Below are 46506 nucleotides of genomic sequence, written 5' to 3' on the forward strand. Positions count from 1 at the left end.
CAAAGAAGGCATCTGTAACTTTGCAAAGTATGACCGACTAACCAGCTCTATAATCGAGGCTGGCAATGTATCAATAGGATTGTTGCGTAGAAGAGCTCGCGGGATAAGAGATACCGAATACTTCAAACTGAAGATTAAACAGCTTTCAGTACCTGAGGTAAGTTCAATATTATACCCTTCTGTCAAGCTCATCTAAGCGGAGAAGAGCCAAGATGGTATTGGAAAAGGCAATGACACTGTTCTGTTTTTCGCTTCAATGTGGGCTGGCGTAAAGGTGATACTAATAGTGTTAACACCAATCTGAACATAAGGCTTGATGTCTATCCTACGCGCGACAAACATATTGGAAAAAGTGTCGACTTCGGTTCCGTTGATGACTAGCTTCGCTACCGTATCTAGGCGAGACAAGCATAATAATAGCTGCTGAGAACCTAGCTGCTGTTGGGTCAACTCAAAGTCGCGATGTATTTGCCACTCACACTCCCGAACCCACTGAACCTCTTGCTCATTACAGCCCCAGTATGGATCGTCGATAACACTCGCTTTAAGTAAAGCAGAGTAATTGTCACCTGGGATAGGCATTGTTACTTCAACTTCTGGTTTTTGTTTACTGGTTAACAGCCAATCACCGTTCAGATTTATTCTCGTCATACACTTTCCCTGATAGCTTAAAGACTTAAAATAACTATATAGTTTTATATGTACTCTTAAACTATATAGTTATCTAGTGAAACGAATGGGTTATGTGAACTGTTTATTTGTTGAATAATAAAAGTTTGAGCTCACCCCCAATCTCAGCGTCGATGCACAGAATCTTCTCACTGAGTGAGAAGATTCTTACAGCCTCAGTAGCCCATTGTGCGGTTTTAGTCGCTCTCGATCACACTTTTGGCTAAAACCATGTATAATGCGCGGCTATCAAACCGGTGATACTCAAAGTCAGTACCACATAACTATTCGGATGGAGGCTTAGGCCCGTCTCATCAAATAAAAGGTATAAGTATGTCTATTGAAGCAACTATGCTTGAACGCTGCGAAAACAAATGTGAACTATGTGGTGCTGAAACGGCACTTAAGCCTTTCGCGGTGGCTCCTCATACCCAAATCACGGTTGATCACGCGATTATGCTTTGTGACACTTGTTCAGGCCAAATTGAAAACCCTGAGACAATGGATGTTAACCACTGGCGTTGCCTAAATGACAGCATGTGGAGCCAAGTTGCTCCTGTTCAAGTGATGGCTTGGCGTCAGCTTAAACGCCTTTCTAGCGAAGGTTGGGCTCAAGATCTTGTTGATATGATGTATCTAGAAGAAGAAGTCGCAAAATGGGCAGAGCTAGGTTTAGATGAAAACGTTGAAAAACCACGCGATGTAAACGGCGTAGAGCTTAAAAAAGGTGACGACGTAACAGTAATCAAAGATCTGCCGATCAAAGGCTCTTCTCAAGTCATCAAACAAGGTACTGTGATTCGTGGTATTAGTGTTAGCGCTGACGACCCTAAACACGTTCAAGGTAAGGCTAACGGTCAAGCTATGTATGTGATTGCCGAGTACTGCCGTAAGAAATAATAGCGTTCTATTAACAGTGAACGAACGAAGAGCGACCTTAGGGTCGCTTTTTTTGTCTATAACTTAAACACGTTTCAACCAGTGCATGATCTAACCCTTCGCTCTGTCTCGAAAAAACGTATTTTGTCAGCCACTGGTCGCACGCCAAACGACTTGAGTAATGTTGTGGCTCATCCTCTCGCATTACTGATAATAAGATAACAGGCCGAGGTAAAAACGATAAACGCTGCTAGATTTTCCAGCGGCTAGTCTAGGTCAGAATAGTAGAGAGAACATCCGCAAAGTATGGGGAATTGAATAATGCAGAATAGTAGCAGTCGTAGCAAACCATCTCATATCCAATCGAATTGCTATATTCAGTGTAGCGGCTTTAGCGTTAAGTGCTGACACGACTAATTGGTACGAGTTGGTTTGCAGGCAGTTATGTTGGTTAGTCTTCAGTTTGCGACCATTCTTCGCAATCAGGTAATTCGAAGCCGATCTCCATAGCGTCTAGCCATTCGAGTGCTTCTTCGTTTGTTTGTGTTTCCATAATGTCATCCTTCTTACATCAAGCGCCTTTGAGTCTACGGTCCTAATTACCAGACCACGTACTACAAATCGCTTGAACACTCGTCATAGAGTTCTACCTAACCTATATGACAACAGTAAGAAACCCAAGACAAATCGACATTAACTTTGATGCAACTCATTGTTAAACGATTGCGGAGGTAATGAATACACGCCCCCGCCCCATAACTGTACACAATTATATACAGTTAATAAATATTAGTTTACATTTCGCTTGTGATTTAGGTTATTACACTGCATACTCTTCGAAAATTCAGCATTAATAACTCGATATCGAGTTTTCGTTACAACGATAATGCAAATCACCCTACAAGCTGTAAAGTAGAATGTACAATGAAATCTAAAGTTCTAGGAAGTACCCTTATAATTGCAGGTACCACGATAGGTGCCGGTATGCTTGCCCTTCCAATAGCATCTGCCGGAATTGGTTTTGGCACCTCTTTATTGCTCATGCTCGCATTATGGGCATTAATGGCATACACCGCCTTATTAATGGTCGAACTGCATCAATATGCCGATCATTCTGCGACACTGCATACTCTTGCTAAACAAGTTCTCGGCAACAAAGGCAAATACGTGGCAAGTTTCGCCGTACTGTTTTTGTTCTATGCGTTGTGTGCTGCCTACATCGCTGGTGGCGGAGGCCAGTTTGCAGACCGTCTAGATGCGATACTTGGCATACGTTTATCAAGCACTGCAGCTACTCTTCTCTTCACCGTTCTCGTCGCTCTAACGGTTACTATTGGTACTCATGCGGTTGATAAACTCAATCGCGTCCTATTTACGCTAAAGCTTATTGCCATGGGTAGCGTGCTATTCTTGTTAGCACCTAATCTTACTCAAAGCTATTTAATGAGCATGCCTCTGCAACAAGGTCTGATCATTGCCTCGATTCCAGTTATTTTCACCTCTTTTGGTTTCCATGGCAGTATTCCTGCTATCGTTAACTACCTTGAGGGCGATACTAACGCTTTGAAAAAAGCCATTATCATCGGTTCCAGCTTACCGCTTGTTATCTATATTTTTTGGCAAATCGTAACCTTAGGTGTGGTGCAACAGAGCACGCTTATCGCCAATGCAGGTCTATCAAACTTAATTGGATTGCTTGCCCAGGCCGTTCACGTGGACAAGTTAGCGACCATTATCGGCATCTTTGCTGATCTTGCCTTAGTGACGTCCTTCCTCGGTGTTAGCTTAGGGCTGTTTGAATACTTGAGAGATATCGGCAGAAAATTAGCCGCAAACGGGTCTTCAGAGCCAAGCAAAACCCAACCTTTATCGTTTTCGAAACGTGCATTAGCCGCACTCGTCACGTTCTTACCGCCACTTTGCTTTGCTTTATTCTATCCACAAGGTTTTATTACGGCATTGGGTTATGCCGCTATCGCGCTTGCTGTACTGGCGGTATTCCTACCAACCGTCATGGTGGCAAAAACTCGTAGACAGTCAGTCAACCAAAACGGTTACCGAGTGGGAGGCGGTGCCATTGCACTCTACACATCCATGCTATTTGGCGTCGTTATCGTGTTTTCTCAGCTATTGGTAACATTTAAGATCCTCCCTGCTCTCGGTTAGTGAAGTGATCGATATCACATTTAAAATGAGCCAAGCTATATGTATTTCATAAAATGTCGATATCATACCAAGATTGAAGGCCCTCAATGAGGGCCTTTCGTTTTATTAGTCTATTCAAATAACAATATCACTCCCGGGGTTATCATGAGAGAAGTGAAATTTAGAAAGATCGACGCCTTATTCATAAAGATGTCGATCAATGACAAAATGTGGGTGCTTTTCGCCCTCTTTTTTTCCGCACTTACCTTTTCAGCGGTTGGTCGTTACCAAGACAGCATCTCAAGTGCCGAGCAGCAAGCCATCACTAATGCTGAAGCCAAGCTCTCTGGGTATTTAGAAGCGAGCGCAGCGTTTAAACACACAGACTTTTTGAAAAGCGTCAACGTAGTGAAGTCTTCCGGTCAATCCTCTTCGATTAACAATGGTATGGTGACTGCAACAGCAAGAGGAATGGACGGTACGATGTACAGCCTGACTACATCTGCCCTAATGCAAATCGACAATGCGAAGTCTCAGGCGCTTACCTCTTTAGCCCTCAGTTATCTTTGGCTTGTGCCATTTGCAATCTTTAACTATTGGTTAGCCACATTCCTAGGTGGTGCGCTATTTACTCTATATTCTACCACTCAGAAAATTGCTGAAGGGGATCTGACTTCTCGACTTAACTTTGTCGCTGGTCGAGATGAGTTTGGGACAATTGGTGTAGCGCTCGATCGCGCCATGGATACCTTAACTGAGCTTGTCACCACAGTAAAATCATCAGCCACGAGTCTTGAAGAAACCGCTTCTTCTTTCCAACAAGAAATGGCAAAGAGTAATAATCAGATCAGCAATCAATACGCTTCTCTCGATTCCGTTGCCACAGCAATGGAGCAAATGACAGCCTCTGCCCAAGAGGTCTCCAACATTTCTCGTCAATCAAATGAACAAGCCGAAGAGGATACCAAGCAAGTTGAGATAAGCTATCAGCGCGTCCAGCAAGCGATCAACGACATTAATCAATTGTCAGCCTATATTGAAGAGGCCTCTCATTCTGTGGCCGCGTTAACAGACAACACGACTCAAATCAACGAAGTCATCACCACCATCAATGCCATCTCTGAGCAAACTAACCTACTTGCTTTAAATGCTGCCATTGAAGCAGCACGAGCGGGTGAGCAAGGTCGCGGTTTTGCTGTTGTGGCTGACGAGGTTCGTACTCTGGCAGGAAGAACCCAAACTGCGACGGTTGAAATTCAAGCGATGATTGAAAAGCTTCAGTCGGAGAGCCAAAACATTGCGGCTATTACCCAACAAACTGTTGAACAAGCAGATTCAAGCAGTGCTTTGATCGCAGAAATTGGTCACGATGTGAACTCAATCGCTGACTCATCTCGTGCAGTTATGGATATGAGTACACAGATTTCCACCTCTGCAGCGGAGCAAAGCGCTGTGGCGGCCGAAATAGCAGCAGAGTTAAGTGGTATTCGTATCCAGTCTGGGACCATTCGCGAAGTGGCAGAACAAAGTGAAGTTGGTGTGACAAACTTATCCAAAGCGAGCAAAACGTTGGGTGAAGTACTCACTCGGTATCGTACCTAATTCATACTCAGCATGACTCATTGAGTTCATCGACAAAAAGCCAGCATATGCTGGCTTTATCAATACTGTAACCCATAATATAAAGCCGAGGGTGAGACCTAGATAGATGTACCTGACATTGAGCTTTTAACTGGCAGTTTCTTCTTTTGGTCAGCATATCTATTACCCCTATACCGACTCACGCCAGCTATTAGTGATATAAGTCGCATTAGCGGATGAAAACAAACGGTTTTCCACTCTAAATATTTGAGCTCGTATTACTATTAGGAGATTCAAACTAACTTTGAGTCGTTTGGGAAAATATGACACATAAAAAATCACAAGAAGCCTTAGCAGGGCTATGTCCCGAGTGCGGAGCCAACGAAGGCTTGTTATCTGAAGACAACGAAACATTCTTGTGTGCAGAGTGTGGCTATTACACTTCGGAGCTGACTAAACAAACTATAAAAAGCTTCCACCGAAAATGTAACTCAAAGTCTTTAAAACCGCTTACTTTGAGCTGTTCTGTTCACTGATATGTTCAACCACTTGCTTCATTGATGTTAAGCACGTCGCACTATTTTGCTCATAGTCACAACAGGTGGCAAAATGGATCGTTCTGATTCCTGCTGCTATTCCCATTTTGACACCTTTTGAGGTGTCATCAATATAGAGACACTCATTCGGCAAAAAGCCCATCATAGTGACTGCATATTGAAGAAGATCCGGCTCAGGTTTCCAACTGTTAGCATCAAAGGCCGAGATGACTTTACCTTGAAACTTTTCGCTCAATCCAACAATTGAGAGCATTTTTTGCGCTTTAGATATGGGGCTATTCGTGACGACACAGTATTCAATGTTTTGTTGGTCCAGATGAGATAACAGCTCTAATGCACCTTCCATTGGTCTGAGTTTTTGGTCAAACAAACGTTGTGTTTCGTTTCGGTAGATGGGCTCTAGCAAATCTAGTGATACATGACTTTGAGTGAGTGATTGGGCAGAAGAGAGGACGTCGGCTATCTTGCCACCAGCAAAATTATCCGACACCGCTTCTAAGCTTAACGATACACCTACATGCTCAAACGTAGCAACAATCGCCTCACAACATAACCTTTCACTATCGACCAGTGTTCCATCACAATCAAACAACACACACTTTACTTTTGACATCAAACACCCAGCCTTACAACACTTATTTTTCGTAGAATATTAATATACTTCTACGATCAATTTGTGGGGTTAGGCGTGAGTTTTTATATATTATTTAACTTGATGAGTGAAACTTCCAAGCAGATCACCGTTTTTCAATCCAAAGCTCAGATTCTTTTGCAATATCTAAGGTTTGTATTAAAGAGGGGATAATCGCCAAAGGATTGGTATTTTGTTGGTTGCCACAAACGACAATATCAGAAAACAGAACGACCGATTGCTCTTTACACATAATCGTCGCGGCACAAGGCTCTGTATTATCAAAGCCCACATACAAGTCGTGCGTCTCATCTAAAATTATTTGTGCGAAAAACTCTACAACAGCATTTTGATGCTGCTCTACAGACCAACGTTTCGCCTGTAACAAAGCGAACATAACGGTGAGTCTATGAAAATCTACTTTATGCCACTCTATGTTCAATGAATCATCAAACTCAGGCTCAAGTGAATCTAAGTAGTTGCTCGACAAAGACTCCTGATATAATTCCCGCCCCTGGACACTTTCGGGAGTTGGGAAATCAACATCTATCTGGCTCGCTAGCCATTGATTTTTGTTGCTATACAGTCGTTCGGCGACATTTTTCATAATAATCCTGTTCGATTTTTCGAGTAACCTTAGTTATGGTATACAAAAGCGTTAATAAAAAGGAATGCTCTACTATGTTAAAAAAGCTCTTGTTGGTCCCGGCTCTGACACTCGCCTTATATGGGTGTGGTGATAAAGAGGTGGGAGATGTATCGCTGGGTATGTTCACATTAAAAGATATCAAACTCAATACTCTAACCGATCCTATTGTTACAGGAGTCACTTGCCACATCGCAAGTATTGAAGCTGATTTGAGCCTTTCTGACCCGAGTGATAGCTCTATTTCGTGTCGACAAACTGGTAAAATTACGCCAGAAATGATCGCACAAATAGATAAGTCGAAATCGGGTGAAGTGGTATTTAAGAAGTCCAAGAGTATCTTCTTTAAAAGTATGAAGGTACGTCGAATTTTTGACATAGAAAATCAGACACTTATGTACCTATCCTATTCTACTAAAGAAACATCTGGAAGCTTTAAACATAGCTTGTCGACAGTGCCTCTTTGGAATACAGCGGCCTACGTCGAACAACCGGTAGAAATCGCACCGTAAAATGAAGCGGGTCATTCTACTGAGCTAGAATGGCCCCTCGATTCATGATTACTTACATCGCCCCGCTCTTGTACAACCGTCACAGCCAAAAATGGCCAACATACGATCACAAAACACATAAGTGGTGTTTTTTCCTTTCGTATTGGTTTTAACTTCCATCAGTGCTTCATCGGCAATGGCTAATAGCTGCTCTTCTTTACCTTGTTGCATCGTCGCAACACCAAGACTGACCTTAATGTTGAAAGCCTCACCAATGGTAGAATATAGCGCTCTATTGGCCACGGCCTCTCTCACTCGCTCAGCAAACTTATAGGCATCTGGAAGTGATGTTTTGGGCAGCAATATGGTAAATTCATCGCCACCAAACCGAAAACAGAAGTCTTCTTCTCTCGTCGATTCTATTAAAATCTTGCCTACGGTTTGCAAAACATAATCGCCAACAGCATGTCCATATCGGTCGTTAATCGACTTAAATCCATCGACATCTAACATCACACAGCAGATTTCTTGATCATGGCGTTTAAAAGCGGCAATTTCATGCTTCATTTGCAGTTCAAGGAATCGTCGGTTATACAGTCCAGTCAACACGTCTCTAACGGCGAAAAACTCTAGCTCATTGTGCCGCGCTACAGTCTAAGAAATATCAATCGCTAGTCCGAATATTCCGACCACTTCGTTATGACTGTTGAAGATGGGTGATTTCATATTCTGATAGTGTTTTACTTCACCCGACTTCAGAGTATTCACTTCAATGTTAGACACGGTGTTTCCGGTCAAAACCGATTGGTCATTTTTGATTAAGTCACATACCTCTTCAACGGTAAAAAACTGACTGTCGTCAAAACCAATGATTTCTTCACGGTCGCGCCCAAATAAACGACAGACCGCCTCATTGACATAGGTATAACATCCTTGCTTGTCTTTGATAAAAAATAGCAATCCATGCGATCAAGCACATCTTGAATTTTTTCAGGGCTTAGATTCAAAATATCCAATATGCAATCCGTATCACTAACATTATTAACAGATTAGTAGTCTGATCAATCATGTCAAGGCTAAGGTTATGCCTTGGTTAACGGTCTGATTAAAGTTTAGATTTCGCCCACTCGATTTTGGCCTTAAATCACAAAAATACTGCAATATTATGAAACATTATTGAAGTCGTTGTGATATGATGCCGCCAAATTTTGTTCCGTCAGCCTTTACTATGAGATTCCCTGGACAACGTAAGTCAAAACACTATTTCCCAACGAGCAAGAAAGATCTGTCTGTTAGCCAAGCTCAGTCAGCTCCCAAGCTATTCCGACCAACCATTATTGGTGTTGGACAAACGATCGTGGATATCGAAGCACGAGTAGACGATGCTTTTCTTGCTAAATACGACCTAAGTAAAGGCCACTCTTTAGTACTAGAAGAAAGTAAAGCCGACGCGCTTTACGACGAGCTGGTGGCACAAGGGCTAATTACTCATCAATTCCCAGGCGACACCATCGGCAACACGCTACACAACTATTCAGTGTTAGCGGATAGCAAGTCTGTTCTGTTGGGCGTTATGTCAAAGAACATCGAAGTGGGTTCATATGGCTACCGCTACCTGTGTCGTACTTCTTCACGTATGAACCTAAACCATTTGCAGACCGTTGACGGTCCAATTGGACGTTGTTACACCCTAATCACTGATGATGGCGAGCGAACTTTCGCGATTAACGAAGGTGAAATGAACCAGCTTAAGCCGGAAAGCATTCCTGAATCGGTATTTAACAAAGCTTCCGCACTTGTTGTGTCATCATATCTAATGCGCGGTAAGCCAGAAGACCCAATGCCAAAAGCGGTGGCACGTGCCATTGAGATTGCGAAAGCGAAATCGGTGCCTGTTGTACTGACTTTAGGCACAAAATGGGTAATCGAAGGTAACGAGAAGTTCTGGCAAGATTACATCAAAGACAATGTCACTATCGTCGCGATGAATGAAGAAGAAGGTCAAACTTTAACTGGATTTTCTGATCCTTTGCTGGCTGCTGATAAAGCATTGGAATGGGTTGATCTTGTGCTGTGTACTGCTGGCCCTGATGGCCTATATATGGCGGGTTATTGTGATAACGTCTCTCTTCGTGAAACAACGCACGATATACTGGAAGGCCACATCGCAGAGTTCAACAAATTCGAATTCAGTCGTGCTATGCGTAAAGCGGATTGTGCCGATCCACAGAAAGTGTACTCGCATATTGGTCCTTATCTAGGTGGCCCATTGGAGATAAAAAATACCAATGGCGCGGGCGATGGCGCACTGTCTGCCCTGCTGCACGACATTACTGCCAACGATTTCCACAGTAACAATGTGCCGGGTTCAGACAAACACGTTGCGCCTTGTTTGACGTATTCTTCTTTATCGCAAATCTGTAAATATGCGAACCGAGTAAGCTATGAAGTGCTTACCCAGCATTCGCCAAGACTGACACGTTCACTACCAGAGCGTGAAGATAGCTTAGAAGAAGCGTATTGGGAACGATAAAAAAAGAGGCTTCGGCCTCTTTTTGTTTTCAAAACAATCAACTAAATAAACAGTGGTTAAAATTAGAACAGGCTGCTGAATATTTAACTTTACAAAGCATTTTTAACCAGTATTATCCTGACGCAAACGTTTTCCTCAACAATTTTGTGGCTTTTAAGGACCGTTAATGCTATCTGATATTGATATCTGTCGTACGACGTCACTTTCCCCTATTTCTGAGATTGCCAAGCAATCCGGGTTACTCGACTCTGAGTTTCATCCTCAAGGTCTTCACAAAGCAAAAGTTTCACTAAACGCGGTAAACCGACTCAAAGACAATATTGATGGCAAACTTGTCGTCGTTACTGCTATCACCCCAACGCCACTTGGTGAAGGTAAAACCGTTACTACTATCGGATTGTCTCAGGGCCTAAAACAGCTTGGTCAATCGGTGATGGCCTGTATTCGCCAGCCTTCAATGGGCCCTATTTTCGGAGTCAAAGGTGGCGCGGCTGGTGGCGGGTATTCCCAAGTCGCACCAATGGAAGAGTTGAACCTTCACCTGACTGGCGATATTCACGCTGTCACAGCGGCGCACAACCTTGCCGCCGCTGCCATTGATGCTCGCATCTATCACGAACAGCGTGAAGGCTATGACGCGTTTGAATCTAGAACGGGCCTAAAAGCGCTGAAAATCGATATTAAGAATGTAGTTTGGAAACGTGTGGTTGACCATAATGATCGTGCTCTTCGCATGGTGACTGTGGGTCAAAATGAAGTGAATAAAACCATCAATGGTTATGAGCGTGAAGACGGTTTCGATATTTCTGCTGCTTCAGAATTGATGGCAATTCTGGCACTGTCAAAAGATCTCAAAGATCTTCGTACCCGTATCGGGAGAATCGTCGTTGCCTATTCTTTAGACGGAGAACCGATCACAACGGAAAATCTTCAAGTCGCTGGTGCTATGGCTGTGAGCATGAAAGAGGCGATTGAGCCAACTCTGATGCAAACTCTTGAAGGCGTCCCGACACTGATTCATGCCGGGCCATTCGCGAACATCGCTCATGGTAACTCATCAATCATAGCTGATAGCATAGCAACAAAGCTGAGCCGTTATACCATCACTGAAGGTGGTTTTGGCTCTGATATGGGTTTTGAAAAAGCCTGTAATATTAAAGCGTCTGCGACCGATAAAAAACCCGATTGCGCGGTCATTGTCGCAACACTTCGTGGGCTAAAAGCAAATTCTGGGTTGTATGATTTAAAACCAGGCATGCCTATTCCAGATTCTATTTATGGTAACGACCACGATGCGTTGAAAGCGGGTTTCGAGAACTTAAAATGGCATATCAACAACGTCGCTAAATATGGTGTCCCTGCGGTCGTCGCCATCAATCGCTTTCCTCAAGATAGCGACGAAGAACTTGCTCTACTAAAGTCTTGGGTTGAAGCACTGAACCAAAATTGTCGTGTCGCTATCAGTGAAGGTTTCGCTAAAGGCGGCGCCGGCACCATGGACTTGGCACAGCAAGTGATTGCTGCGTGCGAAAACGTGGCTAATTTTAAGCCTTTGTACACACTCGATCAACCAATTGAATCTAAACTGATGGCTGTGTGTGAAAGTGGCTACGGAGCATCACGAGTTACGCTATCGTACCAAGCACAAAAACAACTAAAGCTGTATGAAAAGCATGGGTTTAATCATTTAGCCGTTTGTTTAGCAAAAACGCCTCTGTCTATCACTACCGATGGTAGCATCAAAGGTGCCCCTACCGACTTTGATGTTGTGATCCGTGAGCTTAGGCTTTGTGCCGGTGCCGGCTTTATCTATGCGTTGTGTGGCAATGTGATGACGATGCCAGGTCTGCCCGATAAACCGGCGTTTATGTCCCTCGATCTTGATGACGATGGCAATATTATTGGCTTAAGCTAATTTTAGCTTACACACTGATTTATCAGCAAAAAAAAAGCGACGTTACAACGTCGCTTTTTTTTGCATTTTAATATCACTACTGCGCGACAATTAGCGTCAGTTCTACTCGCCTATTACACGCTTTTCCAAATTGAGTTTGATTGGTACACTCCGGTACATTCTCACCATAACCACGGGTGTAAATTATCTGTCTAGGTACCTGCTGGTTAATCAACGTCTGTCGAACCGACTCTGCCCTTTTATCTGAAAGCCTGTCGTTAAGAGCGACCGTACCGGTATTGTCAGTGTGTCCACCTATCACGACATCAATACCCTGTTGGTTAGACAAAAAACTTGCCAGCTGCTGTAGCCAATGTACCGATGTCTTTGCGACATGCGCGGAGCCAGTATTAAAGTGTATCTGTTGTTTTAGGCGGATCATCACATAATCGCCAGGCACTAATTCATAATCGAGACCATTATTGACCAAATAACTTTCCAGAACATTCCAAGACTCGGTCCGCGTCTGCCCATACGGCCCTTCAACACTGGTCGCGGCGATCATTGGCGCATCTGCCCACTCTGGATGCATAACATCAAATTCCGAAGCTGGCGCTGTTTGCAGCATATCTGGGAACAGTTTACTCGTTGTCGATGAGACTGCACTGCAACCTGAAAGTAAGGTGGCAGCCAATACCAACCCTGCCTGTTTCAACGTAAACATGTCACTCTCCAATCATTCCTTTATCCGCTGTTATTTATCGACCATCCAAATCGAAACTTTATAGTGAACATGAAAAAACATCGAGTCCACGGTTTCGGTTTGTAACGATTTGCCGAGCTGAATTGCTTGTAAGCAGACTTAAATAAACGTTAAACTCTGTGAGTTATTTTCCTATAGAAGCTTAAACATGTTTAAAACTCTTACTAAAACTCTATCTGTTATGGCCTTCGCTCTCGTTGTTGCAGCGTGTAGCGAGTCTGACACTGCTCCAGTTGAAGGCAAACAATACCGTACACTCGATACCAATCTGAGTACCCTACGTTTACCTCAAGTGACGGAAGTGTTCTCTCTAGGCTGTGGTCACTGTCGTAATATTGAGCCAATGCTACCTGAACTAGAGTCATTGACTGACAGTAAGTTAGGTAAGGTACATGTCATGTTTAATGAGAGTGCTCAGATCGCTGGCATGTTGTTCTATTCTGCCGTTATGCAGTCTGAAAACAATATTGTCCCTGCCGATATGCAAGATGAGTTGTTCGCTCTAGTGCAGAACCCAGAGCTGGACGGTAGCGGTAAAAAAATCGAACTGGATCGAATCTTCGAATCTCGCGGTATGATTAGCCCATATAACTTGAGCGAAGAGCAACAACAAGAGCTGTTTAACTATATCCAAACAGCAGAAACGGTATCAACAAAAGCACAAATTAATGCTGTTCCAACATTTATCGTTAACGGTAAGTATGAAGTGTTGCTGACAGGCCACGAAAGCATTGATGAAATTGCTGAAACCATCAATTATCTAAAAACAAAATAATAATAAGGAACAACAGTGTCTAAAGTTTTAATCCCTCTCATCGTACTGCTGCTAGCAGCATTCATGATCTATCGTACATGGACGAACAGCAAAGCAGGTGAAGAGAACTTGCAGAAAGGCCAAGCATTTTTACAAGAAAACGCTAAGAAAGACGGCATTATTACGACTGAGAGCGGTTTGCAATATGAAGTCCTACATACCAGTGGCAACACCGAAAAGCCTGGTCCAAAAAGCAAAGTAAAAGTGCATTATCACGGCACTCTGATTGATGGAACCGTGTTTGATAGCTCAGTAGACCGTGGCACCCCAATTAGCTTTGGTTTGAATCAAGTGATCAAAGGCTGGCAGGAAGGTCTTCAATATATGTCTGAAAGCGACAAATACCGTTTATATATCCCTAGTACACTGGGTTATGGCAAGAATGGTTCCGGTCCTATCCCCCCTTCAGCCGTGCTGATTTTTGATGTTGAATTGATTGAAATTCAGTAATCGACGCCTCAAAATCAAAAGAGCACCTCCAGGTGCTCTTTTTCGTTGTTCGAACAGCTGCTAATGACTATTGGCAGGATGGAACTCAAATCCACTTTCCGTTACTAAGTAACAATCCATGCCACCTGCATGGGCAGCTTGCAAACCTAATTGGGTGTCCTCAAATACAATACACTGCTTAGCTTCCACACCCATTTTCTTAGCCGCAAGCAAAAACGTCTCTGGGTTTGGCTTATGACTGTCAACATCTGTCGCAGAGACAACACTGTGCAGATCATCCAATACGCCTGCATGGGTCAGAAGTTTAATCGCTGAATCGCGCTGGCTCCCTGTGCCAATGGACATTGGCTTTATTCCTTTATACTGCTTAAACACCTCGAAAGTGTGTTCAATAGGCTTTCCTGTTAAAGGCAAGTTAGCAAAGGTATCCATTTTAAACTGTGATACTTCCAGTGGGTCTAACTCTATCTCGTAACGTTTAGCCACTTCATCAACGATCTTCACACTTGGCATTCCACCCAAAGAATGTAGCCATTGGCGGTCAAAAGGAAAATTGAATTCTGCTGCTGTCATTTCCCACGCTAAGACATGGTTGGGCATCGTATCGAGTAACGTGCCATCCATATCAAAGATAATTCCTTGATATAACTCTAAATTTAACAACTAAACAACCTCTGTAATGTGTTACTGACAAACTATTACACATTTATTATTAAAGGACAGCGTACGCTTACCGATATAATAGTTAATAATGAAAAAAGCGGCGTAGTTTTAGGTGCATTATTTAATGCTTTGCGTTTAGAAAATGCCTTATAAGTGACTAGAAATCAAAACGTTGATACCGTCCCCCGCTTAAAAAATACGCATGCAAATTCATAATACCAAATAATTACTAAAATATATCACTATCGAATATAAAAGGTTGATAATAAAAATAAAGCACCAGCTTCTACTTTTAGGGTCTATTTCTGTCCTAGCAATTGCCTCAATGCTAATGTCCAGTAGCTATTTCGCCAGAACCACTGACAACCTTACCTACGCTCTGGCTAAACTTAGTCAGCTAGAAGTCACTTTATTGAATCTTCGTAGAAACGAGAAAGACTTCCTGTTACGTAAGGACGAAAAGTACCTAGCCAAGTTCAAAGATAATGCAGACAAATTTCGCAATCAGCAAAATGAGCTAGCGTTTCTCTGCCGAATCAACTTACCGAAGAACTCAATGCCTACGAGCAAGCGTTTACTAAATTGGTTGATGGGTACGCCATTCTTGGCCTTAACCTGTCACAAGGGCTGACCAAACAGTTCCTTGATGCCTTCCACAACGAATCGAACCGTAACATTACTCGAGAATTGTTGCAGTACCACGATGACGTTATGTTCGGCGATCGTATCGGTGTCACACCAACAACCAACCCGTCACTTAATGCATTGGGTAATAATGTCCTTAAGCAAAGAGAAACGATAGGCTTCGCCTACGACCAAGGTTTACTCGGACTGACGCGCAGTAATTCTCATAAAATTGAATCAGATTTTGAAAACTTTAACGTCCGACTCAATCGAGTACTTGATGAAAAGATTCAAACCATTATGACCGCCAAATGGACGATTTCACTATTACTGCTGGTGATTATCGCTGCGCTAATCACCTATATCGTCAGAGCGATTAACCTCAACGTAAATCGCTTACACTCAGCGATCGCTGATACTGCGGAGCACAATGACTTAACCAAACGTGTATCGGTGAAAGGTAACGATGAGATCGCCTCTATTAGTAAGGCGGTTAACTCGCTACTGGATAATTTTGCATCGCTTGTTGGCAACACACAAAAGCAATCGTCAGAAATCAGAAGCAGCAGTACTAACATGGAAGATGAACTGGAAAACGTGATGCATCAATTCCATAGCCAAAGCGATCATACCAATTCTATGGCAACCGCAGTTCAACAAATGGTCACCACCATTGATGAAATCGCACAAACAACCCATAACGCTGCCGATGTCGTCAACAAAGCAGCCAGCAACTCACAAAACAGTCGTGCATTTGTTGAGAATACCGTCGGCAACATTGAATCTCTCTCTTCCGTGCTGGCAGAAAGCAACGAAGAGATTCGCTCGTTAAACGAACATGTCGGTAAGATCGGTGGTGCCGTTCATATTATTCAAGATATCGCTGAACAGACTAACCTTCTGGCCTTAAACGCAGCTATTGAAGCGGCTCGTGCTGGTGAACAAGGTCGAGGATTTGCCGTAGTTGCAGACGAAGTGCGTGCTTTGGCAAGTCGCACACATCAATCAACGGAAGAAATCACTAACCTTGTGAGTGCGATTCAAGCGCAAATGACGACGGTCGTTACTGATATCGAGCAATGTAACTCACAAGGAGCGGAGACCTTGTCTGCTGCTGCAAAGCTTGATAGTGCCTTGCAGCAGATCTCTGAAGATATGGCAGAAATTCAGACGAATTCTGAGCAGATAGCGGCTGCAATTGAAGAGCAAGGTATCGTGATGAATCAAGTTGGCGAGTCTATTACCGAACTTAACGAGATTTCCAATGACAATATGTCGAATGCGCGCAATTGTCTGGATGAGGTGAAGAACGTATCAAGCCAAACCAACAAAATGGACAGTGCCATTTCTATCTTTAAGATTTAAGCGAGAATTACAGGATCGATTTTTGGAACGCTAACAATGAGGCCACCTATAGGTGGCCTCATTGGTTTAAACTACTTTTTCACTAATACCAACTCATGCTCCATGAGTTCGCGCACAAAGACTGATGGTGAGGATTGATAGGTCACCCAGACTTTGGTCTTCGCTCTCGTTAAAGCAACGTAGAACAAACGGCGCTCCTCCGCATGCTCATATTTGTCGGTTCCCAATGTTAGTGCATTATTAAGGTGAACAAATTTCCTCTTAGTCGGAAACTGACCCTCATCGGCCCCCACGACAATAACGTAATCCGCCTCTTTACCTTTACTGGCGTGACACGTCATGAACTCCAACGACAAATTAGCAAATTGCTTGCTCCACTCACTAAATAGTTCTGGTTTGTGGTAGTGATTACGTCCCAGCAGTAATACTGATTTAGCGCGTTTCGCTTTGCTATTCAGTTCATCAAGAATTTTCTCTACGCGATTGCCGTGCTCCACAATGACCGATTTTTGCTTCGCGGATTTATGACTCTTAATTGCTTTCGTTAACTGTGATGGGTTGGCTTGAATAAAATCAGACGCCACCTCTAACAATTTGTCATTAAACCGATACGTCGTATCAAGCAGGTGGATCGAAGCATTTGGGAAACGCTGCTCAAAGCCTGTCGTCAAGTCCACATCAGAGCCAGTAAATTGATAGATAGATTGCCAATCATCGCCCACAGCATACAGGGTCGCGTTGCTACCATCGGCCAGTTTTTGCTCACATAAGGCCTGAACTAACTCCAAACGATCAGGTGAGATATCTTGATACTCATCGACCATGACGAACTTCCACTCCGATTTGAACCTCGAAGAAGAAACCTGTTTGGTCGCCTTCGTAATCATCGACGTGAAGTCAATTTGCTCGTTGTCTTTTAGCATCTTTTGCCAAGCCTGAAAACAAGGCCAACATAGCCCTAGCTCACTATTGAGTCGAGTGTAATCCTCGTTATCAATGATCTTCTCTTGAATCGCTTTTTTGGACAGGCTTGTCGAAATCAACTGATCAAGCTGCTGCTCCAACCAAGCAATAAGTTTCGGATTCTCGCTTTGACTGCCAAGTTCTTCGTCACCCTTCAGATAAGCGATCGGCCATTTAGACAAGTGTTTTTGCCAGCGCTTGAAGTTCGTTGGCGTCATCCAATGTTTCTTCAACCAATCAATACACCAGGCTGTCTTTTGCGCTTGTTCCGTTGCCAGTGGGGTTAATTGAGGTGGTTGATTTTCCGTTTCCTTGAGGATTTTCAACCCTAATTGATGAAACGTAAGCACAGAAATCACATCGGCCGTTTGACCGAGCTTCTTCTCCAAACGTTGCTTCATTTCTTCGGCGGCGTCGCGCCCAAATGCCACCAATAAAATCTGCTCTGGCTTAGCTAGATGACTTTGCAGCAAATAGGACACACGAGCCATCAGAACACTCGTTTTACCGGAGCCAGCACCCGCTAAGATCAAGTTCTGATCATTATTATGTAAAACTGCCATTTGCTGAGAATAATTCAAAGGCGATGACTCCGACTGCGAGAACAATACCTGCCAATTCTCACACTCGTTCTCCAGCCATGCTTGGTTGCGTTCAGCCAGCACTGTCGCCGTATCATCCAACCAAGGTATCAGGTTGTTAACGCGGTTTGGCATCGTACGCATCGCTTCGGACAGTGACATATTGATATCAAGAAACTCCGCATTCACCTCATCCGCCCACCTCACCATGAGCGATTGAGGTAAAAACTGCGGTAAAGCACGCAAACGTCTTAGTTCATCTTCCCACTTCGGTAAGTAGCTATTAAGTAAACCGCACTGTCTACCATGCCATTGTTGATAGCAATTGACCGCATATTGGGCAAAATCTTGCGCTTCTCGCCACGGTAATCCCTGAATAACCCAACACACTTGTTTCCCTTGTTCTTCGTGGGCAAACACCGATACCGACGACCAAACTAGACCACGTTTAACACTCAGTCTCCCCGACCACTCACTGAATGGAATACGAACCTCAGCACGCACAGAGTGCAGTACCAGGCTATCACCATTGAGTTCTATAGAGCGGAATTCGTGGTGAGTAAATAATTCAGCGGTTGGGGAGGCAGTTAGCAGCATGTTGTTCTAAGGTTTCTAATCAGCAAATCTCCCACTAGTCTACTGTATCAGTCAACGATTTCCAGATAACTTTATGTAAAATATGCCAAAAGGAATAAAAATGCTAATTACGCGCTCCTAGTATCATTGACTGTCGAGTAAAATACGAACGTATTGTCTTCCATATCGAGTTCATCGACTTTTCAGTAATTCAACGACTTAGTTTTTGTGCTCCATCATATCGTCAGCATAAAGCTAATGTCTGATTTATCTGGTTTCTCATCATTAACACAGTTACAGAAGTGCATCCGTGTCGCATCCTGCCTGTTAACGTATAAACGTGAACACATAAACCCCAAAAATCTCAGACATTTTGCGCTATTAATCGATGAATAAAGATTAACTCGATTTTTTGATTAAGCTCACATAGCACTACCGTGGCAAACCAAATCTCTATCCCTACCCAACCGACTGATTTTTATGATTATATTTAGAGAATATAACTTTCTTTTATAGTGTCTATAAGACGACACCAGCGCTTAGCTCAAATAGAGTGCAGGACAAATAGGCACCTCATTAGGTGTTTACTGCAAAATCAATGAGTAAAAGACGATGGAGTCTAGAATGGCAAACCACTTAAGTAAGATTGCAATGGGCGTTGGGCTTATTGCTACATCTTCAGTTGCAGTTGCGGCGGACAAACCGAATATCCTAGCGATTTTCGGCGACGATGTCGGTTATTGGAACATCAGCGCCTATAACCAAGGCATGATGGGGTACGAAACCCCAAACATCGACCGTATCGCTAACGAAGGTGCACTTTTCACTGACCATTACGGTCAGCAATCTTGTACAGCAGGTCGCGCAGCCTTCATTACTGGTCAAGAACCTTTCCGTACTGGTCTACTTACCATCGGTATGCCAGGTTCAACACACGGTATTCCAGACTGGGCTCCAACCACTGCTGATCTACTCAAAGAGCAAGGCTACATGACGGCACAGTTTGGTAAAAACCACTTAGGTGACCAAGACCAACACTTGCCAACTAACCACGGTTTTGATGAGTTCTTTGGTAACCTTTACCACCTCAACGCTGAGGAAGAACCAGAAACTTACTACTACCCTAAAGATCCAGAGTTCCGCAAGAACTATGGCCCTCGTGGTGTCATCAAGTCTTTTGCAGATGGCAAAATCGAAGATACTGGTCCTATGACGCGTAAGCGTATGGAAAATGCGGATGAAGAGTTCCTAGAAACGTCTCTCGCCTTTATGGAAAAAGCCGTGAAAGCGGACAAGCCATTCTTTATCTGGCACAACACCACACGAATGCACGTTTGGACTCGTCTGCAAGAGAAGTATCAAGGTAAATCTGGTATCTCTATTTATGCCGACGGCATGTTAGAACATGATGACCAAGTGGGTATCCTGCTAGACAAACTGGACGAGCTAAACATCGCTGACAACACGATCGTTATCTACTCTACCGATAACGGTGCCGAAACAGTAAGCTGGCCTGATGGTGGTGCGACACCATTCCACGGTGAAAAAGGCACGACCTGGGAAGGCGGTATGCGTGTTCCTCAGCTTGTTCGTTGGCCTGGCGTAATTGAACCAGGTACCAAGATCAACGAGATGATGGCGCACCAAGACTGGTTACCAACACTGCTTGCAGCAGCAGGCGTTCCTGATGTGAAAGAAAAGCTGGCAGAAGGCTATAAAGCGAACGGCAAAGACTGGCGTGTTCACATCGACGGTTATAACTTCAAGCCATTCTTTGAAGGAAAAACCGACCAAGCACCGCGTGAGTCTCTGCTTTACTTTACTGCAAACGGTGAGTTAAACGCGGTTCGTTGGAATGATTGGAAACTCCACTTCGCAACACTAGAAGGTAACATCACAGACGCCGTTCGTTTCGCTCCTAATTGGCCGAAGATCATTCACCTACGTGCTGACCCATTTGAGAAAGCACCACACGAATCTGGTATGTACCTACGCTGGATGGCAGACAACATGTGGCTATTCGTACCCATTCAAGACGTACTTGGTGAATTCTTCCAAACTCTGCCTGACTACCCAATGCAGCAAGGTCAGATGATGAACCCAGCGGCAATCGACTATCAGTCTCTGGGTCTTCAGGGCAAAATGAAGCAACTCGACCAGCTTCAAAAGCAAGTACAACAAATGAAGTAATCTCCATAAATTCTCTTCATAAAAAAGACCAGCTTAGCTGGTCTTTTTTATTGTTGGTCAATCAAGCGAACCGGTTAATCAAGATTATCCATATCTTTCCATAAGCGAGTCGCCACTTCCCTCGCCTCTTTGTAGATAGGCTCGACATCGAATGGGAACTCACGGTTTAAGTAAGAGAACTTACCTTCGACCATCACACTATTGACGTTACTCGCGTTAAGAGCGAATGCAAAGTGACCTGGTAGGTTGTCAGCGACCAATGGTGTTGGCGAGGTATAATCAAGAATCGTTAGATCCGCTTTATATCCTGCTTCCAAACGACCAAACTTAGCACCAAAGTTACGACCGAGAATCTCATTACCGTTCCATAGATGACGCATAAAGCTATCAGGCCACATTTGACCACCTGCATCACGATGTTTAAAGAATGCAAATTTAAGCTCTTCAAACATATCAGCACCAATACCATCGGTACCAATCGCGACATTTTTGAACTGACGTAACTGATGGCTATAACCTACGTTGTTGTTCATATTTGAACGTGCATTGTGAACCAAGAAACCATCATGTTTGTTCAAGATACTAATGTCTTTCTCGGACAGGAAGAGTCCATGAGCAAGTAACGTTTTACTGTCTATTAAACCAAAGCTATCGAGGCGTTCCACAATGTCTTGGTCGTAATGGTGATGACTGTGTGTTACGTCATAGCGGTCTTCAGCCACGTGGATGTGTAAACCGCGTCCGGTTGCTTTCACCGCTTCCGAGAGCATTGCCATGCCTTTATTCGACACCGTAAACGGAGCGTGAGCACCGATATGAGCTTCAACCAAATAAGGTTCAACCCCACGCTCTTTTTCTGCATCGACAAGTTGTGCAAAGCGAATGTTCTCTTCCACACCTGCCGCCATTTCTTCAACGCCGCCGTTACGGTGTGTGGTTTCAAAACACGTCATACCGCGAAGCCCAGCTTTCAAAAAGCCCTTACGAAGCGTCGCCAATGACCCTTCGATGTAACTCGGTGAGGCGTGATGGTCGATAACCGATGTACAACCGTGACGAATCGCTTCTAAAGAGCAAATCAAACCACTGTAATACAACGCTTCCTCATCCAATGCTCGATCCATTCGCCACCACAGGTTTTTCAGGATAGAGATGAAATCTGGGCTCGGTTTGATGTCCGCCATAATGCCGCGTGCCAGTCCAGAATAGAAATGGTTATGTGAACAGACGATCCCCGGCATCACCAACTTACCGGTAAAGTCCTTCACTTCAGCATTGGGATACTTGGCACTTAGAGACTCGCCGACCTCAACGATAAGATCGTTTTCGATCGCAATATCAATGCCCTCCTTAATAAAGGCCGGCTCCATCTGTACTGCTGTTGCGTTTTTAATTATCAACATAATTCTGTTCTCCTTTTACACTTCTACAGCGCCAAGCAAGTATTTGTGGTTCGATAGAACGTACTGAATAATAGTGGCTTCATCAGCTAACGTTTCTGGCAACTCAATTTGACCATTTGAACTAATCGGATAGGTTGCGACTTCCCCTTGTGCTCTTAGCCATAATGTCTCGCCTTGTACTAAGAAGCCTGGGTTAGTGCTTGAGTCAAAATCCTCTTTTAGGCTAAACAGAGTAAACTTGTCTTTATATGGTTTGCTGTCCCAAGGGCAGAACTGAGCACAGTTACCACATTCGTTACAGTACGCATCAAGATGGAGTGTCTGATATTGATCTTTGAAGCCAGGAATCGGTAGCGACATGTTGGCGCGGTTAGGACAAACATCCACACACTTGCTACATACATAAGAACATTCTAGGCAACGCTCTGCTTCCTGTTTAACGAACTCATTGCGGTCATCTTCTTCAAGCTTGTTCGCTTCCAGAAGCGCAACTTTGATTTCGCCTTTCTTACGATATACTTCCGCCGCTGTGACTGAAGATTGAACTTTTGCCAAGGTCTCTGATTGAAGTTCACGTTCGATAATGGCCGATGCGGCTTTACGGCCACCTGATATAGCAGAAACAATTGACGATGGACCAGTTTGCGCGTCACCGAGCAAGAACACATTCTCCACTTGAGTTTCGCAGGTTTCCTTATTCACTGCTGGCCAACCGTCTTCGCCCATTGGCACACCAATACGAGTTAACACATCACGGTTAGCTTGCTCACCTACCGCGGTGATCACGGCACTGGCTTTTAGCGTGACCGTGTCATCCGTTGCCATTGGACGTCGGCGACCCTTCTCATCAGGCTCTCCCAAGGTCATAACACGCGCTATAATGGTGCCGTCTTGGTGGAATTCTTCAGGGTTGGTCAAGAACATAAAGTTCACGCCATCTTCTACCGCTTCGTCATACTCTTCTTTGTACGCAGGCATTTCCGCTTCAGTACGACGATACAGCACCGTAACTTTCTCAACTCCTTTGACTTTAAGCGCGGCACGGGCACTGTCCATTGCGGTGTTACCTGCACCCACCACTACGACATGGTCACCTAGGGCTAACGCTTCGCCATCGTTGTAACGACGTAAGAAATCTAGAGACTTGTAGATATTGTTATTGTCGCCCGCTAATTGGATTGGGTTACCCTTATCGGCACCGATACCTAGACAGATGTATTGATAACCCTGCTCTTTCAGTTGATCGATCGTAATATCCGGATTCGCGCCATACTCAAATTCGACCCCGTGCGCTTCAACGAATTCGATATCGTGTCTGATCGCCTTCTCAGGGATTCGGAACTGAGGAATAATGTGTTTCACCACACCACCTGCGCTCTTTTCTTTCTCGAAGATTTTCACCGGATGGCCAGCACGAGCGATAAAGTACGCCGCTGATAGACCTGCTGGACCGGCACCAATAACAGCGACAGACTGCTTGGTTGTATCCAAATTGGGATGATGCCATTTAGACTGATAACCATCCCAACCTTTATCTAACGCAATTTTCTTCATTTCACGAATGTTCAATGCACCTTCGTAATCGCGACGCGTACAGTTATATTGGCATTGGTGATCGCAAATATGACCTGTGATAGAAGGTAATGCGTTGCGCGCGTAAATCACTTCCAGTGCTTCGGTGTACTTTTGTTGTCCCATTAAACGTAAGTATTCAGGAATGTCTTGACTGATCGGACATGCCGTGACACAAGGTGCGACATAGCAATCTGTTAATGGCACTGGCTGTTCGACGGTAATTTCTTCAGGACCACGCCACTCTTTTTGCGTGTACTCTGCGCACAAAGATTTTTCAGCCAGTTTTTCCAAGCGCTCTAGGTTAACCCCGCGTATTGCCCAATCGGTACTGGCTTCAAGCTCTTTCGCACAATCTGCTAAACGCAAGTAGCCACCAGGTTTAAGCAAGTCTGTCGCCATCGTGATTGGTCGAATACCTGTTTCAAAGATCTCTCTAATGTTGAACTTGCTCGCACCACCCGAATAAGAAATAGGTAGTGTGCCATTAAATTCGCGGGATAGTTCCAAAGCCACATTGATAGATAGAGGGAACAGAGCGCGGCCAGACATGTACATTTCTTTGTCTGGTAAACGTCCTTTGTTATTTAGTGTGCCTAGCGTGTTAGTGAGTTTGACACCAAAGCCGATGTTTTTCTCTTTGCCCAGTTTCACTAAGCGATGCAACATGGCTTTCGCGTCTTGCATTTGCAAGTCATGGGGAAACGCTTCTTTACTCAGTGACACATAATCAAACCCCGTTTGATCAAGAATACCGCGCACGCGATCATAGCCAAGTAGCGTTGGGTTCAACTTAACAAACGTATTAATCCCTTTATCTTCGAGCATATATCGGCATATCGCTTCGATTTCATTCGGCGGGCAACCGTGCATAGTTGAGAGCGTCACCCCTTCGGTTAGACTCACTGGAATATCATCCACCATTTCGAATAACTGCTGAAGTTCTGCTTCTGATGTTCTGCTATTCAACAGTTTATTATTAGCAATAAAGTCTTTTAGCTCTGTTGAATATTGTGCAAACTTTGGATGCTTAGAAGAATCGAGCATATTATCAATATACTCTTGCATTGGCTCGGTCAAAATACCATCAAGGTCATAGCCAACACTCATATTAAAAATAAACGATTTCGCTTGCTTAGCCGCTTTACTATCAAATACTGACTCTAGTAGATGCAGCGCAAACCAAGCTTTCAAATATTCATCGTAAGCTTTATGTAACGTAAACTCAGTTGACCATTCGGTATTAAAACACTCATCTTCTGCGTCGATACATGGTTTAGCAATTTCAAGACGGTCTAACTTTTGAACCGTCTTAAGCTCCATGAAACGACCACCTGCAAGCCATGATGTAACGATGTTCTGAGCTAATTGAGTATGTGGGCCAGCCGCTGGTCCAACAGGGGTTTCGCAGTTTTCACCCCATACTGAGAGGTGTTGGTTAGTCTGTTTTTTATAGAACTGCTTTTCTGGGATACCGAAAATCGATTTGCTTTGATGATACTCACCAAACATGCGTTCAAGCAGCTCAGTGAATGGAATTGGGCGCATGATATCTCCCATGGTAACACTCCTTTATTAATTCGTTTGTACTTCTGTGTAAATGAATTAATGAGATAAGAGCAATCACTAAGCCAAGGTTGTCTAAATACTTAACATGAAGACAAATTAACTGCTATTTCGTGACAGAGGTCTGATAATAACGCCTATTGAGAATGGTTATTAATTTGATTAAAGTGTAATCTTATTTAATACTATTTTTCGTGATAGTCAGGTCGAGAGTTTTACTAATTCCATCTATCATAACAATAAAAAAGCTATCATATTGATAGCTTATTATTCTCATATTTAGTGTCTAGTTTGCGTTTAATTTTCTAATACCATTTCTGGCTGATAGGCTTGATCTATCGCTTTGGCTTTGCGTTGCCTTTGCAGTACATTTTCGTCTAGCTGAGTCTCTGAGTGGTTCCCTTGTTCAACATGTTCTAACCAAACTTTTAGCTGTGCACTCGTCCGCTGTCTTTGCTCCAACGTCAGCCCTGACACCAGCTGTTTTTGTTTGTCTACATGGGCATCAATAAGCGCACTTGCAATGTCATAGCCTGTTTGGGTAAGCTGAACCACGACGCAACGTCTGTCACAATTTGAATGGTATCTGGCAATCAGCTTTTTACTTTCCAAGCGATCTAAACGATGAGTCATAGCGCCCGAGGTCAACATTAGCGACTGCGTCAATTCACTGGGAGTCAGACGGTAAGGTGCCGATGAACGCAACAGTGAAGCCAACACATCAAACTCACCCGTTTTTAAACTGTATTTGCGACATAACGTCGCCAGCTCTTGTTCTGCGCATTTACTGACACTCATTAATCGTCCAATTAGAACCATTGGCTCTGTATCTAGCTCGGGTCGCTCGTGTTTCCACAGTTCTGCTATACGATCCATTAGGTCCATATCTATCCCCTTACAACCAACAATAAGGGCACCACGAAAGTGATTCGAGGTGCCCTTGCTTTTATATACTAATAATCACGTTCATCGAGCTCATCGACATGCGTCTTAAATCGCCCAACCGCCCGCGTAGAACACCACCAATACGATAGTAATCAACACAGTACCAACGTTAAGTTTTTTCCATTCGCCTGATACTACACGGCCACATACTAGTGTTAGGAAACCAAGCATGATACCTGTCACGATGTTACCAGTTAGTACGATGAATACCGCACAAACAAGACCTGATAACGCATCAACAGAGTCATCGAGATTAAGCTTGCTGACGTTACTCATCATCAATAAACCTACATACATCAGCGCAGGTGCAGTAGCGTAAGAAGGAACAAGGTAGCTCAATGGAGCAAGGAACAGTAGCAATAGGAACAAACCACCTACCACAACGGCTGTCAGACCTGTTTTACCACCAGCTGCAGTACCTGCTGCAGATTCGATATAAACCGCAGCTGGCGCACCACCAACAAAACCAGAGAAAATACTACTGACTGAGTCTGACGTCAGTGCTTTACCACCGTTGATGATGTTACCATCTTTATCGAGTAGATTAGCTTGTCCCGCTACCGCACGAATCGTACCAGTCGCATCAAAAATCGCTGTCATAACCAAGGCTAATACACTTGGTAGAACAAGTGGACTTAATGCACCCATAATGTCCATTGAACCAAGTAGTGAGCTTTCACCTGAACCAAACGATGGCATGGCGAATACACCTTGGAATTTAACGCTTGGGTCAAACATCAGACCTAGCACAGAAATCGCAACAATAACCAGTAAAATGCCTCCAGGAACACGACGCTTCTCTAAGCCGAAAATCGCGGCTAAACCAAGTACTGACATGATTACTGGGAACGATGTAAACTCACCCAAGCTAACAGGTAGACCTTCCACTGGGTTTTTCACCACAAGTCCAACACCATTCGCTGCGATAAGTAGCAAGAACAAACCGATACCAATACCCGTACCGTGTGCAATACCAAAAGGTAGGTTTGTTAGGATCCACTGCCTTACCCCTGTAACGGTAATCGCAGTAAAGACCACACCCATTAAAAAGACCGCTCCCAGCGCAACAGGTATAGATATTCCTTGCCCGAGCACCAAGCTGAAAGCGGTAAAGGCGGTTAGGGATATCGCACAACCAATAGCCATCGGCAAGTTAGCCCAAAAGCCCATGAGCAGTGAACCAAATGCCGCAACCAAACAGGTAGCGATAAAGACGGAGCCTTGATCGAACCCAGCAACACCAAGCATGCTTGGTACTACGATCACTGAGTAAACCATAGCTAAGAAGGTAGTAAGCCCAGCAATTAACTCTTGCCTAAAATTACTACCACGTTGTGAGATTAAGAAGTAATTGTCGACCCAACTATTGCTGGTAGACGCGGGTTTATCTTCAGCAATCTCCATCGTACTTTGCTGATTTGAGATATTTTCGGACATGTTATATTCCTTTTCATTAAGTCTTGGTCATCCCTTGTATTGAGACCAATGCATCTGCTGTATTTGCTATATTTGCCATAAAATCAGCTGCGCTCATAAACCAAACACCCGTCAACGTAGGTACGATAAATACTTCTATCGTCGCCGAGGGTCATGAGCACAAACAGTTTTTCAATAAGTTCAGAAGAGTTGTCGTATCGAAGTTGCTGTAGCGGTGTCGCGCAAGGATCAATCACAACAAAGTCAGCCTCTTTGCCAACCTCAAAGTTGCCCAATAGGTGATCTAGAGAGAGCGCTTTCGCCCCACCTAATGTCGCCAAATATAATGCTTCAAACGCAGATAGCTTTTGTTGCTGCAATTGAGCAACTTTGTACGCTTCGTTCAACGTTTGCATCATATTAAAAGTGGTTCCTGCGCCGATATCCGTCCCGATACCTACTTTCACGTTTCGTTTCCACGCCTCCTGCATTTTGAACAGGCCACTGCCTAAATACAGGTTGGAAGTTGGACAAAACGCGATAGCTGAATCCGTTTCTTGTATGCAGTCCCACTCTTGGTCCTCTAGATGAACACAATGTGCGAATACACTCTTTGATCCAGTCAGGCCATAATGGTGATAAACATCTAAATAACCGTCTTGTTCAGGGAAAAGTTCTTTAACCCAAGCAATTTCGTTCGTGTTTTCTGACAAATGCGTATGAATATACGTATCTGGGTATTCCTCTCTTAACTTATGCGCCATTTCCAACTGTTCCGGTGTGGAAGTGGGTGCAAATCTTGGGGTAATCGCGTAAAGCAGACGGTCCTTTTTATGCCATTTCTCAATCAGTGTTTTTGTTTGGTTGTAACTTGTCTCCGGTGTGTCTAGTAAGTAATCTGGCGCGTTGCGGTCCATCATGACCTTACCCGCGACGATTCTCATATTGAGTTTGTTTGCTTCAGAGAACAATGCATCTACAGACTCTGGATGAACCGTTCCGAATACCATGCCTGTTGTCGTGCCATTTCGAAGCAACTGCTTAATAAAGAACTTAGACATCTCCTTGGAGTAGTCTCTGTCTTTATAGCGCGCTTCTGTTGGGAACGTATAGTTGTTAAGCCATTCAAGTAGCTGTTCACCATACGCGCCAACCATTTCTGCTTGTGGGTAATGAATATGGGTATCAATAAATCCTGGCATGACAATTTTGCCTGGATAAAAACGAATACGTACTGAGTCTGGGACTTTATCTTTGCCTTCTTCCCACTCGCCGACCCACTCGATACGACCTTGGTCAACAAGAAGAAGTCCATCTTCAATAAAACGTACGTGCTGTTCGATATCTTCGGGCTTATCAACCACTTTGGTGATATCAAGTATTGAAGCCCTAATAGCCTTAATTGATTGGGTATATTGCATAATTACCTCGACCTTAACGCCCCTATTCACTACTTTGCTAACTAACAGAGGCATTGCTTCCCGTTATTTGGAATAAATATGCGGTAGCGTTTTTTGGTCTCCGCTACCGCACTGTTTGTTATAATTTATTGAGACCTTTAAGAATTTTCTCTGGAGTAAAATGCCATTCGCGTAGCCAAACGCCGCATGCATCATGAATTGCAGTTGCGATTGCTGGCGCAGCACCGTTTACCCCAATTTCAGAGATAGATTTGGCACCGTACGGTCCAACTGGATCATCACTTGGTACCAATACTGCTTTGAAGTCTCTAGGGATATCACCGATCTTCGGCGCACCGTAGCTCTTAAGGTCGGTATTGATTGGTACACCGTTATCGTCATAAATAAGCTCTTCAAACAAGCTATGACCAATAGCGCGCATACTCGCACCATAGATTTGACCAAGCGCTAAATCAGGGTTCACTGGCGTACCGCAATCAAGCAAGGCATGGAACTTATCAAGGCGGATTTCACCCGTTCTCGTATTGACCGCAACTTCAGCGAAGTTCGCCCCGTAAGGGAAGGCAAACTCAGCCGTAGTAAAGCAGCCCGACGCTAAGAGTTGACCCCAGCCAGTGCCACTTTCTGCTTTATGGGCAATATCGAAGAAGGTGACTTGGCCCGATGGACCTTTCACTAAACCTGGAGCGACAATCTCAACGTTCTCTACAGGCTCTTCAAGCATCTCTGCGCCGTATTTCAAGATTTTTTCGCGCATAGCTTCGGCGGCACGTTTTGCCGCGTTACCGGAGAAACATGTGCCCGAAGAGGCGTACGCGCCTTTATCAAACGGAGCATGATCAGTATCGCCAGAGTGAATTGTTATCTCGTCTAGCGGGCACTTAAGCACTTCTGCTGTGAGCTTCGCGATCACGGTGTCTAGTCCAGTACCAATGTCTGCGCCTCCTGAGTGCACGATAAAGGTACCGTCAGAGGCCATTTTAATGCTGCAGTTCGCTTGGTCGATGTCTGGAATGCCTGATTTTTGCTGAATAATCGCCACACCACGACCGACTTTCCAATCACCTTGATGTTCTTTTGGTGAGTCCCACTCGATGAGTTTGCGACCTTCACGAAGGATCGCTTCTAACGCACAGCTATGTACCTTAGGCGTAGTCGTTGGCATTTTGCCTTCGCCAATCGCACCCAGGATCTTCAATTCTTGGCCTTCAACAACTCTGTTTTTCTCAATCATATCGAGATGATCGATACCCAGTTCATCAGCCAATTCTGCCATCGCCATGGTCAATGCATAGTTACCTTTTGGCGCGCCATAGCCTTGATAAGCCCCTGTTGGACAGATATTCGAATAGTAGGTAGTAACTCGGAAATCAACGTTGTCACAAGGATAAAGTGGCAGCGACAAAGCAGGACCATTCGAAGGAACCGTCAATGCGTGGTTACCGTAAGGACCGGTGTTCGCAAGAAACTCCATATCGATAGCGGTTAGCTTACCGTCTTTCGTTGCCCCTAGTTTTAGCGTGACTTTTGCAACGTGACGAGTCGAGTTACAAATGAACTCTTCTTCACGAGTATGGTGGAAATAGACCGGACGCCTCGTGGTATAAGTTGCCCAAGCACACACGTCTTCAAGAAGGATGTCTTGTTTTGAACCGTAACCGCCACCAACACGCTCTTTGACGATGTGAACTTTGTTCTGTTTCACATTCAAGATCTTGGCAACTTGGCGACGCACGTGCCAAGGCACTTGTGTAGAGTCATGCATAATGATGCGATCGCCATCCATGTAGCTGTAACAAATATGCGTTTCAACAGGCAATTGCTGTACCTGCTTTGACTCATAGGTACGTTCAATAATCACGTCGGCTTCTGCAAAGCCTTTGTCTAGATCGCCAATATGTCCACGTACCCCAGCAGCAATGTTTTTTCTTGGCTCACAGCCAATTGGGAAGTTAACGATCAACTTACCTTCACGAGGGTCAGCATTCGCATTTTGTTGCTCCAAGTCGTCTGGTGCCCCTACTCCATATTCGATAGGTTCGTTATGAACAATAGGAGCATCTGGCGCACGCGCTTCATCGATACTCATTACCGGTTTGAGTACGTCGTACTCAACATCGATAAGTGTTAGCGCTTGGTTAGCAATGTCCACAGATTCGGCAACGACAGCAGCAACACGGTCACCTACGTGGCGCATTTTTTGACCGAACATACGTCGGTCCAACGGAGAAGGCTCGGGCGCGCTTTGACCACCTGGTGTATATGGGACATCTGGGCAGTTACGATAAGTAATAACACTCACCACCCCAGGCAGTGCTTCTGCTTTAGACACGTCTAAATGCGTGATCCATGCGTGAGCGTGTGGACTGCGTAGCATTTTAATGACACATGCATTGGCAGGAATGCGGTCTTCTACGTAGCAAGGCTTGGCTTGCACCATTTTTGCCGAGTCGATTTTTGGACAGTTCTTACCAACGATGTCCAAATCATCTCTAAACTCTGGCGCGAACATCTCTGAATATTGAGGATCAGCTTTGCGTTTAACGACTAATTCAACCACTTCATAGAATTGCTGATAACCTGCATCACGGCTAAACAAACCAGACAAGGCATCGTCGATCTCTTCACGTGTGGGCTGTTGAATACGCTCCAACAAATCGGACAACAGTAATGCCAAGGCTGGGTCGTTATATCCCGACTGAACGACGCCGACATCGATCATCGCTTGCTGAACTAAGCTGAGTTGATTCCAAGAAGACAGCGCTTCTGCCGTTTTGACCTCAGCACCTTCCAACTGAGCAGCAATAAGTAGCGACGCATTAATGAGTTTACCGTTGAACAACACCACATCTGAGCCAGCAAAACCCCAACCATCATCACTATTTCGAACCGAATGCAGTCCCATAGAATGCAATAGTGTTTGAACGTTGGTTTCTGGTGCGCAATGCGCCGTTTCAGGTCGGCCATTAAGATTAAATTGAATAGACATTACGCTACCCCCTTCGCCAATTCGCGGCATTCAATTAGTAGGTCTGAGATCACGATGGCAGTTAGGTAGGTTTTATACTCAGCGCTACCACAAATATCGTCCACAGCATGAATTGAATTTTTAATCGCTTGTTCGAGCTCGTCACCACTAAATGTCAGACCTTCCACATCACGCAGTCTTATTGGCGTGGCAATTTGATCAAAACGAGTGGTCACCCCTTCCATAGCGACGATCTGTTTCCCATGCTTATCCACAGAAACCGACGCATTGACAACGCGTAAACCATCTGCACTTCTTGCAACACGTTTACTTAACGCCGTGAGTGTAATGTCTGGAATCACAATCTCTTTAATCAAGTCATCGACAGGAGATTGAAGGTACGCCTCTAATTCAATCTGCTTATCGTCGGCAAATCGAACCATGGCGTTAAGCGCCAGTAGCACCGGAGCCATAGGTGCTTCGCATTGGTGAGCGGCTATTTCGCCACCAATCGTAGATTGATTTCTTAAATGTCTGGAATAGATGAAACCCGCCGCTTGCTTGATATTGGCGGGGACTAACTCACTGTCGACAAGATCTTGAATTCGGCTCATAGCACCCAAAGTGAGGGTGTTACCATCGAGTTTAATATAGTCCAAACCCAGTTTGTCGATTGCGACAAAAACACCTGCATCACTGCGAGTCGGTGCTGCGTTTAATTTAGACCCTCCGGCAAACCACACCGCTTCACTTCCATGGTTAGCTTTAAGCTCCAACGCTGCACTCACGGTGTCCGGCGTGAGGTATTTAATATTCATATTCTTCGCCTTTTAGCATTGATTAGATTGAATTACAGAACAACTGTTACTAGGTGAAAGGCAACATTTAAGCCAATGCTTACTTTGTTATTTAGTATTCGTGAGCTCGGTCTAATATTGAAAGAATTTGCGATATAGATCGTGATTTTCAATATCAAATTAAACTACATAGACTAGCCAAGTGTTATTTATTGTCATTGACTTTAACCATCAATTAACAAATTAATTATTCATTATTAGGTGATAGATGAATATCAAATTGATACTTTCGATACTATTTTATCAAGTTGATAGTTAATACATTGATTGCGTTAACTTAAGCAGTTTTTGGTAGGCTTCGGGAGTATCTACATCTAAATGAATAGTTGGGTCGCAAAGTCTAAGGTATGCCATCTCTCCTAGTTTTAGAATCGACTTCATCGAGTCAAAGTTCCCCTGGTCTCGTTGAGCCTTAAAGCTTGCCGTATGTATCAACACAGGGTGGCCTGTTGCACGTGGTTCACCGGGGAATAACGTGCCAGTAACCTTATGTTCCCAAAGATTTTTATAAATTTCCTTTTCGATACAAGGCATATCACCATGGCTGATATAGAAGAACTCCGTGTCGACCTCATTAATGCCTAATTGAAGTGAAGAAAACATACCTGAGCGGTAATGTTGGTTTCGTACAATGGTGACCTTTTTGTTGTCTTGAAACTGCTCAATCAACTCGTCTTCTCTATGCCCAACCACTAAAATCACACGAGTACAGAATGACAACGCATTTGTGATACTTTGCTCTAAGATCGTATTGTCTTTATAAGGTAGAGTTAATTTCCAGCATCCCATTCGAGACGATAATCCGGCTGCTGGAATCACACAGTCAATGTTATTTTTATTTTTTATCATACGAAATTCGAATTGAGTTTTTTGTATTTTAATCTATTGAATTGGGTAAATATGCCAATGTCGTCAAATAATTCTTTTTCCGAGTTTGCACATTCATTAATTTCAAGAGCCACCAGTACCCGTGAACCTATAACTATTTCCTTGGTGGGTGGCGGAGGAAAAACACAACTATTGTATCGGCTTGCTAATGAATACCAGCAATTCGGGCACAATGTATGTGTTACGACAACCACCAAGATGTATTTTCCTAATGCACCAGAGCTGAATCAAGTCACTGACTTTGCCTCCCATTCACCATTACCATCAACTGGTATTGCTTTTGTTTATAGCGAACGTTTGTGCCCAAACGACAACGATGCAAAAGTGAAAGTTCGAGGCCTCTCTAACGAGCAGATTGAATCCCTAAAACGTCAGCAACTGTACTCTGTTTTTATCGTCGAAGCCGATGGTTCACACCGACTTCCTCTTAAGGCACCTGCTAGGCACGAGCCTTGCTTTCCTAACCATAGTGATGTGGTAATTGGTGTCACTGGTGCAGATCCGATACTTAACCCGGCTAATCCTGAAGCCATTCATCGTTGGAATGAATTCAGTATGTTAACGAAATGCAACGAAGGGTCAGTCATCGGGAAAAATCAAATTCAAGCACTAGTGCATAGCGACCAAGGTCTGTTTAAAGGATGCAGTGAGCAACAACAAAAAATATGGGTCATCAATAGAATCGATTTAGCCAGAGATAAAGCACAACTAACTGAAATGGCCAAGCAGATATTTGATGAAGAACCTCAACTCGCTCAACTCGCGATAACACAAATGACGACAGATAACCCAATCCACCACATTTTCAATCGGACTCTATAGCATCTACACAAAGGTAGTTTGGATGAACATTTTCGCCAAGGCAGCACAGTTAGAGCAAACCAATACACCATTTGCGTTTGCCAATATCATTGAAACAAAAGGCTCTTCTCCTCGTCATACTGGAACCATGCTCGTAGAACAAAGCGGACAAATTCACGGCACTATTGGTGGTGGGATGATAGAACGCTACGTTATTGAGCAAGCTATTGAAGCAATAAAAGAAAACAAACCTCGCGTCGTTACTGGACGAATGACGCGTACCGGCCCTGAAGCGATGGGTATGGATTGTGGCGGCGCAATGACGCTTTCAATTGATGTTTATGGCTCTCGCCCTCGCCTTTACCTAATTGGGGCTGGTCATGTAAACAGAGCAGTTGCCCAAGCCGCCGCTCCATTAGGATTCGATATTACTGTTGTCGATGCTTATGAAGGAAGCTTAGCAGAGGAGCATTTCCCCCAAGGCACTCATCGAGTACTAGGCGACACCATGCTCAGTGCCATTGACTCTCTTGATATCACACCAGATAGCTACGTGATTATCGCCACCAACCACCAAGATCAAGACGCTATCAACGCAATCGCCCAGAAAAAGACCACGTATACAGGTTTAATGGCCAGCCGCAGAAAAGTACAAACGCTATTCCAAGGCTTACGCGAATTAGGCACCAGCCAAGAAGAAATCGATCATATCCACTCTCCTATCGGCTTTGATATTGGCGCTGAAACACCAGAAGAAATCGCCATCAGTATTTTGGCTGAAGTACTTAACGCGAAAAATGGCGCTTCAGGGGCCAAATTGAAAGAAAGCGTTGGTAGCTTTAATCAAAAACTGGTGCTAGTACGCGGTGCGGGTGATATCGCAACTGGAGTCGCTGCGAGATTGCACAATTCCGGCTTTAAAGTAGTCATGAGTGATATTGAGAAGCCAACAATGATTCGCTGCACGGTTTCATTCGGCCAATGCCTCTACGGCAAACCTGTCACGGTAGAAGGCATTACGGCAGAAAAAGTTCAGTCTTTTGATAAAGCCTGCCGATTGTTAGAAAAAGGCAAGATTCCTGTGTTTGTCGACGAAACAGAAAAACTCGCCGAGGCTATCAAGCCTGATTTTGTCGTTGATGCCATTCTTGCGAAAAAGAACCTTGGCACACACAAAGGAATGGCACCAGTAACCATCGCTTTAGGCCCTGGCTTTACCGCTGGTGAAGACTGCCACGCAGCAATAGAAACCAATCGTGGACATCAACTCGGTCGAGTAATTTACGACGGTCCATGTCAGCCTAATTCAGGTATACCAGGTAGCATTCTAGGTTATACAGAGCAACGGGTAATTAGAGCACCTGGTGTAGGTATCTTTACTGCTGAAGTAAAACTTGGCGATTTGGTTGAAGAAGGACAACCTATCGCGAAAGTCGATGACATGGTCGTCTACGCGCCATTGAGCGGTAAAGTGAGAGGCTTACTCAACAACGGATTGAGTGTGCATCAAGGCTTTAAGGTGGGCGATGTCGATCCGCGTGGTGAAAGTGTTGACCACTGCACGATTTCTGATAAAGCGCGTGCGGTTGCAGGCGGTGTTCTTGAGGCAATGTTGTGTTTAAGTGGTCGGTAGTGGGTATTAATAACCCATCACCTACATAACGACGCCTTACTGTCTTACTGCCTTACGTCCGTGATCCTCATGAAAATGAGGACCTTCTACAACGCGTAGAAAACCAAACGTGGTAAGCACGTTAAGTAAATTGAGCTTGCGATGCGCTAGCGGAGATTTCCTTTTTCAAGGAAATGACGAAGGTTTTTGATATACTACATTTCAACAAACAACGCCTGATGGTCTCATCAGGCGTTTTCTTTTATTAGAACTTACCGAGCTAACTCAGCTACTTACCGTAGAAGTTGCGGTACATCATGTAAGTATGCGCGGCTGACCAACTGAAGTTACTTGCACCTTGAACTGCCCCCGTTTCTGGGTTGTAATTTTCTCGAATCGAACCATCGCTGCCAAAGCCTGCGCCGTTTTGGAACAAATCGTCAGCGATACGAACCGCATCGTTGTGGCGCCCATATTTCTCAAGAGCTTGAAGTCCGAAGTAGAACTGATCCAACCATACTCGTCCACGCCAATAAATATCTGCGCCATAAGCCGGGTTATCACGACTCGCGGTGCCTAATGACACGCCTTGTCCTTGATACTCTGTAGAACTATCAAATTTATTTACATCAAGCATCACATCCATTACTTGATCTGCATGAGCTTGCGTCGCTGCACCGTTAAATAGTGGTGACCAACCGTCAGGAGCTTGTCCACGTTCTTTTAGCACAACACCAGCACAGTAAACTGTTTTGCCTTGGTACGGCGTACTCACTTGCTTTAGATCCACACCCGCAACAGGGTTGCCAGACGAGTCTAGGAAGCTGTTACCGTCTTTGTCCACCAATCGAATGTCGTAGTAGAACGAAGTGGCATCGTCAAACATACAAGTATTGATGTAGTCTTTGATAAACTCAGCATGTTCAACAAACTCTTGACCACGCTCTTTTCCTTCTACACCGTCAGATACTAAACCAGCCATCTCAGACAAATATTTATTGTCACTATACATGTAAGACGCTTGGTCTACCGACTCTTGAAGCATAGAGAAGCCAACTAACTGCGTGCCGCTGTCATGGTTTTCACCAAAACGTACCTGCCAATCTTTACGGGCGTCACGTAACTTCATCATATTTTGCTCAGAGGTATCTGTATAAACCCAGTTTTCTGCTGAACCTGTGATGTCATTGTTAAAACCATAATGCTGTTGTGCATAACGACCTAATTGGTCATATTCCGTCGCTTCTGGAACCGTAGTGATGTAATCGCGTGAATTGGTTTTCGCTAAATCGTAAATAAAACCAAAGCGAGCGGCATCATCCATGCCAGACTCCCATGAGGTCGCCGTTTGCGAGCCGTTGCTATAACCCGTGATCGCGAGTTCTTCATAGTTGTCTAATACCTTGTTGTATGAATCTACACCGATCACTTGATACTGCTTGGACGCACCATTCTCATCTATCTGTTTCACATTGCCGGCACCAACCAAGGCTTTTAGGTCATCGCCTAACTCGGTCCAAACTTTGATGTACATATGTCCATCGTTGGTGTTGTGAGAAGGATCCACCGCCGCTCCATATTCCGGAACACCGTTGGTATTATGGTCACGATTTGATAGCCACCAGTCATGGTACGCTACCAACTTTGGATACATTTCATCGATCCACGCCTGTGCGTCATTCGCACGGTCAAACTCATTATTTAACGAATGGTAGATTTCCATCACCGCCCAAGCTGCAAGCGAAGGTTTAGTATTACGCTCGTTCCAGTTCATTGACGGTGCATTTTGCGCCGCCGACGGAATGTCGTATTTACCGTCGTAATAACCGGAGTCAATTCGGTCTTGTGGCAAAGAGTAGTTAATAACATCCAACAGATAACCAGCATCTTGAGGTCGTATCGGATCATCATTCTTTACCTGAAATTGAAATACGGTACGAATGTTATCCATCGCCACATCTGGGTTAAAGTGTGCCATCGCATAAGTGTGCTTCCATGTATCCCAAGGCCATGTATTGTTACCAGAGAACCACGGTGCGGTAACCGATGGTGTCACCGTTCCATGCTGAACTACACCCGCTGGTGAGCGCCAGTTGCCGTTTAGGGTCATCATCGCTTTTACCGCTACGTTACTCTCGGCTTTTGTCGCAGATTGGTTCGTCAGACCGTGTGCTAAATACTCATTCCAACGATCTTTAGACGCGCTCATCACCGATGACCTCTGTTGCAATAACGTATTAACGTTACTCGCCTCTTGAAGGGCTTCCGTTGGATTATGTACATAAGAATAAGCGTTGTAGAACGTCGCATTGCCATTTGCGGCAATAGTAATCTCGCCCTCGGAACGGTAGCTATAATCGTTAACCGCTGTCGTGGCATTGTCGATAGAACGCGTGATACTAAATTGAGCGCCATCCTCGGTCTTTAAACCTTTCCAAGAAGCCGTTTTGTTAAACGTTAGCGAGATACCCCCGTCTACCGGATTAAGCGCTTTGTAAACCGAAGTAGCGGCAACGTTATCGCCTATTGTTTCAAAGTCTTTTAAGAATTCTCCGGTCCATACCAAATTAAGATTTCGAAATTGGCCTGTGTTATTCGTGATTTGAGTTTCAATAAGGGATGTACGGTTAGTACCAAAACGAGTCGTCAACACGATTTTAAATTCGTCATTTTCGATCACTTGATGTAAGGCATCAGGTGTGGAAAAAGCATTAACGTCGGCAGAGGAGAAATTAATTTCTTGGCCACTATCAGCATCTATTACCGCCAGCTTATCAAAATTCTCATTGGCGATATAACTTGAGTACTCTTGATCGACAATCATAATACCACCAGCAGATCCTATTGCTGAATCATCGCTTGGTAATAAGTGACCATGCCACGCACCTAAATCTGTAAATGCGTTATAGCTTAAGTTACTTTGTGCATCACGGTCTTTCATTCGATCCGGATTACCCACTCTATCTAATACGTCAACAAAATTGCTAACGTCAGTTGGGGGTAATGTTTCTGTCGAGTCTGAAGTGTTGCAACCAGAAAGGGTGATAACCGAACCTACAAGAATAGCCAAGATAGTCTTTTTCATCTTTCAATCCATATGTTGTGACATTTATCACTATTTATAAGTTAGATTTGCAGAACAAATCTCTATGCAGAGGGATGCGGGATGAATAGTACTTACCAACGTTATTCACTCAACAAATGTCATGATAAATTTTGTGGTCATGGGTAAAGATTACTTTCGTTGCATTACATTACTTGACAACGGACATCATTTTATTTTTGAAATGGAGATAAACCGAGCGAGATTTTATATAAATATCGAAACATTTCTCAGTTATTTACGAATTATATAGGGGTTTATATTATTGAAAACATACCAACACAAATTAAAGCTCTTCTATTTATTAACGAAATGATAAATAGAAGAGCTTTAATTTTTGAATGGATATCAAATTTTTAATTTATACTACCTTAGTCAACTAATCGGACAATTATTAGCTTGCAACTTACCAAGTCCTATCGCGATAGTGAGAGCAAAGAGAAATCGCTCTTTTATTAATTCATTGTTAGATGACAGTATTCATACTGGGTAACAGATCCTTGTTAATCAATGCCATGGTGTGCACTACATCGGTCGCTTCAACAACGTGCTTCTTTTCAGAATAGTCGCTCCAATGATCGATGAATGCTTGTTTCTTGACATTTTATTAGAACACTTGGGTCAAACCAGATGTAGATAAAATAAGTTATCAGACTTTAAAAGGAACATTCAACACGAACTGTCAAAGGGTTAATAGGAGGGGAATAAAGAACAGCTAAAGAGCTGAGAGAGTGAAACATCAACACACAAAGACTATTGAGACAGTCTCCATGTGTTGAATGGATAGTAAGTGCTTAGCGAATTATACGTAGTACGCTTCCACTGTACCTTTTAGTTTGATCAGCATAGGTTGACCACGGCGATCCAGTGCTTTAGGTGAAGGGATTTTCACCCAACCTTCGCTGATGCAATATTCTTCAACATCAGTACGCTCTTTACCATTTAAGCGAATACCGATCTGGTGCTCAAAACACTCAGCTACGTGGTGTGGGCTACGTGGGTTACCTGATAGGTGATCCGGTAAAGCTGGCTTTGCGTTGTTATCGCTCATTATTATGACCTAGTGTATTTAAAAAGTGGCTTATTGTAGTCAATACCGAACAGGCGCTCAAGAAAAGACATGGCCTCGCGCACCTCATTGCTCTGTTCTTAATCAGAATATACGACTGACCCCAGTTCATTGGACAAAAACTTGGCTTGATACCTAAATTTTGGATACCTATTTGCTGGTGATTGAAAGCGATGCTTATACAGCAAACCTTGCGCAAAATGGTCGTCGAGACATCGTCAATCTCGACATTTAGTGTGCCGTCTTATTTTGATAACTAGCCGCACGATTCGTGCGCAACCATGCACGTATTTTTGCATTTAAATTACAACATCGATCTGCATCACAGAGATTCTGCTACAAAAAAGGCTAAACTTAGAGTCCCCCAAAGCGACAAACAAAACAATGAACCATGGATACTACGAAAACTCTTATTTACGATACTTTAATTCGTCTCGCTGATCATGCCCCGGAACAACATGCACAAATCCGTCAGGCTCTCTACGAGCAACTTGAACTTCCCTTTAACAAACAAATTGCGCTTTATACCAATGTCCTTGCTCCTGCAAGCTTAGGACGCCTAAGTGACAAAGAGCGCCTTGATGACGCAGTTAATCTAGCGGATTCCATTCTAAACTCTTAAAAAATAAGCGTTGATTCTCAACAAGAAAGAATCAACGCTCTGTCTGTAGTCACACGCTTTAACCACTATTCATCGCTTATAACGTTTCCACCGACGGATGCTTATCGCTCGCCATCTCATGATAAATGTCATCTAAATATGTCGCTAATTCGTCTTGTTTCAGATCTGACGGGATCACCACATCATAGATTCGTGCTTTGATGCCAGTATGCGATTCTCGATACAACACCCATTCACCCTGCTCTCTAGCCACAGACATGGCTTGACCAAAAACACGAAATCTCAATGTCGTCACTTAAGCACCCTATTGGTTGTGTTAGTTATGCTCAAAACGCTGTCTGGTGACTAAACCCCATTTATGGTCTTGATATTTATCTTCCTGATAATTATCGGACGTATAATCGCCAACAACGTCTCGCCAAAAACTTACCGCATGCTCAGCCCCAGCCACTTGTTTAATTTCCCAACTGCCTTGAAGCTGAACAAATAGCTGAGTAATGAACTGCTTACCTACTTTGTTTTTACGAAAACAAGGCAGTACATAAAAATAACAGATTTCAAACGCACTTGGGGCTTTCTCTTCGATTGCTGTTAAAGCGGCAGGAATACCATCTATGTACAGTAAATAACCGGTGACCGTGTTCTCTATTTTCGGATAAATCTCAAACAGGCCGTTGGCATCCGGTTTGTCATCAATGATTCGCGAAAATTCCGCGGCATACCCTTGGTAGAGATTGGCATACACTTGCATGTTGGAACTATCAACTTTCACAATCTTCATAGCGTTTTCTCGATTATTAGAATTACATGTTTAAAAGTGTTACTGGCTTAAACCCGATAGCCAAATCGAGCCAAGTAGTGCCAGATTTTCTTAATGTCTTGCTCGTCATAACGCTTACTCGTTACTGCTAAACCTAGTAGCTGCGCATTGATTATTCCATCTTGCGCTAGCTCTTGAGCGAGTTCGACAAATGGCATACCTCGATAATCGAGGTATTGCCTCATGGTTTCAATAGACAGTTCATAGCCGTTATGCCATTGAATAGGAACCCCTAATTCAAGTGCATATTGTTCAATCACTGTTGCGCGAAAAATTGGGTCTAACACCACACATTCCACATCATCTTTCAGCGAGAGTGTGCCGTGAATGTGTGCCTCAATGTAGTCATCCAGTCTATCGGTCGACGACAACCGCGCTTTATCAATTAGTGTCGTTAGTGTTTCTGTTACAGCAAAATCGTCTGGCTCGAAAAAGCTATCGGGATAACAATAGGTTGTTCGTTTTAACACGTGGGGTTTTAACGTAAAAAATGCCGATCCAAATCTCGGCGCAGCCCCTTCAGAATAGTGGCGAAAATTCACTGCACCGTATTTGGGTCTATGGCGCATGGGGGCCAAATCATACGCACCATCAAACACTTTCTGTTCCCATAGCCAGCGGTCTCCACCCTCAAAAGCGGTCAAACCGCCATTACTTGTCTTGGTTTCAAACTGAGATTTCAGCTCACCATCTTTCGCAATGGAGAGCAAAAGAGGTTGCCCTTTTGAAGTATATCTATCAGGGTGGAAATTGATGGTGACACGATAAGTCTCTGTCGGCATTCCGTTATTGGATTTAGCTCTAATGTTAGCTAAGGCTTTACCTATAACGTCTTTATCCATGTTCTTCCATCCGTGTCGTTCGTTGCTATGCTTGCAACTCTTGTTTGAGATTGGCAATCGAATGTTGACTAAAAACCTGAATCCCATGCTGGAGTAATGTAGCAGTCGTCACTCCTTTACCGGTTTTTTTAACCCCAGTAAAGGTGCCATCGTAAATCTGTAAACTACCACATGACGGGCTTCCTTCTGCGAGGACGACATAGCGAATACCCTGCTTTTGGCACATTTGAAGCGTCAATTCGGCACCGAGTAAAAACGCTGCTGTGACCTCATGACCATCATTGGTCATGACAACCGCTTTACCATCAATCACCTCAGCACCTTGCCCTAAAATGATTTCCGCTGGGGCTCTAGGTATCGACAGACCAGCATAGACTTCAGGACACATTGCTATTAATTCGACATGCGATTTGAGCCATGCTAAGTCTTGTTTTGCCACCGATAAGCCACTTGCATTGTAGCGAACCTTATTGCCCAGTAAACATGAGCTAATCAGCACTTTTTCCAATGGTTTCTCCTTGGTAAGCTGCAAACCAGGGCACTGACCATATATTATCGATTGGTATGTTTTATACATATTCAGCAATTAGCGTCTGATAATCAATCGGTTAATCAGGATATTGTCGAATTTCTAACATAACTTTGCCCTTGAAAATACTTGTTCGCCAAAAAGCAAAAACGGAAGCCAAATGGCTTCCGTTCTATCGACAAAAACTAATACTCAAGCAGCAAGCGTAAACATCAAATACGCATTCAAAGCAAGAACCAAAGTGACTATCACCATACCCGCGTAAGACACCCATTTATTGTTCTTAAATTCTCCCATTAAGCGTTCACTGTTAGTGAAGATAAGTAGTGGGATAATGGCGAGCGCGATACCAAAACTTAATACCACTTGGCTCATCACTAGAATATCGGTTGTGTTCATCCCTAAGCCGATGACGACAAAAGATGGCGCCATAGTGATAAAGCGACGTACCCACATCGGAATGGAAAAACACACAAAGCCTTGCATCACCACTTGACCTGCCATAGTCCCCACTACGGTAGAAGATAAACCCGAAGCAATTAATGACACTCCAAACAAGACCGATGCGGCTTTACCAACTAAAGGTGTTAATGTCATATAAGCGGTTTCAATTTCGGCGACATGCTGGTTACCTGAATAGTGGAATACCGCCGCTGCCATCGCCACAATGGCAATATTCACAAACCCAGCAATAACCATTGCGATTAACACATCAAAGCGAGTACTGCGAAGGCGAGTCTTAGTGCTTTCTCCATAACTGTTCTTAAACAAAGCCGAGTGAAGGTAGATGACATGTGGCATTACTGTCGCCCCTAAAATGCCGGCAGCAAGATAGATTTGGCGAGAGTCGGTTAAGCTCGGTGTTAGCAAACCTGTCATCATTTCTCCGCCCACAGGATGAGCAAAGAAAAGCTCAGCAATGTAAATAACCGCCACAAGCATGAGTAACGAGCCAATCACCACTTCTAATGGTTTTTGCCCTTTTTAGTGATGAGTGCGCCCTCCATTAAGCTGATGCCAAATACCAATTGAAAACCTACAGCGGCACCAATAAACTCCGCTAAATCAGTCGCAATGGCAATGATCTCTGCTTGAATCCAGTAGAACCCTACCGCCCATTTATTGGGTAAATAATCACGCAAGTGTTCAGCAAGGTTTTTACCTGTCACGATGCCCAACTTGGCAGACAAATACTGAATCAACATCGCCATTAAGTTCGCCCAAAGCACTACCCAAAGTAGTTGGTAACCAAATGAAGATCCTGATTCAATATTTGTCGCGAAGTTACCTGGGTCGATGTAGCCAATGGCTGCAATAAACGCCGGGCCTAACATCAGTAACTTACGTTTTATTTTGGCAAATGATGATGCTTTTTGTGCCGCATTAGCATCTGCGTATATGGATGCGCCATTCATAAGTATCATTCCTCTTTCGTCTCTGAGAGAAATGATACTCGCACGCAAATGATAATCAATCGCATCTTTGTGCATAAAAATGATAACTAAGTTTTCACCACTTAATTACCAACAATTAATACATATTACCTATCAAAAATCAGATGCAACTTTAACCATCACGATCAGTAAACGATGCTTGCAGCTATATCTCCCCAATCGAATCGTCCGTATTCTTTAAACCCAAGTTTTTGATAGAATTGTTGGGCTACCTTATTCTCATCACAGTAGCCTATGTGTATCGCTTTAGGTTTAAGCTCTTCAATTGCTTTGATAATTGCCTTCACCATCAACCATAGCAACTCTTGGCTGATAATCACTTCCTCAGTGAAAACACACTTCACTAATCAGTATGGTTTCAGTCCGAATCCAAAGAAAACACCAACTCAATCTCGCGCCCTTCCACTAAGGTGCCAGTCTCGACAAAACCACAGCTTAGGTAAAAGTGCCTAGGCCCTTTTTCATCACGAACGACACTCGTAAACAAATCTATTGTTCCAAACTCTTGTCTCAACTCCTGATAAAGCAAAGTGATAGCTTGTCTACCGAAGCCTTGCTTTTGATAGTTTTTATCTAGCATAAATCGCCACAGTGAAAGTCTATTGGATTGTGAGTCGACGTTAGCCAGAATAAAGCCAATGGGTTGTTCTTTGACATAGATAGCTCTATACCACGGAGACGCCATAAAATTTGCTTCCGCTAGAGAGATAGCATTGCTATCAATATGTGAAGTTTGATAAGGGGCGACTTCAAGCTGACAAATTGCGTAGAAGTTGTCACCCGTGATGGTTCTTAGCTCCATGCTCATTGCTGGGTATCCGACTGAATAAAGAACAGTGACTATACTCGTTAATTTGGCTCATTTTTTCAATAAGTTAATGACTAGTTTTAAGCTTTAACATGGCACTAATTAGGATGGTTATTGTCTTTATAGACTAACAACTCCCCCTTCCCAACAGGAACCAACGACGTAGTTAAGTTACTCTGGCTCTCTACCCAAGCGACAAACCCTTCTAGCTCTGAAGCATGAGATATGGCATTGTCACACACAAGCAATCCACCTGGTTTTAGGCGTGAGAACAGTGGCTCAGCAATGGACAAATAATCGCTTCTGTCTGCATCGAGAAAAATGAAATCGACCTGTTCGGGTGTCTGCTTTAGAAACTCACAAACATCGCCTGACCATTGGGTAATATTCTGCAAAACTTGAGCTTGTTCGAAGTTGTCACGGGCCTCTTCTATCTTGAGAGGGTTGACTTCAATGGTGTGCACCATTCCGGTGTTCGGGATTGATGATGCTAACCAAATCGTTGAGTATCCATTTGACGTGCCAATTTCTAAGATACGTTGTGCGTTCGTGGCTTTAACCAGCACTGAGAGAAACTCCCCGGTATCTTTGTAATGTTGAGGTACTTTTTCGCTCGCTCTGACTGCAGACGATCGTTGTCATTGCCCAATCGCTCCAATCGTTCTAAAACCTGTTGCGTCTTAGTATTCATATTTCAGCTTCCTTGTAATGTGGCGCTAATTAAACAAGACCAGCTCAGATCTGAACTCCAGATCTGAGCAAAAACGATTATCCGTTAATCTCGTATGCCTTCTT

General features: G+C 43.9%; 35 protein-coding genes and 4 pseudogenes. 14 read left to right on the top strand and 25 right to left on the bottom strand.

Annotated features, from left to right (window positions below):
- Nucleotides 1–196, top strand: a 196-nt coding sequence (locus tag VTH8203_RS16715) for a transposase (RefSeq protein ID WP_167385790.1), incomplete at its 5' end; no start/stop codon positions are given.
- On the opposite strand, the gene VTH8203_RS16720 is transcribed toward VTH8203_RS16715, so the two are convergent.
- Nucleotides 193–651: a glycosyl hydrolase 2 galactose-binding domain-containing protein gene (locus VTH8203_RS16720; protein WP_208617766.1), complete on the bottom strand. Its 459-nt coding sequence runs from the start codon at nt 649–651 to the stop codon at nt 193–195. The genes VTH8203_RS16715 and VTH8203_RS16720 overlap by 4 nt on opposite strands.
- A 351-nt stretch (nt 652–1002) precedes the next feature.
- Between VTH8203_RS16720 and VTH8203_RS16725 the strand changes: the two genes are divergently transcribed.
- From VTH8203_RS16725 to VTH8203_RS16735, 3 genes are all read left to right on the top strand, one after another.
- The gene (locus VTH8203_RS16725; protein WP_096994690.1) at nt 1003–1569 is read left to right on the top strand and encodes a PhnA domain-containing protein; all 567 of its coding nucleotides are present in this window, start codon (nt 1003–1005) and stop codon (nt 1567–1569) included.
- Between the two features lie 903 nt (nt 1570–2472).
- A complete protein-coding gene (locus VTH8203_RS16730) occupies nt 2473–3714 on the top strand; it encodes an aromatic amino acid transport family protein (protein ID WP_096994691.1) in 1242 nt (413 codons plus the stop codon).
- A 144-nt stretch (nt 3715–3858) separates the two neighbouring features.
- The gene (locus VTH8203_RS16735; protein ID WP_096994692.1) at nt 3859–5295 is read left to right on the top strand and encodes a methyl-accepting chemotaxis protein; all 1437 of its coding nucleotides are present in this window, start codon (nt 3859–3861) and stop codon (nt 5293–5295) included.
- A 489-nt stretch (nt 5296–5784) separates the two neighbouring features.
- Here VTH8203_RS16735 and VTH8203_RS16740 read toward each other — a convergent pair whose 3' ends face one another.
- Complete coding sequence (locus VTH8203_RS16740) at nt 5785–6444, bottom strand: HAD-IA family hydrolase (RefSeq protein WP_096994693.1); 660 nt, start codon at nt 6442–6444, stop codon at nt 5785–5787.
- Between the two features lie 124 nt (nt 6445–6568).
- Nucleotides 6569–7069, bottom strand: coding sequence for a hypothetical protein (locus tag VTH8203_RS16745; protein WP_096994694.1), 501 nt, complete (start codon nt 7067–7069; stop codon nt 6569–6571).
- A 74-nt stretch (nt 7070–7143) separates the two neighbouring features.
- Here VTH8203_RS16745 and VTH8203_RS16750 point away from each other — a divergent pair, with 74 nt between their 5' ends.
- Complete coding sequence (locus VTH8203_RS16750; protein ID WP_096994695.1) at nt 7144–7620, top strand: CreA family protein; 477 nt, start codon at nt 7144–7146, stop codon at nt 7618–7620.
- A gap of 48 nt (nt 7621–7668) precedes the next feature.
- Here VTH8203_RS16750 and VTH8203_RS16755 read toward each other — a convergent pair.
- Nucleotides 7669–8220 (bottom strand): annotated as a pseudogene (locus VTH8203_RS16755) (GGDEF domain-containing protein); the annotation flags it as partial.
- Between the two features lie 33 nt (nt 8221–8253).
- On the bottom strand, nt 8254–8559 hold the full coding sequence (locus VTH8203_RS16760) for a PAS domain-containing protein (protein WP_096994697.1): 306 nt from the start codon (nt 8557–8559) through the stop codon (nt 8254–8256).
- A 268-nt stretch (nt 8560–8827) separates the two neighbouring features.
- On the opposite strand from VTH8203_RS16760, the gene VTH8203_RS16765 reads away from it, so the two are divergent.
- Together VTH8203_RS16765 and VTH8203_RS16775 are read left to right on the top strand one after the other, a co-directional pair.
- Complete coding sequence (locus tag VTH8203_RS16765; protein WP_096994721.1) at nt 8828–10132, top strand: inosine/guanosine kinase; 1305 nt, start codon at nt 8828–8830, stop codon at nt 10130–10132.
- Nucleotides 10133–10298: 166 nt separating this feature from the next.
- Complete coding sequence (locus VTH8203_RS16775) at nt 10299–12047, top strand: formate--tetrahydrofolate ligase (protein WP_096994699.1); 1749 nt, start codon at nt 10299–10301, stop codon at nt 12045–12047.
- A 76-nt stretch (nt 12048–12123) separates the two neighbouring features.
- Here the strand turns inward: VTH8203_RS16775 and VTH8203_RS16780 are convergent, their stop codons facing one another.
- Entirely contained in the window at nt 12124–12750 is a 627-nt protein-coding gene (locus VTH8203_RS16780; RefSeq protein ID WP_096994700.1) for an OmpA family protein, read from the bottom strand.
- A gap of 187 nt (nt 12751–12937) precedes the next feature.
- Between VTH8203_RS16780 and VTH8203_RS16785 the strand changes: the two genes are divergently transcribed.
- Complete coding sequence (locus tag VTH8203_RS16785) at nt 12938–13564, top strand: thioredoxin domain-containing protein (RefSeq protein ID WP_096994701.1); 627 nt, start codon at nt 12938–12940, stop codon at nt 13562–13564.
- A gap of 15 nt (nt 13565–13579) precedes the next feature.
- Complete coding sequence (bamJ, locus tag VTH8203_RS16790) at nt 13580–14053, top strand: BamJ family beta-barrel-assembly machinery protein (RefSeq protein WP_096994702.1); 474 nt, start codon at nt 13580–13582, stop codon at nt 14051–14053.
- Between the two features lie 60 nt (nt 14054–14113).
- On the opposite strand, the gene VTH8203_RS16795 is transcribed toward bamJ, so the two are convergent.
- A complete protein-coding gene (locus VTH8203_RS16795; RefSeq protein ID WP_096994703.1) occupies nt 14114–14716 on the bottom strand; it encodes a beta-phosphoglucomutase family hydrolase in 603 nt (200 codons plus the stop codon).
- A 325-nt stretch (nt 14717–15041) separates the two neighbouring features.
- Between VTH8203_RS16795 and VTH8203_RS16800 the strand changes: the two are divergent.
- A pseudogene (locus tag VTH8203_RS16800) lies at nt 15042–16705 on the top strand (methyl-accepting chemotaxis protein).
- Nucleotides 16706–16776: 71 nt separating this feature from the next.
- On the opposite strand, the gene helD reads toward VTH8203_RS16800, so the two are convergent.
- The gene (helD, locus tag VTH8203_RS16805) at nt 16777–18846 is read right to left on the bottom strand and encodes a DNA helicase IV (protein WP_096994704.1); all 2070 of its coding nucleotides are present in this window, start codon (nt 18844–18846) and stop codon (nt 16777–16779) included.
- Nucleotides 18847–19449: 603 nt separating this feature from the next.
- Between helD and VTH8203_RS16810 the strand changes: the two genes are divergently transcribed.
- Nucleotides 19450–21015, top strand: coding sequence for an arylsulfatase (locus VTH8203_RS16810; RefSeq protein WP_096994705.1), 1566 nt, complete (start codon nt 19450–19452; stop codon nt 21013–21015).
- A 74-nt stretch (nt 21016–21089) separates the two neighbouring features.
- Here VTH8203_RS16810 and ssnA read toward each other — a convergent pair whose 3' ends face one another.
- The 8 genes and pseudogenes from ssnA to VTH8203_RS16850 all read right to left on the bottom strand — a co-directional run bounded on the left by ssnA (nt 21090) and on the right by VTH8203_RS16850 (nt 34012).
- Complete coding sequence (gene ssnA, locus VTH8203_RS16815; RefSeq protein ID WP_096994706.1) at nt 21090–22418, bottom strand: putative aminohydrolase SsnA; 1329 nt, start codon at nt 22416–22418, stop codon at nt 21090–21092.
- Nucleotides 22419–22433: 15 nt separating this feature from the next.
- A complete protein-coding gene (ygfK, locus tag VTH8203_RS16820; RefSeq protein WP_096994707.1) occupies nt 22434–25550 on the bottom strand; it encodes a putative selenate reductase subunit YgfK in 3117 nt (1038 codons plus the stop codon).
- A 411-nt stretch (nt 25551–25961) separates the two neighbouring features.
- Nucleotides 25962–26441 (bottom strand): annotated as a pseudogene (locus VTH8203_RS16825) (MarR family winged helix-turn-helix transcriptional regulator); the annotation flags it as partial.
- A gap of 105 nt (nt 26442–26546) precedes the next feature.
- Nucleotides 26547–27905 (bottom strand): NCS2 family permease, encoded by a 1359-nt coding sequence (locus VTH8203_RS16830; RefSeq protein WP_096994722.1) that lies wholly within the window; start codon nt 27903–27905, stop codon nt 26547–26549.
- A 116-nt stretch (nt 27906–28021) separates the two neighbouring features.
- Nucleotides 28022–29338 (bottom strand): guanine deaminase, encoded by a 1317-nt coding sequence (guaD, locus tag VTH8203_RS16835; RefSeq protein WP_038223055.1) that lies wholly within the window; start codon nt 29336–29338, stop codon nt 28022–28024.
- A 118-nt stretch (nt 29339–29456) separates the two neighbouring features.
- Nucleotides 29457–32327 (bottom strand): molybdopterin-dependent oxidoreductase Mo/Fe-S-binding subunit, encoded by a 2871-nt coding sequence (locus VTH8203_RS16840; protein WP_096994709.1) that lies wholly within the window; start codon nt 32325–32327, stop codon nt 29457–29459.
- Complete coding sequence (gene ygfM, locus VTH8203_RS16845) at nt 32327–33124, bottom strand: molybdopterin-dependent oxidoreductase FAD-binding subunit (RefSeq protein ID WP_096994710.1); 798 nt, start codon at nt 33122–33124, stop codon at nt 32327–32329. Before ygfM ends, VTH8203_RS16840 begins: the two co-directional genes overlap by 1 nt.
- Nucleotides 33125–33418: 294 nt before the next feature.
- The gene (locus tag VTH8203_RS16850) at nt 33419–34012 is read right to left on the bottom strand and encodes an NTP transferase domain-containing protein (RefSeq protein WP_096994711.1); all 594 of its coding nucleotides are present in this window, start codon (nt 34010–34012) and stop codon (nt 33419–33421) included.
- Between the two features lie 57 nt (nt 34013–34069).
- Between VTH8203_RS16850 and yqeC the strand changes: the two genes are divergently transcribed.
- Nucleotides 34070–34873 (top strand): selenium cofactor biosynthesis protein YqeC, encoded by an 804-nt coding sequence (gene yqeC / locus VTH8203_RS16855; RefSeq protein WP_158296174.1) that lies wholly within the window; start codon nt 34070–34072, stop codon nt 34871–34873.
- Between the two features lie 22 nt (nt 34874–34895).
- Nucleotides 34896–36485: a selenium-dependent molybdenum cofactor biosynthesis protein YqeB gene (gene yqeB / locus VTH8203_RS16860; RefSeq protein ID WP_096994713.1), complete on the top strand. Its 1590-nt coding sequence runs from the start codon at nt 34896–34898 to the stop codon at nt 36483–36485.
- 268 nt (nt 36486–36753) lie between these two features.
- On the opposite strand, the gene ygjK is transcribed toward yqeB, so the two are convergent.
- Together ygjK and VTH8203_RS16870 are read right to left on the bottom strand one after the other, a co-directional pair.
- On the bottom strand, nt 36754–39549 hold the full coding sequence (ygjK, locus tag VTH8203_RS16865) for an alpha-glucosidase (protein WP_096994714.1): 2796 nt from the start codon (nt 39547–39549) through the stop codon (nt 36754–36756).
- 820 nt (nt 39550–40369) lie between these two features.
- Nucleotides 40370–40618, bottom strand: coding sequence for a DUF3297 family protein (locus VTH8203_RS16870; protein WP_096994715.1), 249 nt, complete (start codon nt 40616–40618; stop codon nt 40370–40372).
- A gap of 409 nt (nt 40619–41027) precedes the next feature.
- Here VTH8203_RS16870 and VTH8203_RS16875 point away from each other — a divergent pair, with 409 nt between their 5' ends.
- Nucleotides 41028–41258, top strand: coding sequence for a PAS factor family protein (locus VTH8203_RS16875; protein WP_096994716.1), 231 nt, complete (start codon nt 41028–41030; stop codon nt 41256–41258).
- 76 nt (nt 41259–41334) lie between these two features.
- On the opposite strand, the gene VTH8203_RS16880 is transcribed toward VTH8203_RS16875, so the two are convergent.
- The 7 genes and pseudogenes from VTH8203_RS16880 to VTH8203_RS16915 form a co-directional block, all read right to left on the bottom strand.
- Nucleotides 41335–41553, bottom strand: coding sequence for a DUF7661 family protein (locus VTH8203_RS16880; RefSeq protein ID WP_244181242.1), 219 nt, complete (start codon nt 41551–41553; stop codon nt 41335–41337).
- 21 nt (nt 41554–41574) lie between these two features.
- Nucleotides 41575–42039: a GNAT family N-acetyltransferase gene (locus VTH8203_RS16885; RefSeq protein WP_096994717.1), complete on the bottom strand. Its 465-nt coding sequence runs from the start codon at nt 42037–42039 to the stop codon at nt 41575–41577.
- 47 nt (nt 42040–42086) lie between these two features.
- Complete coding sequence (locus tag VTH8203_RS16890) at nt 42087–42920, bottom strand: DUF3626 domain-containing protein (protein ID WP_096994718.1); 834 nt, start codon at nt 42918–42920, stop codon at nt 42087–42089.
- A 25-nt stretch (nt 42921–42945) separates the two neighbouring features.
- A complete protein-coding gene (locus VTH8203_RS16895; protein ID WP_244181243.1) occupies nt 42946–43419 on the bottom strand; it encodes a 2-thiouracil desulfurase family protein in 474 nt (157 codons plus the stop codon).
- Between the two features lie 222 nt (nt 43420–43641).
- Nucleotides 43642–44864 (bottom strand): annotated as a pseudogene (locus VTH8203_RS16900) (Nramp family divalent metal transporter).
- Between the two features lie 397 nt (nt 44865–45261).
- The gene (locus VTH8203_RS16910) at nt 45262–45711 is read right to left on the bottom strand and encodes a GNAT family N-acetyltransferase (protein ID WP_096994720.1); all 450 of its coding nucleotides are present in this window, start codon (nt 45709–45711) and stop codon (nt 45262–45264) included.
- A gap of 98 nt (nt 45712–45809) precedes the next feature.
- Nucleotides 45810–46277 carry an O-methyltransferase gene (locus VTH8203_RS16915; protein WP_306346043.1) on the bottom strand — a complete coding sequence of 156 codons (468 nt, stop codon included), beginning with the start codon at nt 46275–46277 and terminating at the stop codon, nt 45810–45812.
- Nucleotides 46278–46506: the final 229 nt, after the last annotated feature.

This window comes from Vibrio thalassae (assembly GCF_900089835.1).
In the GTDB taxonomy this organism is placed as follows: Bacteria; Pseudomonadota; Gammaproteobacteria; order Enterobacterales; family Vibrionaceae; genus Vibrio; species Vibrio thalassae.

Excerpts from the sequence above, each read along its gene's own strand:
- VTH8203_RS16810 (WP_096994705.1), top strand. The coding sequence starts at position 19,450 with ATGGCAAACCACTTAAGTAAGATTGCAATGGGCGTTGGGCTTATTGCT.
- yqeC (WP_158296174.1), top strand. The coding sequence starts at position 34,070 with ATGTCGTCAAATAATTCTTTTTCCGAGTTTGCACATTCATTAATTTCA.
- helD (WP_096994704.1), bottom strand. The coding sequence starts at position 18,846 with ATGCTGCTAACTGCCTCCCCAACCGCTGAATTATTTACTCACCACGAA.
- VTH8203_RS16735 (WP_096994692.1), top strand. The coding sequence starts at position 3,859 with ATGAGAGAAGTGAAATTTAGAAAGATCGACGCCTTATTCATAAAGATG.
- VTH8203_RS16785 (WP_096994701.1), top strand. The coding sequence starts at position 12,938 with ATGTTTAAAACTCTTACTAAAACTCTATCTGTTATGGCCTTCGCTCTC.
- VTH8203_RS16765 (WP_096994721.1), top strand. The coding sequence starts at position 8,828 with ATGAGATTCCCTGGACAACGTAAGTCAAAACACTATTTCCCAACGAGC.
- VTH8203_RS16850 (WP_096994711.1), bottom strand. The coding sequence starts at position 34,012 with ATGATAAAAAATAAAAATAACATTGACTGTGTGATTCCAGCAGCCGGA.
- VTH8203_RS16870 (WP_096994715.1), bottom strand. The coding sequence starts at position 40,618 with ATGAGCGATAACAACGCAAAGCCAGCTTTACCGGATCACCTATCAGGT.
- VTH8203_RS16830 (WP_096994722.1), bottom strand. The coding sequence starts at position 27,905 with ATGGAGATTGCTGAAGATAAACCCGCGTCTACCAGCAATAGTTGGGTC.
- guaD (WP_038223055.1), bottom strand. The coding sequence starts at position 29,338 with ATGCAATATACCCAATCAATTAAGGCTATTAGGGCTTCAATACTTGAT.
- VTH8203_RS16720 (WP_208617766.1), bottom strand. The coding sequence starts at position 651 with ATGACGAGAATAAATCTGAACGGTGATTGGCTGTTAACCAGTAAACAA.
- ygjK (WP_096994714.1), bottom strand. The coding sequence starts at position 39,549 with ATGAAAAAGACTATCTTGGCTATTCTTGTAGGTTCGGTTATCACCCTT.
- VTH8203_RS16725 (WP_096994690.1), top strand. The coding sequence starts at position 1,003 with ATGTCTATTGAAGCAACTATGCTTGAACGCTGCGAAAACAAATGTGAA.
- VTH8203_RS16890 (WP_096994718.1), bottom strand. The coding sequence starts at position 42,920 with ATGGATAAAGACGTTATAGGTAAAGCCTTAGCTAACATTAGAGCTAAA.
- VTH8203_RS16750 (WP_096994695.1), top strand. The coding sequence starts at position 7,144 with ATGTTAAAAAAGCTCTTGTTGGTCCCGGCTCTGACACTCGCCTTATAT.
- VTH8203_RS16840 (WP_096994709.1), bottom strand. The coding sequence starts at position 32,327 with ATGTCTATTCAATTTAATCTTAATGGCCGACCTGAAACGGCGCATTGC.
- VTH8203_RS16885 (WP_096994717.1), bottom strand. The coding sequence starts at position 42,039 with ATGAAGATTGTGAAAGTTGATAGTTCCAACATGCAAGTGTATGCCAAT.
- yqeB (WP_096994713.1), top strand. The coding sequence starts at position 34,896 with ATGAACATTTTCGCCAAGGCAGCACAGTTAGAGCAAACCAATACACCA.
- ssnA (WP_096994706.1), bottom strand. The coding sequence starts at position 22,418 with ATGTTGATAATTAAAAACGCAACAGCAGTACAGATGGAGCCGGCCTTT.
- VTH8203_RS16875 (WP_096994716.1), top strand. The coding sequence starts at position 41,028 with ATGGATACTACGAAAACTCTTATTTACGATACTTTAATTCGTCTCGCT.
- ygfK (WP_096994707.1), bottom strand. The coding sequence starts at position 25,550 with ATGGGAGATATCATGCGCCCAATTCCATTCACTGAGCTGCTTGAACGC.
- ygfM (WP_096994710.1), bottom strand. The coding sequence starts at position 33,124 with ATGAATATTAAATACCTCACGCCGGACACCGTGAGTGCAGCGTTGGAG.
- VTH8203_RS16740 (WP_096994693.1), bottom strand. The coding sequence starts at position 6,444 with ATGTCAAAAGTAAAGTGTGTGTTGTTTGATTGTGATGGAACACTGGTC.
- VTH8203_RS16730 (WP_096994691.1), top strand. The coding sequence starts at position 2,473 with ATGAAATCTAAAGTTCTAGGAAGTACCCTTATAATTGCAGGTACCACG.
- VTH8203_RS16910 (WP_096994720.1), bottom strand. The coding sequence starts at position 45,711 with ATGAGCATGGAGCTAAGAACCATCACGGGTGACAACTTCTACGCAATT.
- VTH8203_RS16780 (WP_096994700.1), bottom strand. The coding sequence starts at position 12,750 with ATGTTTACGTTGAAACAGGCAGGGTTGGTATTGGCTGCCACCTTACTT.
- VTH8203_RS16775 (WP_096994699.1), top strand. The coding sequence starts at position 10,299 with ATGCTATCTGATATTGATATCTGTCGTACGACGTCACTTTCCCCTATT.
- VTH8203_RS16745 (WP_096994694.1), bottom strand. The coding sequence starts at position 7,069 with ATGAAAAATGTCGCCGAACGACTGTATAGCAACAAAAATCAATGGCTA.